Here is a 57,671-nt window from a genome sequence, read left to right on the forward strand (position 1 = left end):
AAGATAGAAAATAGCGCGAGGTAAACAAGTAAAAAAAACCGTCCCATAATTACTTATGAGACGGCCTCTTTTTGTTGATGGTTTCTTAGCGCTTGTCCAACGATTAATTGGCGGCATCGATCCTGGCTTGGATTTCGGCAGATTTCGCTTCATCCTGTTGAAAGTCGTAATAACCTTTTAAGCTCCGGAGTGCATCACTATCCGTAGGGTTTAACTCCACAACCTTCTCTAGATAAGGTAAAGCTTCCTTAATTTGTTCCTTTAATGCACTGACCCGGGTATTGTAGTCTGTATTGGACAGCGATTTGTCTTCATTCAATGCATTTAATTGATCTCTAACGCCATTGATAATTGTAGCGGCGGCATTTCTGTTCGCATCAGAATAGTTGGGGTCGATAGCGACGGCCTTCTTGTAGGCTTCGATTGCCTTATCATTGTTGTTTGCCGCCGACTGTGCGATGCCCAAATAGTAATAAAGCGATTTGTTGTTGCCATCTTTCGCTATTTGGTTTTCGATATCCGATACAACTTTTGCTTCGTTACCCACAATAAGATTCAGCTCGATATTTTGCACCGCCGCATCGTTGTCGTTTGGATAGGCCTCCGCAGCTTGCGCCGCATATTCAATAGCGCTGGCCGTATCTTTTGCGGACAAGTATAGTTTCGGCAGGTCGACCATGACCGCTTTGTGCGACGAAAATTCTTTGGCAGGTATCAAAAGCTTATATTTTTCGATCGCATTGGGATAATCCTGGTTTTGAATGGCTGCCAAACCAGCGTAATACGTCAAGGTGGTGTCACCCGGTAAAAAGGTCAACGCATCGCTAAACGAACCATAGGCCGTTTTGAAGTCTTGTTTTTCCCAAGCGGCTACACCCTGATTAAAGTTGAACTGTCCCAGTATCTGTCCAGCAACTTTGATGTTTTCGGCATGCTTACCATCCTTATCCAATGCTGTAGCTTTGGAAATGCCATCTTGGGCTGCCTTTGCCGCTTCGGGCGTGTTGTTTGTCGCCGCAAGATTGGCGTTTACCAAGGCATACACGGTCCATGTATCCGGATCTTCTTTTGTTTTGTCATGTGCAACGGCCAAATCAATTGCTTCTTTGGCAGCATCCAAATTGCTTTTTCCCAATTCTGCTGAACCTGCTGATTTGAGCTCTTCGAATTTCTGCAACGCAGTTTTCGCTTTTCTCAAATTCCCTGATTGCGCAAAAGTAGTCGTGCCAGCGGCAACCAATAAAGAAAATACTATTGCTTTTTTTACATTCATACCTAATTATTTGATAGTTGATTCAATAACAATTTAACGCGATCCAGTTGTGCTAGATCGCCAGACTTTTCATAGTACAATGACAAAGACTTTAATGCATTAACGTCATATGGACGAATTTCGTTTGCCTTCAGCAACAAATTTTGCGCATTATATTGTGCCTCTCCATTATTTTCGTCGCGCAGAAAGTCGTTCAAATAGATCAGCCCCAATGCGAGGTTGGATTCATAATTGTTCTCATTGAGCTGGAGCGTTTTTTCGTAATATTTTTTGGCTATGTCGAGGTTTCCCACTGTCTCGTTCGCGTAGCCGGCGAGGTAGTTCAGCTCAATATTTTGCGGCTCATAGCGAATAGCCTCGTCGATAATAGGCACAATGGCCTTATATTCATTGTTTTGGGCAAATTCTTGGATTAGATTCATGAGAACGGCCTTGTTTTCTGGAAACTTGGTACGTGCCGTCTGCAATGTATTCAGTACCGACTGCTTATTACCGAGGGCCTTATAGATGTTTACAAGTTCCAAATAACGTTCCGCAGTGGCATCGCCTGCTTTCAATAGCTGATCGTAGTAGCCGACTGCGGCTTCGAACTGCTTAGTCTGAACGGCCAGCAATCCCAAATTATAGGTTACATCATAGTTGGCGATATTCAGTTGCTTCACACGCATGTAGCTATTGTAGGCTGCTGTGTAATCCTGTTTACCTAATGCTTTGTTGGCGTTGTATATGTGGGCGGCCGCGAGGTTCTGTTTAACGTACTTTGTTTCCGAAGCGTAGTTTTGCAGGTCGCGCGGCTTTAACTTGGCCAACGCATCGTAGGTGATATCGATGGGATCTTTTGGGTTTTTAATCGTCCGCGTGGAATCGGCATAAGCCATGGAGCTATAGATCATTGCCCGCAAGACATTCACTCGGGTATTGCTTGAGTCCCGACGCGTTTGGTAGGCAGCGTCGATGAACTTTTTCGCGCTTTCCAAGTTTTTCAAATCGCCGGTTTGCGTAAAAAATGCGAAACTGTTGCTGCTTTCTTTGTAATTAGATTGTGCAGCGGCTGCTACCGATATACAAAGCAGCACGCCCGATGTCAGGGCGCGCAAGCAAGTAGCTCTTTTATTCTTCTGTTGTGTCATTTGCATCTGTCGATCCATTTGATTCTTCGTTATCTGTGTCGGTATCCGCATCTTCGATTTCCAACTCCTCTTCGCGAGCTACCTTCGTAATCGACGCGATGGCATCCGTGTCCTTTAAGGTAATCAATCGAACCCCCTGTGTGGCACGACCCATGACGCGGAGCGTCTCCACGCCAATCCGTATCACGATCCCCGATTTGTTGATCATCATGAGATCGTCTGCATCGGTCACGCCCTTTATCGCGACAAGTTCACCCGTTTTATCGGTTACATTGATGGTCTTCACACCTTTGCCACCTCGATTCGTCACCCGGTAGTCCTCGATATCGGTTCGTTTGCCATAACCTTTCTCGGAAACCACCAACACCGTCGTATCCGAACCATCTACAGCAATCATGCCAACTACTTCGTCTTTCTCGCTGGCCAAGCTTATTCCACGTACACCGGTTGCCGTTCTTCCCATCGGACGAACCGTGGATTCGTTGAATCGAATTGCCCTTCCTGAACGTAAAGCCATCACCACCTCACTGTTACCTGTTGTCAAACATGCCTCAAGAAGTTCATCGCCTTCATTGATATTGATAGCATTGATACCATTCGCACGCGGACGCGAATAGGCTTCCAGCGATGTTTTCTTGATTGTACCTTTTTTGGTACACATGATGATGAAGTTGTTCTCCAGATAATCTTGATCTCTTAAATTGATCACCTTGATAAACGCCTTGATCTTTTCGTCTTTCGGAACATTGATGATGTTCTGTAGCGCGCGGCCGCGCGAGGTGCGGCTTCCTTCGGGTATTTCAAAAGCACGCAGCCAGAAGCAACGCCCTTTGTCCGTAAAGAGCAGCAGGTAGTTGTGGGCCGAAGCGGTGATGATGTGCTCGGTGAAATCTTCTTCGCGCGTTGATGAGCCGATGGCTCCTTTCCCGCCACGTCCCTGACGACGGTACTCCGTTAACGGCGTGCGTTTTACGTAAGAGTTGTGGGAGATCGTGATCACGATTTCTTCATCATCGATAAAATCTTCCATCCGCATATCTTCTGCCGAGTGTACGATCAACGAACGACGCTCATCGCCATACTTCTCTTTGATCTCTGCAAGCTCCTCTTTGATGATGTTCATTCGGAGACCTTCATCGGCCAGCACTTCTTTCAAGTAGTCGATCGTTTTCATTAGCTCGGCATATTCCTCTTTGATCTTGTCACGCTCTAGTCCTGTCAACCGCCGCAAGGTCATGTCCAATATTGCCCGAGCCTGAATGTCTGTCAGGCCAAATTTCTCCATTAAGCCCAAACGTGCATCTTCCGGCGTGTCCGACGCGCGGATAAGCCTAATCACTTCGTCCAAATGATCGAGTGCGATTAGGTAACCTTCTAGGATGTGTGCTCTCTTTTCTGCTTCTGCAAGCTCAAACTTTGTCCGTCGAATAACCACCTCATGTCGATGCTCCACAAACTCATGGATCATGTCTTTTAGGTTCAGCAGCATCGGACGCCCTTTTACCAAGGCAATATTGTTGACGGAAAAAGAGGTCTGCAAAGCCGTATATTTATAAAGGTTGTTCAATACCACATTGGCGTTGGCTTCCCTTTTAATTTCATAGACAATACGAAAACCATCGCGATCGGATTCGTCGCGAATCGTTGCTATACCTTCAATCTTTTTTTCGTTGACCAACTCCGCCGTACGTTCGATCATATTGGCCTTATTGACTTGGTAGGGGATTTCGGTCACAATGATACACTCCCTACCATTTTTTAGGGTCTCGATTTCCGCTTTACCACGCATCACCACGCGTCCACGTCCAGTTTCGCAAGCATCCTTGACACCATTGTAACCATAAATAATACCGCCCGTAGGAAAGTCGGGACCTTTAATATGTTGCATCAACTCAGAAACTTCAATATCCCTGTTGTCAATGTAGGCTACCGTTCCATCGATAACTTCAGAAAGGTTGTGTGGCGCCATATTGGTGGCCATACCTACAGCAATTCCGGAAGCACCGTTCACCAATAAATTAGGGATACGGGTAGGAAGGACGGTTGGTTCTTGCAGGGAATCGTCAAAGTTGAGTTGGAAGTCTACCGTATCTTTATTGATGTCCGATAGGATTTCTTCCGCTATTTTCTTTAGCCTTGCTTCGGTATAACGCATGGCCGCAGGCGGATCGCCATCGACCGAGCCGTAGTTTCCTTGCCCGTCCACAAGGGGATAGCGCATGCTCCAATCTTGTGCTAAACGTACCATCGCATCGTAAACCGACGAATCACCATGCGGGTGATATTTACCCAAAACATCTCCAACAATACGGGCAGATTTCTTATAAGGTTTTCCACTCGTTACGCCCAAATCCAACATGCCGTAAAGTACACGTCTGTGTACAGGTTTCATACCGTCTCTAGCATCGGGCAGGGCACGGGAAACAATGACTGACATAGAATAATCTATGTAGGCAGATTTCATTTGATCCTCGATGTTAATAGGGATGATCCTGTCGTTCGCAGGGACTAAATTGTTTTCGTTTTCTGTTTCTTCAGCCATATTTATGTGGTTTCGATAAAACTTGATGTGTTAAGAATTTGGCACACATCGCATGCGAAGTTACGATTTTTTTTAATTGTTAGGCGTATTGGAGGCGGTGAAAATTTGCCCTGGACAACCTCTCAGCCACATCTCCAACCCAACGCACCCCGCGAAGCAAAAGCAGCAGCCGATCCCCTTTTTGAAAATGCGCGCGTCAATTGTTCCGTATATGTCATTTTTTTATTAAAGAAACGTAATGATTGTATTTTTTTTAACAAAAGTTTATAAAGTGTGATAAATTTTAAAAAATATGCTATTTTTGCTTTTCATTTGACGAAGGGATGTCGAATGGCTATGTTATAATTTATTTACTATTAATATATTAACGATGAAACACAATTTTGGGGCAGGACCATGCATTCTTCCAAAGGAAGTATTTCAGGAAGCTTCCGAAGCAGTTATTGATTTTGACAATACCGGGCTTTCCATTCTTGAAATATCGCACCGTTCCAAAGAGTTCGAGCAGGTTGTTTTGGAAGCCGAAGCATTGGTGAGGGAGTTGATGAACGTACCGACTGATTATTCCGTGCTTTTCTTACAGGGTGGTGCCAGTCAGCAGTTTGCCATGGTGCCTATGAATATCTTGCCAGAAGGGGGCAAAGCTGCGTACTTAGATACCGGCGTTTGGGCTACAAAAGCTGCTAAAGAAGCTTCCAAGCTGGGCAATGTCGAAATTGTGGCCTCATCCGCTGATAAAAATTATACATACATCCCAAAGAACTTCGCCGTTCCAGCGGATGCAGCCTACTTTCATTACACATCCAACAACACGATCTACGGGACGGAGATTTTTGAAAAGCCGATCGTTCCGATCCCTACGGTTGTTGATATGTCGTCCGATATCCTGAGCCGCGTGATCGACGTAGCCGATTTTGACTTGATCTATGCTGGCGCGCAAAAAAATATGGGTCCGGCCGGCGTCACACTGGTCATCGTAAAGAACGAGTTGTTAGGCAAGTCTGGACGTGTCATTCCCAGCATATTTGACTATCAGCAACACGCAAAGGCAGGTTCGATGTACAATACGCCGCCTGTTTACTCGATTTATGTTTCGATGTTAAATCTGCGATGGTTGAAAGCTAAGGGAGGGGTGGATGTGATTGAGCAAGAAAACCTGATCAAGGCACGTACGCTTTACGATGAAATCGAGCGCAATCCGTTCTTTAAAGGTACGGCCAATGAGATGGATCGTTCGCGGATGAATGTGACTTTTGTGATGGACAATGCCGAACAGGAGGCTGCTTTCTTAGCGTTAGCGAAAGAGCGTGGTCTAATTGGACTCAAGGGACATCGCTCGGTTGGCGGTTTTAGAGCGTCGATCTATAATGCGTTGAGTATTACATCGATTAATGCCTTGGTAGATGCGATGAAGGAGTTTGAAGAAAAGCAATCATCCTAGCAATCTGTCGCTGAAGTCCCTGACAAGGGCAGCATTTAACTTTTCACTTTTTTAATTTTGACTTTTTAATTTAACAATGAGAATATTAGCAAACGATGGCATCGATACGGCCGGAAAGAAACTGTTGGAGGAAGCCGGTTTTGAAGTCGATACCAACCATATACCGCAAGACGAACTGGCTGAAAAGTTGAATGCCTATGATGCCGTTACCGTTCGCAGTGCGACGAAATTGAGGCAGGAACTTATCGACCAATGTCCGAATATCAAAGCGATTGGTCGTGGTGGTGTAGGGATGGATAACATTGACGTAGCTTATGCAAGATCCAAAGGCATTGCCGTGATCAATACGCCGGCGGCTTCCTCGTTGTCTGTTGCCGAATTGGTGTTTGCACATTTATTGAATGGCGTACGTTTTCTATACGACTCCAATCGGAAGATGCCGGTAGAAGGTGATACCAACTTCGCAGGTTTGAAAAAAGCCTATGCGAAAGGGGTAGAGCTTCGCGGTAAGACCCTTGGTGTAGTTGGCTTTGGACGTATAGGTAGAGAAACTGCCAAGGTGGCTTTGGGACTTGGGATGGACGTGATTTACACCGACCTTTTTGACGGCCCTACCACATTGAGCGTTTCGTTCTCTGGTGGTATCGAGGTTACGCTTCCGGTACAACAAGTTTCCTTTCAAGAGCTATTGCAAGCAGCTGATTTTATTAGCTTGCATGTGCCATTTTTGGATAAACCGGCCATTGGAAAAGAGGAGTTTGCTTTGCTGAAAGATGGTGTCGGTTTGGTCAATGCTTCACGGGGTGGCGTAATCGATGAGCTGGCTTTGATCGAAGCGCTGGATAGCGGTAAGGTAGCATTTGCAGCACTCGATGTTTTTGATAACGAACCCACGCCACGAAAGGAACTGTTGGCTCATCCGCGTATTTCGTTGACGCCACATATTGGTGCGGCAACCAACGAAGCACAGGAACGCATCGGAATTGAACTTGCCCAGCTGCTCATAGACAGCTTGAAGAAGTAGTTTTCCGCATGATGATATAGGTATGCGGCACAAAAGCACTGTAAAGCGTTTGTGCCGCATTTTTTGTTTGGAATAACGTGGAAATAATTACTTTTACACGTTTTAAAGATTAGGTTACGTCAAATTATGAAAATTTTAAAATTCGGTGGTACTTCTGTAGGTAGTGCCCAGCGCATTAAAGGGTTGCTGGATATCGTCAATCCGAAAGAGCGTCAAATTGTTGTGTTGTCTGCTGTTGCAGGTACAACGAATGCATTGGTTGAAATAGGGCATGCTTTCCTTGCCGGAAAGCGCGAAGAAGCGATCGAGCTTGTCAAACAGCATAAAAACAAGTATGAAGGCCTAATCAAGGAATTGTTTACCACCGAGCAAGGACTTGCCAAAGGAAAGAACTTAATTGACTATCACTTTAACTATATCTCTTCTTTAGGTAATGAGATGTTTACTCCAGTGGAGGAAAAGATTACACTAGCACAGGGGGAGCTGCTGTCCACAACGCTATTCCATTTTCATTTGGAAGAAATTGGTATTGCATCGGTGCTTTTGCCAGCGTTGGATTTTATGAAGATCGATGAGGACAATGAGCCTATGGTGGAATATATCGGCGATAAATTGATGAATTTGTTGAGCATACATCCGACGAATACCTTGTTCATCACCCAAGGTTTTATCTGCCGTAACTCCTTTGGCGAGATCGACAACTTACGCCGTGGCGGATCTGATTATACAGCATCATTGATCGGTGCGGCCATTCAGGCTGATGAGGTGCAGATATGGACGGATATAGATGGTATGCACAATAATGATCCACGGGTCGTGAAAACAACATCTCCTATCGCTCATTTAAGTTTTGACGAAGCGGCAGAGCTTGCTTATTTCGGTGCTAAGATTTTACATCCCCAAAGTGTTTTTCCCGCACAGAAATACAATGTTCCCGTGCGCTTGTTAAACACCATGGATCCCCAAGCCTCCGGTACGTTGATCAGTAAGGATGGCGGAACAACGGGACAGATCCGTGCTATCGCTGCAAAAGACGATATCACAGCGATCCATATCCATTCATCCCGCATGTTGCTGGCCTATGGCTTCCTGCGTAAAATCTTTGAGATATTCGAGCGCTACAAGACGCCGATAGATATGATCACCACTTCTGAGGTTGCTGTATCCCTGACGATCGACGACACCCGAAATTTGGATGATATCATCCGCGAAGTAGAAGACTTTGGTCGTGTACGGGTAGACCACCAGCAGACGATTGTCTGTGTAGTTGGCGATTTCAGTGCCAATACCCACGGCTATGCCGCGCGCGCGCTCGATGCCGTTAAACACCTTCCGCTGCGCATGATCTCGTATGGCGGATCGGATTATAACGTCTCCATGCTGTTGGATACCGAACATAAAGTAGAGGCATTACGCTCTTTACACAATCGTTTATTTTAATTGACCGCTATACATGTTGTTTAACAAGTCTCAGGAAGAGAACATAAAGAATTTAGAAACGCCCTTTTATTATTACGATTTGACCTTGCTCAACAGCACGCTGGATCAGGCAAAGGCAGCGGCGGATAGGTATGGTTTTCATGTACATTATGCCCTGAAGGCAAATTTTAATGATCGTTTGCTGCAGGCGATACAGGCCAAAGGTTTTGGTGCGGATTGTGTAAGTGGTAACGAGGTGCAGAAAGCGATCGATAGCGGTTTCCCGGCCAGTCAGATTACCTTTGCCGGTGTCGGTAAATCGGATAAGGAAATTCGTATGGCCTTGAAGCATGGGATTTTCACCTTTAATGTGGAGTCCATCCAAGAAATGGAAGTGATCAATGAGCTGGCCGAAGAACTAGGAGTGGTGGCAAGCGTCTCCTTACGGATCAATCCAAATGTTGACGCACAAACGCACCACTATATCACGACCGGGTTGGATGAAAATAAATTTGGTGTGCCGACGTCCGAATTGGAAAAAGCCGCTACCGTTATCCGTAAATGTGCCCATGTGGAGCTGATGGGACTGCATTTTCACGTAGGTTCCCAAATCACGGATTTGAATGTGTTCAAAAGCTTGTGTGTCAAGGTGAACGAATGGAAAAACTGGTTTGAAGAGCGTGGAACTACCATCAACGTGCTCAATGTAGGGGGGGGACTTGGCGTGGATTACCAACAGCCTGATGCTCATCCTATACCTGATTTTGGGGCCTACTTCGCAATATTCGACAAGTTTTTGGAACGTTCGGCACATCAGGAGGTGCATTTTGAACTCGGACGCGCACTGATTGCGCAATGTGGGTCTCTGATCAGTAAAGTTTTGTACACGAAGAGTGGCATAAAGAAACATTTTTTGGTGCTTGATGCCGGCATGACCGAGTTGATGCGGCCCGCGCTTTATCAAGCATATCATCAGATAGAACGCGTTGCAATGGGCAATACCGGGGAAGCCACGCTGAACTACGATGTTGTAGGCCCAATATGTGAAAGCTCTGACTGTTTTGGAAAAGAAGTACCATTGCCAGTATCCAAACGCGGCGATTTGATCGCTATTCGGACCGCTGGAGCCTACGGCGAGGTCATGGCATCCCGCTATAACCTGCGCGACGAAATTCGTTATGTATACGACAGCGAACTGTAAGCGCTAGTCTCCAGCGGCACAACCATACAGATCATCGACGCTATTTAAAAGCCGATCACTTTTCGTCATTGCGAGGAGGAGGACCGAAGAGGAAGCAATCTTTGTGTGTTACATGCAGATTCATTTCCTACGCAGCCGCCTTTGGCGGCCTTCACACTTCCTCGCAATGACCTTTTGTTAGCGGTGCGGCGGATTCACACGGAAGATAAAGCCCGATCCGTAAATAGTTTCAATAGACAGCTGTTTAGAGTGTTTTAATAGCTTCCTAATCCGAGAAATGAATACATCCAAGCTGCGTCCCATAAAGTAATCGTTTTCCCCCCATATCTGCAGCAGGATATCTTCACGTCGCAACAGTTTCTCTTGGTTTTCATTTAGAAAAAGCATCACCTGCATCTCGCGCAAGGTGAGGTCGACCTGCTTACCATCGGGGCAGTTCATTTTATGGGTGTTTCGATTGATCTGCACATCGCCAATCTGCGTGAGTATGCTGTCGGGTTCGCGGGGCAAACGCTGCGGACGCTGAAAATCCAGTCGTTTCAAAATGTTTTTTATCCGCAGAACCAGTTCGTCAACATCGAAAGGTTTTGTGATGTAGTCATCGGCTCCGATGTGCAGCCCCTGAAGACGATCCTTTTTTTCACGGCGGGCAGTTAGAAAAAGAAACGGCTGTCCTGGCGATTGCTCGCTTATTTCGGATGCCAGCTGAAAGCCATTGTAATCCGGTAACTGCACATCAATAAGCACCAAGTCAAAAACAGGGGATGCCTGAAATGTTTGCAAGGCTTCCGACGCATATTTCGCCCATACGACATCGAAGCCAACCATCTCCAGGTACTGTGAGACTACGTTTCCCAAATCGGTCTCATCTTCTACATACAGCAATTTTCGTTTCTGCTCCATTGTCTGAAAAAAATTAGGTTAAAGTGACGGGTCAGCTGATCCAAATCGTAAATTGCGTCCCCTCGTTCTTTGCACTGTTAACGTCGAGATCCCAGCCGTGCGCCTCTGCTACTTTTTTTACGTAGAATAGTCCCAATCCCAATCCCGGTCGATTACTTGATTCATCTCCCCGATAAAATTTTTGGAAGATGGATTGTAGCTGTTTTTCGTCCAGGCCGATGCCATTGTCACCAATATGTATTCCAGTACGATCGCCCTTTTGGGTAAGTACCACAGCGATACGTTTCTCTATCGATTTATTATACTTAATCGCGTTGTCGAAAATATTATATATGGCTGTGGTAAACAAAAATTTATTGACATGCACCTCTAGATCCGGATTGGGATGGTCATACGTCAGTTCAAGGTCGATGTCTTGCTCCAGTGACAGCCGATAGTCGCTTACCGACTCGGCCAACAAAGGGAGCAGTGGTAGATTCTCTTTCTCCAGGTTATATTCATTCAGTTCCGTAATATTAAGTGCTTGTTTAATTAGTTTTTGCAAGCGCGATGATTGTCGGGCAATAATGGCGGTCAGCTCCGGTATTTTCTCTTCCAAAAGTGCTTTATCCAAGTTTTCGATGCTCCTGTTGGCGACGATGATCGTTGTGATAGGGGTATGGAATTCATGGGTCACGCTATTTAAAAAGTCAGATGTCATTTCGGTCATCTTTTTTTGCCGAATCCAGCTCCGGTAGGTAAGGAAGTAAATACCGATAACCATGGCAATAGCCAAGAAAGCTAACAGAAGTGTAGGTGTCATTTGCTTCAAGATTTTGTAGAATCTCGAATTTGGGTCGTCTGCGTGGAGGGCGAAAGCAATTTTATAGGAATTGCCCTGTGGACTGCTTACCGTAAGACCTGTTATTTGGTTTTGTTTATCGATAACGTCTAGTGTGCCATCAATCAGGATGTGCGGCATCTCCTTGTTCAGCATATATTTTCCTCGAAGGAACGGGATGTAGTGGCGTCCATCGAAGGTAATTTCGAGATCGGTAATGATCAAAGCAGAATTTAAGCCGGTATCCAAGCTTTTGCTTGTTGCGAGCGCACGAAACAAGCTGTCCATATTGCTTTTATCTCGCAAAGCGGTAAAGAGCGTGTCACAAAAATCCTGCGCGAGGGAATCAAATATAGACGGACCTTGCTCATAGGCCTCGCGAAATTGTGGATAGCGAGGCTTGATTAACGAGTCAATGATCTTCTGTCCGCCAGGAAAGAGCTTGTCATTGAGCAATAAATTTCGGTAAGCACTGTCTAAGCTTTTCCGTTCCTCGACCTGGTATTGGTTGTTACGCAAAACGAAGGTGTTATAAATCAAGAGATACTGCACGATAAACAGTACCGAAAAACTTACAATGGAAATAGGTATATGCTTTCTGTTCATGTAAATATAAGGGAACGGGAAGGATTGATATCAGGATCCCATTCAATATGCTATAATACGATAAAAAACGAACATTGTGACCCGCAAAGTCCATTCCTTTTGGGGCGTTAACAATTCGTTAACAATCTATTAGGAAGTCATTAACAGCTATTGGTAAGGATAACTTCTTATTTTGTTGGTCGGTATTTTTGTTTACCTTATGCGATAAACAAAAAAAGTGCTGTTAATAACTACCGATGTAATATTTTAGTACAGCGATTAATGACCTTTACCAAGAACATATGAAAGTAAGCAAAACGAAGAGATGGGCGATAGCCTTATTGGGTCTGGGCATGCTCCAGACAACGATTGGGCTATTCGCGCAGCAAAAGGAAAGTGCCAAGCGCAGCAGTCTGCCGGCGCAAGCAGTCCATCAACAAGCACTAGATCCCGTAGATTATGTAAACACGTTGATGGGAACAGATTCCAAAGTTTCCTTGTCTAACGGTAATACCTATCCGGCCGTAGGTCTTCCATGGGGAATGAACATGTGGACACCGCAGACGGGAAAGATGGGCGACGGCTGGCAGTATACTTACGGTTCGGATAAAATCCGCGGCATCAAACAGACGCATCAACCATCACCTTGGATGAACGACTACGGGCAGTTTTCGCTCATGCCGATATCAGGAAAGGCAGTCTTCGACCAAGAAAAGCGAGCGAGTTGGTTTTCCCACAAGTCGGAAGTGGCAACACCATATTACTATGGTGTGTACCTAGCCGATTACCACGTGATGGCGGAAGTCACGCCAACCGAGCGAGCGTCTTTGTTCCGTTTTACATTTGGTAGCAAAGACAGTGCATTTGTTGTTTTTGATGCGTTTGACAGGGGATCAGAGATTCAGGTTATACCCGAGAAGAATATGCTGATCGGCTATTCCAGTCGCTACAGCAGAGGTAAATTACCAAATTTTAAGAACTATTTTATCGTTGTCTTCGACCAGCCCATCGATACCTATCAAATTTTCGACGAAGGCAAACAAGTCGCTGGATCGCAGGTCACTGGTAAGCATGCCGGCGCTGTTATAGGTTTTAAGAACAAGGGCGCGAAACAGGTGGTACAAGCTAGGGTGTCGTCCTCTTTTATTAGCGCCGAACAGGCTGTACTTAATTTACAGGAACTACAGCATGATGGTTTTGAGCAGATCAAAGCTAAGGGCCGTGCAAAGTGGAACGAGGTACTCGGTAAGATCAGCATTGAAGGAGCAACCGATGAGCAATTCCGTACGTTTTATAGCACACTTTACCGAACGGTATTTTTCCCAAACAAGCTTTATGAGATAGACGCGAGCGGGAAGCCTGTGCATTACAGCCCATATACAGGCGAAGTGTTGCCCGGCTATATGTTTGCTGGAACAGGGTTTTGGGATACGTTTAGGGCGCTGTATCCGCTGTTGAACTTGCTATATCCGAGTATCAACAAGGAAATGCAGGAAGGTTTGCTAAATTGCTACAAGGAGGGTGGTTTCCTACCTGAATGGAGCAGCCCGGGATTCGCGGACATCATGGTAGGCAATAATTCTGCTTCGGTGGTGGCAGAGGCCTACCTCAAGGGGGCGCGCGGCTACGATATCGGCACGCTATATGAGGCGCTGCAGCATGGCGCGAACAACGAAGGCCCCATGACGGCAGTAGGTCGTAAAGGTGTAGCCTATTACAATACATTGGGATATGTGCCTTATGATGTAGGGATAAACGAAAATGCAGCGCGCACCTTGGAATATGCCTACGATGACTTTGCAATTTATCGCTTGGCAAAAGCCTTGGGACGGCCCAAAGATGAGGTAAAGCTCTATGCTGATCGTTCGCAGAATTATAAAAAGCTGTTTGATCCAGAAACCAAATTGATGCGAGGCAAAAATAAAGATGGCCAATTTCAGGCACCATTCAATCCTTTGAAATGGGGCGATGCATTCACGGAAGGAAATAGCTGGCACTACTCGTGGTCGGTTTTTCACGATGTGCAGGGCCTGATAGACTTAATGGGGGGAGATAAAGTTTTTGTGCATATGTTGGATTCCGTATTCAGCCAAGCGCCGACTTTCGATGACAGCTATTACGGTGGCGTGATTCATGAAATTCGGGAGATGCAGATCGCCAATATGGGACAATATGCACACGGAAACCAGCCTATACAACATATGATTTACCTGTATAATTATGCAGGTGAGCCGTGGAAGGCTCAATACTGGGCACGGGAGGTACTGAACCGTATGTACAAACCCACACCGGACGGCTATTGTGGCGATGAGGATAATGGTCAGACCTCCGCTTGGTATGTTTTTTCTGCGTTAGGTTTCTATCCGGTGTGTCCGGCGATGGATCAATACGTGATGGGCGCACCCCTTTTCAAAAAAGCGACCTTGCACCTGGAAAATGGAAAAACGTTTACGATAGAAGCTCCGAAGAACTCGGCGCAAAACCTGTATGTTCAGGATGTTAAACTAAATAATAAAAACTTTAGCAAAAACTGGATAGGACACCAAACTATTATGGATGGAGGCAAACTAACGGTCGATATGGATGCCGTGCCAAATAAAAGAAGAGGGGTAGACAAGGATGCTGCGCCATACTCGTTTACTTCTGATCAGGATAAATATTAAAAGACAACCAAGAAAATAAGAAATGAAGAAGATGTTATTTTTTGCGCTATTGGCTGGCACCATAAGTGTCGCAAAAGCGCAGGATGGATGGAGCCGCTTAGACAAGGATGTAAAAGTTGCCGTGGCCGTAGATACGGTAAAAAAGGGTAAATACAGCTTAGTGTATATTGACAAAGCCAAGGGATTTGATCCGGTTGTGAAAGAACGTTTGATCAAAACCTTCTTTACCACCTACCCAAAGTTGGCAAAGAAATATAACAAAGAGGCGATCGCAAAAGTGGTTTTCGTGATGGATCCTGACTATACAGGTATTGCCGCGGCCGGGGGAGGCGTAATTCGCTTTAATCCAGAATGGTTTAAAAAGAATCCCGGTGATATCGATATCGTGACGCACGAAGGGATGCATTTGGTGCAGGCTTACCCGGGCAACTCGGGACCGGGATGGATCACAGAAGGTATTGCGGACTATGTGCGCTTTGTGGATGGCGTGGACAATGCCGGTGCCAACTGGAAGTTACCTGATTTGAAGCCTGAGCATCACTATGAAAATGCCTATAGGATTACGGCGCGCTTCTTCTACTGGTTGGAAACCAAGGTGAAGAAAGGAACGATGGTCAAATTGGATAAGGCGATGCGTGAACGTCAGTATAAGGACTCATTTTGGGAGGAGCAGACTGGAAAATCCCTAGATGCCCTGTGGCAAAGCTATGTAGCTAACCCTGCTATTTAAGAAAAATTTAATTAAGTTCGTAAATAGGAAGACCGAATGGGAAGCTAAAACTTTCCATTTGGTCTTCTTTCGTAAAGTTACGCTATGATAAAACTGAAAAATTTAGTACTGCTCTTTTTGCCGCTTACAGCCGCGGCGCAAACACCGAAATTGGTGAAATATGTTTCGCCGATTATCGGCACGGCGAAGATGGGCCACACGTTTCCGGGGGCTACGGTTCCATTTGGTGCTGTGCAGCTTAGCCCGGATACCGACACGATTCCTTACGCTGTAAACGGCCGGTATAACGGCGAAGTATACCAATACTGCGCGGGCTACCAATATAAGGACCCGACCATTGTAGGCTTTAGCCATACACACTTTAGCGGAACGGGACACTCCGATTTGGGCGATATATCCGTTATGCCCACTGTCGGCGCTGTGCAGCTAAATCCGGGCACGGCAGATAGACCTGAAACGGGATACCGTTCGCGCTTTGATCATGCCCGCGAATCTGCCGAGGCTAATTACTACAAAGTGTTTCTCGATGATCCGAAAGTGTTGGCCGAAATGACCACCTCCAATAGGGTTGGATTTCACCGCTATACCTTTCCGAAAACTGCTGATGCGCATATTATCCTTGATCTCAAGTCGGGCATCTACAACTATGATGAGAAAAATGTATGGACGGTAGTAAGGGTGCTGAACGATACGTTGGTGACCGGCTATATGCAAAGCAACGGCTGGGCACGAACCCGGACTGTCTATTTTGCAATCAGCTTTTCTAAACCGTTTAAGAATTATGGGGCCAAGCAAGATGACAAGAAGCAAGCATACAAAGGTTTTTGGCGGAAGTTTGACCAAACAGATAATTTCCCAGACTTGGCAGGCAGACAATTGAAAATGCATTTCGACTTCGCTACCGAAGATGCCGAGCAGGTGCAGTTGAAGGTGGCTTTGAGTCCTGTAAGCATGCGCAACGCCCTGCAAAATATGGAACAGGAAATTCCTCATTGGGATTTTGAACGGGTAAAACACGAAGGACAACAACTGTGGGAAGCGGAACTGCAAAAGATCAAAGTGGATATGCTTGCCAAAGATGATTATGTGAATTTTTACACGGCAATGTACCATGCGGCCCTTATGCCAACCGTTTATATGGACATCAACGGAGAATATAAAGGTCTTGATCAAGAAGTTCATAAGGCTGATGGATTTGTGAATTATACGTCATTCTCTTTATGGGATACCTTCCGTGCTTTTCATCCGTACATGAACCTGATCAACCCTGCACGAAACGCCGATATGGTGGCCTCCATGATGGCCCACTATAACCAAAGTGCGTTGAAAATGCTTCCTATATGGTCACATTATGCCAATGATAACTGGTGCATGAGCGGCTATCATGCGGTCTCTGTTGTCGCAGATGCGATTATTAAGGGGGTGTATAAGGGAGATGCCAAAGAAGCACTTGCAGCCTGTGTCCAAACCGCTAATGCGAGACGATATGAGGGGATAGGCCCGTACATAGATTTGGGCTATGTTCCCGACGAGTTGTCTGGTACATCCGTTTCCAACACGTTAGAATATGCCTACGATGATTGGTGCATTGCGCAATTGGGAAAACATTTGGGGGAAGAGCGTATCTATCAAACATTCGCTAAGCGTGCCGACAGCTGGAAGAACCTGTTTGACGAGCGTATTGGTTTTATGCGGCCCAAAGATTCGAAAGGTAAATTTAGGACTGATTTTGACTTGCTGGAAACCCATGGACAGGGCTTTATAGAAGGTAATACATGGAATTATAGCTTGTACGTTCCCCACAATCCGGAGGGACTTATGGAGCGCATGGGTGGCAGTAAGCGTCTATCCAGCTATTTGGACTCCCTGTTTACTATGCATCTTCCGGATAAATTCTTTGCGAATACAGAAGACATCACCCGTGAGGGAATTATTGGTAACTATGTGCACGGCAACGAACCAGCCCACCATGTCGTGTACTTACACAATTTGGCAGGGATTCCTTGGAAAGGGCAGGAACGCATTCGCATGATTTTGAAGAATCAATACCACACGGGTCATGACGGCTTGGGCGGTAATGACGATTGCGGGCAGATGAGTGCTTGGTATTTGTTCAGTTCGCTAGGTTTCTATCCGGTTAGCCCCGGAAGCGACGAATACTGGGTTGGTAGCCCTTCCGTGAAGAGAGCGAGTATTACCTTGGCGGACGGAGTGGTTTTCGACATAGAAGCGGTCAATCAATCGGAAAAAAATGTGTATGTGAAAGAGGTTCGCCTAAATGGCCAGCCAATGGACGGGTATCGGATTAAGCACGCCGACATCATTCGGGGTGGGCACTTGAGATTTGTCATGAGCAACAAGCCAAACAAAGGTCATAAATAACAAAAAAACGAGCTGTGTGGCGACACGCAGCTCGTTCATCTGGCCTTTTACACTGGATAGCCCCCCTCTTTTATTTCATATTGACCACCTGGTCGACTACATAGCGGGTATTGCCACGCCAAGGTAGCACACCGTGATATTCTTTGTAGTGCAGATCGAAATATTTTCCACTATTTACTTCTAGCAGATTGAAGATAGAGTCACTTTCTATCGAAAACTCAAATTCGTTGCTCGAAATGCCTGTGCCGACTTTAGCGCTCCCAAATCCCTCCTGAATCAACTTACCTTCATAGGTCTTAAAAAGATTCCCTTTTTTAACGGCGTAATTTAGGTATCCAGACTTCACGCCTTCACCAAAGACAAAATAATACCGGTAATAAATGTATCCACCACCAAGGAGCAATAGCAGGAGCAGGGCCCAACCTAAAATTTTTCGGAATGCGCTAGATTTATTTTTTGCTGTTTTATAAGTTGTTTCCATCTTAACGATAATTTTGTGCAAATAAAGATATCATCTTTTAATGATATTCTGAAATATTTGTATTTAATCCTCCAAGGATGTTGTCTGCTGCAAGTAGGATAGCAGCCGATACGCTATCCGGGCAACTGTTGGCCCGCCCGAAAAGATTCGCATGGATGCGCTCCCTCAACTTTTATATTTAAACCATTTGACAAGCTCTTTGAAACTTGCCTTTTTGCCGTACATGAGAATGCCTGTCCGATAGATTCGTCCCGCCACCCAGGTCGTGCATAAAAATCCAGCGATGAGAATGCACAAAGAAAGAATGATTTGCCAAGTGGGTACACCAAAGGGGACACGAACGAGCATCGCGATGGGCGACGTAAAAGGAATGAAGCTTAGCCAGGTAGCGATGCTGCCATTTGGATCATTGACCAACACGCCGAAAGAAAGGATATAGGTCAATAAGAGGGGCATCGTGATAGGCATCGTAAATTGAGTAGCTTCCGTCTCGCTATCTACCGCTGATCCGACCGCTGCGAACAGTGCACTGTACAGAAAATAGCCACCTATGAAAAATGCAAAAAAGCATAGCAATAGTTCCGTGAAATTTACGGATTGCAGGGCCTGCAAAAAGTCGAGTCCGCCAGCTGCCGGCATAGCGCTTTTATTTTGTGCCATCGCTTCTGATGCTAAATCCTGCTGGTCAAAGATCAAGGTTGTGGCCGCACTGGTCAATGCAAAAGTTAAAACCAGCCAAAGCAAAAATTGGGTCAGACCAACAAGCCCGATACCAATGATCTTTCCCATCATCAGTTGAAACGGCTTGACAGAAGAAATAATCACTTCTACAATGCGGCTGGTTTTTTCTTCGATAATACCGCGCATGACCTGTGCGCCGTACAAAAACAAGGATAGATACACCAGTACAGAGAGGGCCATGGCGATCCCCATTGCTACCTCGGTATGGCTTTCTTTCGCATCGCCATCTTCCGACAGCTCTTTGGCAGCGATACTAACGTTGTCGTTGATCTTTTTTATATTTTCACCATCCAAACCTAGTCTCAGGTATTCCGCGCTACGAACAATCTCTTTTAAATGGTCTTTCACTTCATTTTGCGTCGTGATGTTAGGTTTGCCGGCAGAAAGCAATTCTACCTGTCGCGTCGTGTAGAAATCCTCGGGGATTATCAACAGGTTGGTATTATCCTTTTGCTCTTTAAGCTCTGCGATCTGTTGCTGTAACTCCACATTAGAATTGGTGTAGGTGAGGTTTTTGTTGCTCTTGAGCAAAGGGGCAACGCTACCCTCTTGATCGATGATATGAACAACGGCGTGCGAATCTTCAAAGCTCTTTTTAGTGAGGTAGAACACCCCCACATACATGCCAATGAAAAATAATGGAACGAGAAAAGTGGTCAGTAGAAATGATTTTTTCTTTACGCGGCTGAAATACTCGCGTTGTATTATTAAGGGAATCTTATTCATGGTTTTTTAGGATAAAGTTTGGTTGGCATTTTGCGTGACCTTGTCTATAAATATCTCGTGCATGGAAGGCACGATTTCTCTGACCTGTAGGATGTCTATTTGCGGGATCAGGAACAGCAATAACTCATTCAGCGAAGTACGGTTGTCCGTCCGGATTGTCATTTCCTGCGCATCATGTACGGTAGTCTGTTCGACGACATGGAATAGATCTTCATTATATTGTAGCGCTACCTCTGCTTTGGGCTTATAAGAGATGATGTACGTTTGGTTCTTATAGGAGTGCTTGATATCGTTTACAGATCCGTCGAGAATCTTGTGGGATTTATTGATGAGGGCAATGTAATCACAAAGTTCCTCTACGGATTCCATCCGGTGGGTAGAGTAGATGATGGTTGCGCCTTTTTGGTTGAGTTCTAGGATTTCCCGTTGGATGATCTGCGCATTTACGGGATCGAATCCGGAGAAGGGCTCGTCGAGAATGATGAGATCCGGCTCATGCAATACCGTAGCGACAAATTGTACCTTTTGCTGCATACCTTTACTAAGATCTTCCACCTTTTTATCCCACCACGATTGCATTTCAAGCTTCTCAAACCAAAAGGTGATCTTTCGCATAGCATCACTTTTTCGGAGACCTTTAAGTTGGGCCAGATATAGCATCTGTTCACCGATTTTCATTTTTTTATAGAGTCCACGTTCTTCTGGCAGGTAGCCGATACGCTCGATGTGTTTCGGTTTCAGCGGCTCGCCGTCGAAGAGGATTTCGCCACTGTCGGGGGCTGTAATCTGATTGATAATTCGGATGAGGGAGGTTTTGCCTGCACCATTAGGTCCCAGCAGGCCGAATATGCTTCCTTTTGGAACATGTATCGATACATCGTTTAGGGCGCGGTGATTGCTATATTGTTTGACAATATTCTTAATTTCCAGCATTGGTTGACTAATTTTTTTCTAAAATAAGGCAAAAAAAAACTAAAATAATAGTGCCTTGAAAAAAATCAGTTGTTTTTAGCTTTTGGAATTCTTTACCTTTGCGTATGGTAATAAAATCTGCAGAGTTCGTTTGTAGCAATACAGATGTAAGACAGCTGCCCGCGCCACAGCTACCGGAATATGCTTTTATAGGACGATCGAATGTGGGTAAATCATCGCTAATCAACGCAATGACCCGGAGGAAAGGCTTAGCAAAAACATCGCAAAAGCCGGGGAAGACCCAATTGATCAATCATTTTATCATTAATGAAGAATGGTATCTCGTGGATCTTCCGGGCTATGGCTTTGCGCAGACGTCAAAAAAAAATAGGTCCGAATGGGAGAAGTTTATTCGCGCATACCTAACCAAACGGCTCAATCTGCAGTGTATCTTCGTATTGATCGATAGCCGGCATGAGCCGCAAAAGATCGATGTAGATTTCTGCTGCTGGCTGGGCCAACAGGGTTTACCTTTTCTTTTGGTATTTACGAAAGCAGATAAGCAATCGGCTGTCAAAACTGATCAGAATGTAGCGAAGTTTAGAAAAGTGCTATTGAAATGGTTTGAGGTAGTGCCGCAGCATTTTATCACATCTTCCGAACAAAAGTTAGGCACTGACGAGATTCTAACCACTATTGACGAGGTGAACGCAAATTTTGAAGCGCCAGAAACAACCGATAAATAATGAAGAAGTATATGTCGCTCGTGCTTTTCGCACACAGTATCTTTGCCCTTCCTTTCGCGATTATTGGATTTTTCTTGGCGTTGCAGACAACAGCAAATACCTTTGATTGGCGAAAGCTTGGTTTGATGTTGCTGTGCATGGTGACAGCGAGAAACGCAGCGATGGCGTTTAATCGTTTTTTAGATCGCGATATCGACGCGAAAAACCCGCGCACCGCTGGTCGTGATATTCCGGCAGGAAAGATAAGTGCCGGTCAGGCGTTGACGTTCACGATAGTCAATTGCGTATTGTTTATGGCTGCCACTTACTTTATCAATAGTCTGTGCTTCTATTTATCTCCTGTCGCACTGTTTGTGGTTTTATTTTACAGCTATACCAAACGCATCACGCCACTTTGCCATGTAGTGCTGGGAGTAGGGCTTGGATTGGCACCGGTGGGCGCGTATTTAGTCGTCACCAACGCGTTTCACATTATACCGATATTTTTTGGTTTGGCCGTGATGTGTTGGTCCAGTGGCTTTGACATTATTTATGCATTGCAAGATGAAGAATTTGATAGGCAGCAGGGCCTAAATTCTATCCCCGCTTTTTTTGGCGGTGCCAAGGCACTACGGATTTCAGAATGTTTACACGTTTTGTCTTTTATTTTCGTATTCTTGCCGGTATTATATATGGAGGTAAGTTGGTTTTATTATGTCGGCTTGCTATTTTATGGCCTGCTGCTTATTTATCAACATTATATAGTAAGCCCATCGGACCTTCGGCGCGTAAACCGCGCGTTTATGACAACGAATGGCATAGCCTCGGTTATTTTTGCAGGATTTTATCTGTTAGATATTCTGTTCTTGTTATAACTGAAGGGGCACATTGATGGAGTAAATGACAAATTTTATTGTCATTCCATTTGAATTACCTTTATTTGCAAAAATCAATCATTTATAGATGGCAAAAAATTTATTGATAGTAGAGTCGCCAGCGAAGGCCAAAACGATAGAAGGATATTTAGGGAAGGATTTTTTAGTAAAGTCTAGTTACGGGCATATCCGGGATTTGGTAAAGACGGATGACGCTATTGATACCGATGATAATTTTAAACAAAAATATGAGGTTCCATCGGATAAGAAGTCGGTAGTCAGTGAGTTAAAGAAGTTAGCTAAAGAAGCAGAAATGGTATGGCTTGCGTCCGATGAGGACCGCGAGGGGGAAGCTATTTCTTGGCATCTATACGAAACCTTGGCGTTAAAAGACGATAAAACCAAGCGTATCGTGTTTCATGAAATTACCAAGCCAGCCATATTAAGTGCGATCGAGAAACCGAGGAAAATAGATTTCAACCTGGTAAACGCGCAGCAAGCCCGGCGGGTTTTGGACCGTTTAGTGGGATTTGAACTGTCACCAGTTCTATGGAAAAAAGTAAAACCCTCGTTATCTGCAGGGCGTGTACAATCAGTGGCTGTGCGATTGATTGTGGAGCGCGAGCGCGAAATCAATAGGTTTGAAGCAGATGCGTCTTATAAAATAGTCGCCCAATTTACGACAGGAATAGGTCGTGAACAATTTAAAGCAGAACTTCCGCAGCGATTTGAGGATAAAGCGGATGCCGCGCAGTTTTTGAACGACTGTATAAGAGCTTCTTTTAAGGTTTCTTCCCTAGAGAAGAAGCCCGCGAAGCGATCTCCATCGGCGCCTTTTACAACGTCGACACTACAGCAGGAGGCCAGCAGAAAGCTTGGCTTTTCGGTGGCGCGCACGATGCAGGTTGCGCAACGGCTATACGAGGCGGGACGAATCACCTATATGCGTACGGATTCGGTGAACTTGAGTGATACGGCTATCCAAGCAGCCGAGCAGGAAATTGTGCATGCCTACGGTGAAAAATACCATAAACTTCGTCGATATAAAACGAAAGCAGCCGGTGCGCAAGAGGCCCACGAAGCCATTCGGCCAACCTATTTTTCCGAACATAGTATCGAGGGGGATAATGCCGAACGCCGGCTATACGAGCTTATTTGGAAACGTGCTATTGCTTCCCAGATGAGCGAAGCAGAATTCGAGAAAACGACTGCAAAGATCGATGTATCTACCCGAACCGAGGACTTGGTAGCCACTGGTGAGGTGATGAAATTCGATGGATTTCTAAAGGTATACATGGAATCGAACGATGATGATGCTGAAAATTCCACGGATGAGCGGGAGGGAGACAATGCGCTGTTGCCGCCATTAGACGGTGGACAAATGCTCACGCTGAAAACAATGAGTGCTACCGAGCGATTCTCTCGTCCACCGGCGAGATATACGGAAGCTTCCCTTGTTAAAAAGTTGGAAGAATTGGGAATAGGACGTCCATCCACCTATGCACCCACAATCTCGACCATACAAAACCGCGGCTACGTGCTGAAGGAGGATCGGGATGGGAGGGAGCGCCACTATACCGTCTTGACAATCAGTGAGGAACAGGTGCTGGAACAGATCAAGACAGAAACCACCGGTGCTGAGCGTTCCAAGATGTTTCCTACAGATATCGGTGTATTGGTCAACGACTTTTTGGTGGAACATTTCAACGATATCATCGATTATCATTTTACCGCTAAAGTAGAGAAAGAGTTTGATGAAATCGCACAAGGCGATAAGGATTGGACGGCGATGCTGAAGGATTTTTATGGCCCCTTTCATGACGGTATCCAAGACACCTTGGAAAATGCAGATCGTGCGAGCCATGAGCGCGAGCTTGGCGTAGATCCATCCACTGGAAAGCCTGTTACGGTGCGCGTAGGCCGTTTTGGCCCCTTGGTGCAGATCGGCTCGGCCGATGATGACGAAAAACCTCGGTTTGCTTCCTTGAGAAAGGGACAGATGATCGAGACCATCACTTTTGAGGACGCGATGGATCTTTTTAAATTACCAAAAAAAGTAGGGGAGTTTGAAGAGAAGGAAATGACTGTTGCTATTGGTCGTTTTGGTCCTTATATCCGCCATGCTAGTGCTTTTTATTCGCTTCCAAAAGGTATGGACCCGATGGAAGTGTCGCAAGATGAAGCCATACAGATTATCAAGGACAAGCGTCAGAAGGATATTGAGAAGGTAATCCGCGTGTTTGAAGAAAATCCAGAGGCACAGATCGAGAATGGCCGTTGGGGGCCGTTTATTCGCTTGGGCAAGCAGAATGTGAAAATTCCGAAGGGAACGGATGTAGATAAGATCAGCTACGAGGATGTACTGAAATGGGCCGATGCGGATCCGAAAGGAAAGGCAGCGGCTGCTAAGAAAGCTGGAACGAAGACAGCAACCAAAAAAACGACTGCAAAAAAGGGGGGCGCGAAGAAAGCAACTACGACGTCTAAAACAAAGAAGTAAGCTATGAAGAAGGATTTACCTGAAAACATCGTTGAGGATATATCTATTGCCGTGGTTTTGGAACGGGAGTCTCCCTCCGAGAAGGTCTGGAACGTGTACTTGGTGAATGAAAAGCAAGATCCACTGGCGAACGTCCTCATATCTTCCAAAGGTTACGGCCAAAAAGACGGGCGGGATGTAAAGACCACAGTGCTAAGGCATTTTATTGGCGATGTTGCGGCGATGTCTACGGTGAAGGTGGAGGCAATAGATACCCAGGTTTTCGGCCTCACCAACGAGTATTGGTTAAGCTATTACATCGACAATACCATTTACGATAAGAAGTATATCTTTTTGCCTGAAAGTATCGTCGACGAACATTTAATGAAGATACCCTTGGTCAATAAACCTGGTATTTTGATAGGAGGCACGCGCTGATGTCCAGGAAAAATTTCATCATTGCTATAGATGGTTTTTCTTCTTGTGGAAAGAGCACCGTCGCGAAAGCTTTAGCGAAACATTTAAATTTTGTATTTATCGATAGCGGGGCAATGTACCGCGCGGTGACGTTATACTTTATCCGGAATCAGGTTGATTGCGAGAATGCAGAAGCCGTATCCAAGGCTTTAGAAAACATCCATATTGATTTTGTTCCCAATGCCGAGAAAACACAGATTTTACTCAACGACGAAGATGTCTCGGAAGAGATTCGAATGATGCACGTGTCAGATTTGGTGAGTGAGGTCAGTGCGATCAAAGCTGTTCGGCATGCGATGGTAACCCAACAGCAGAAACTAGGTCAACGGCGTAATATCGTAATGGATGGTCGTGATATAGGAACAACGGTTTTCCCCGATGCAGACCTTAAGATTTTTATGACAGCAAACCCAAGCGTGCGTGCGGAACGTAGATTTGCAGAGCTGACGGCCAAAGGGGAGCAGGTAAGCATGGAAGATGTTGTGGAAAATCTCTCGCACCGTGACCATATTGACAGCACGCGCGAGGAAAGCCCCTTACGGCAAGCTAAAGATGCATTTGTGCTCGACAACTCGGACTTAGACCAACATGAACAGCTACGTATTGTGTTGGAGCAATATGCGGACAAAAAAAAGATCGATAATTAATCGATCTTTTTTTGTCCGCATCAGAACGTTTTGTAAGATAGGCTATCGAGCTTGCTGCTCATCGAAATACTTTCTGATATTCATTTCGTCCGCTGTTATCTGTTCCCGCATGGCTTCCAACGATTCGAACCATTGATCGTGACGGATAAACTGCAAAAATTTGACCCTTAATGTCTTTGTGTAAATATCATCCTTAAAATCCAACAGATTGATTTCAATTTTCCGATTCATGCCATCAACGGTAGGCCGTGTGCCAATGTAGGCCATCCCTTTGACTATCCGCTCTGGCGCCGGATCGATGTATTCGCCGGTTTGTATGAAAGGAACATTTGGATATATTTCAGCCTCCACGGCGTAGATTCCGTAAGCTGGTATCAGTTTATGCGATTCGTGCACATTCAGGTTGGCGGTTGGGAAGCCTATTTCGCGGCCGATCTGATCACCGCGTACCACGGTGCCTGTCAACTCAAAAGGATAGCCGAGGTATTTGTTGGCCGTTTCAATATCCCCTTTAATCAATGATTCGCGAACTCTGGTCGATGATACCGCTACATCTTCAATATCCTGTTCGGGAATCTGCTCTACAGCATAGTCGTAGATTTCGGCAAAATACTTCAAATCTTTGATGGATCCAGCGCGATCTTTGCCAAAATGATGGTCATAGCCGATCACTATTTGTTTGGTTCCCAACTTCCCAACGAGTACATTGCTGATATATTCTTCTGGAGACTGGTTGGAGAAATCTCGTGTGAATGGCGTAATGATCAGATGATCGATACCCGATAGCGCCAATCGATGAGATTTCTCTTCGATATCATTAATCAATCGTAAATTGTCATCATTCGGATTGATTATCAATCGGGGATGTGGAAAAAAGGTCAATAGAACGGTCTCGCCACCCATTTCACTTGCACACTCCTTGAGTTTCGATAGGATCTTCTGATGACCTATATGTACGCCATCAAATGTGCCGATTGTCACGACAGCATTGGATAAGGTTTCGAACTCATCTAGGCTTCTATATATCTTCATTCCTTCTTGATGATTGTTTATTCTTGATTAGTGGGTTTTTGTAATTTAATCTTTTCGACCAAATCTTGCAAATTCCAAGCGTCTTTTACATCAAAATTACCGCTTTTGGTTCTTCGTAATTGGCTGAGGTGAGCACCGATGCCTAATGCTTTTCCAAAATCGTGGGCAATGGACCGGATGTAGGTACCCTTGGAGCACACAATCCGGAAGTGGACTTCCGGAAGCTCAATTTTCTTAATGATGAATTCTGTGATATAGACCTGTCTTTCTTTCAGGGCTACCTCTTCTCCACGCCGCGCTTTTTCATACAGGCGTTCGCCATTGACTTTGATGGCCGAGTGTGCAGGGGGCAATTGCGTAATATTGCCGATGAACTGTTTGGTGGCATCCAAGATGGTTTGATCATTCAATTGGCTGTAGTCCGATGCTTTATCGATCGGCGTTTCTAGATCATAGGAAGGTGTAGAACCTGCGAGATTGATGATCCCGGTATATTCTTTATCCTCCGCTTGAAATGAATCAATCCGCTTGGTAAATTTTCCTGTGCAAATAATGAGTAAACCAGTTGCTAAGGGATCTAAGGTACCGGCATGTCCGACCTTTATCTTCAGCGGCTTCATGCTGTTCCGTAGTTTTCCGACAACATCAAAGCTCGTCCACGTCAGCGGCTTATCGATCAACAAAACTTCACCTTCTGCAAATCGGAAGGCAGAAAGTTTTGATTCTTCACTATTCGTCATTTATATAATTTGCAGGCTATGCCCGCTCCATATTAACACTATAATCACTACTCCTACAACGATCCTATACCAGCCAAAAGCTTTGAACCCATATTTTGTCAGTATATTGATGAAGGTTTTTATGGCAATGATAGCCACGACAAAACCTACCACATTCCCGATAATAAGGAGGTTGACTTCATCACTGGAGAATGTATGTCCTTCTTTCAAAAATTTGTACAACTTCACGATCGATGCGCCTAACATCATGGGAATGGCCAAAAAGAATGAGAATTCCGCTGCGGCTTTCCTAGTCAGATTTTGCGTCATCGCCCCGACGATGGTACTGGCTGAACGTGATGTGCCTGGGATAAGGGCCAAACATTGGTACAAACCGATAATGAACGACTGCTTGTATGTGATATTATCCGAATTATCCACCGTTGGCTTGTTGAACCATTTATCCACAAATAGTAAGACTAGCCCACCAAGCACCAGCATAATCGCGACCATCAGCGGACTTTCCAGCAGCGAATCGATAAAGTCGCTCAACAATAGGCCCAAAACCGATGCAGGAATACCTGCAACGACAAGTTTGTAGTAAAAGTCAAGCGACTTGAAAAAGCGCTTAAAATAGAGCACCAAGACAGATAGGATCGTACCTAACTGTATAACAATGGTAAAAAGCTTGACAAAAGCGGAAGGCTCCATGCCCATCAGCGCCGTTCCAATAATCATGTGGCCGGTCGATGATACCGGCAGAAACTCCGTTAACCCTTCGATAATGGCTAAAATAATAGCTTGGAAATAAGTCATTAGTCTCGGGCGTTTCTGCTTTTCGGTTTATACAATATGGAAACAAAGCCCAATGCAAAGCCTAAAACAACAACAAGAGGAGCCAACGTGATCTTCGTGAAACTATAGATATCCTCTGTGCCCATCATTAATATAAAACCGATAAAAACGACGATAATGCTTGCTATCAGCAATTGATAGTTTACCTTTTGAAATGCAAAGCCAGCTTTGGCATCGTTGTTAGGAAAGGTACGCTGAGATTTTTTTTCAGACATGTGGTGCTATGATTTAACGGTATAAACTATGTGATTTTGCTTTGAGGTATTTGGTGACGGCAAAATACGTGCTAAAGCCCGATATCAAAATGCCAAGCGCCACTACAATAAGAAATATCGCGCCGAATTCATACCAATTGCGCAGGAAGATGAGATCAGGAATCTGTTTTTGTGCAAATTGCAAGTTAAAAATAAGTAATAAAATCGCAATTAATGCGCCCAACAAACCATGGAAGATACCATAAAATAGGTAAGGCTTGCGAATGAAATTTTTAGTGGCACCGATAAGCTGCATACTTTTGATCAAGAAACGTTGCGAGTAGATCGCCAATCGGATCGTGTTGTTAATCAGTGCCACGGCAATGATAAGCAGTACGACCGTGAAGGCAAGAACGACCATGCCGATTATACGGATATTTTTGTTGACCATATCGATCAAGGACTCTTGAAACACGACTTCTTTCACCCGACTGTTTTTCGATGCCTTTTGGATAAACGTTTGTATGCTATCGGTATTGGCGTATTGCTCTTTTAGGTAAACATCAATAGATGGCAACAATGGGTTATGTCCCAAATATTCCACAAAATCTTCCCCCAGATCTTCCTTCAGATTTTTAGCTGCAAGCTCTTTACTGATATATTCGGTGCGTAACACATATGGATCTTTTTCAATGTCTTTTTGCATCGCCAGGACATCGCCTTCATTCACATTGTCGTTGACAATAATGTTCAACACAATATTTTCCTTTACATATTTGGAAAGGTTTTTAGCATGTACCAGTATCAAACCCAGTAATCCAGTCATTAGCAGTACCAATGCAATGCTAATAACCGTAGAGACGTAAACTGACTTCGTTTTCTTTCTTGATGAACCTTCTTCGTGAGTCGACATATACTGTTTTTAATGTATTTTGATGCGAAAGTAACTAATTATGCGCATTTAAGGAATATTTTCATGTAATATCTTGCACACGCAGGGGGCTAACTCCGCTACTAATTTAACCGACAATATCCGAAATTTATTGTTTAATATGAAACTTTTAGGTCTATTCTGCGGTAAAATAGCTATTTTCGCATCTATTTGAGAAAAAGTATACGAGGTCAAAATGGAATATAATCATCAATCTTTAGAGAAGAAATGGCAGCAGTTTTGGGCGAAGCATGGCACGTTTAAACCAGTGCCATCTACCGAAAAACCCAAGTATTATGTATTGGATATGTTTCCTTATCCTTCGGGAGCTGGGTTGCATGTAGGGCATCCGCTCGGTTATATTGCTTCTGACATTTTTTCTAGGTTTAAGCGATTGAAGGGATTCAATGTCTTGCACCCGATGGGCTATGATTCCTTTGGATTACCGGCAGAGCAGTATGCCATCCAGACAGGGCAGCATCCTGCCGTGACGACGGAAGTAAACATTAATCGCTATCGGGAGCAGCTGGATAATATTGGGTTCTCCTACGACTGGTCACGTGAAGTTCGTACCTCAGACGCAAGCTATTATAAGTGGACACAGTGGATTTTCATGCGGCTTTTTGATGCTTGGTATAACAAGGAGTCCGACAGGGCGGAGCCTTTGGCGTCCTTGGTGCAGCATTTTGAAACACATGGATCAAAGGGGATACAAGCTGCGTCTGATGACGATACGTCGACTTTCACCGCTTCGGAATGGAGTCGCTTCAGCGAAGAAGAGCAGCAAAAAGAATTGTTAAAATACAGACTGGCTTATCTTCGGGAAAGTACGGTAAATTGGTGTGCTGCGCTAGGTACAGTACTGGCCAATGACGAAGTGATCAATGGCGTATCCGAGCGTGGAGGATATCCAGTTGAGCAAAAGAAAATGATGCAATGGTCTATGCGCATTACGGCCTATGCAGACCGTCTGCTCCGTGGGTTGGAGACTATAGACTGGCCGGAACCGTTAGTAGAAATGCAGCGCAATTGGATCGGTAAATCGGTTGGTGCATCCGTTAAATTTCCTGTGCCGCAGATTGACAACGAAATAGAAGTTTTCACGACTCGGGTAGATACGATCTTTGGGGTGTCATTCATTGTGTTAGCACCAGAACATGAGTTGGTCGATGCTTTAACTACGGATGGCCAACGGTCTGCTATTGAATCCTATAAGGATAGGACTTCGAAAAAATCGGAATTGGATCGTATGGCAGATACCAAAACTGTTTCCGGTGCGTTTACGGGAGCTTTCGCGAAGCATCCGTTGACTGGAGAAGATGTACAGATTTGGATTGCCGATTATGTGCTTGCGGGTTACGGTACCGGCGCAGTGATGGCAGTTCCTTCGGGCGATCAACGTGATTATCTTTTTGCTAAACATTTCGAGTTGCCGATCATTCCGATTTCGGATTCCCAAAATATTGAAGAAGCTGCCGATCCCAATAAGGATGGGCGCTACATCAATTCAGATATTGTTAATGGTATGACATATCAAGAAGCGGTGCCAGTCTTGATCAATCGCTTGGTAGAATTAAAGTTGGGTAAGGCAAAGGTGAATTTCCGTATGCGCGATGCTATCTTTGGACGGCAGCGTTATTGGGGCGAACCCGTTCCGGTTTATTTTAAAAATGGATTGCCTTATTTATTAAAAGAAGAGGAATTGCCACTATTGCTGCCTGAGGTTGACAAATACTTACCTACGGAAACGGGCGAACCTCCGTTAGGAAGGGCAGAAAATTGGAAGTATCAAGATCAGTATGAATACGAACTAAGCACGATGCCCGGATGGGCAGGTTCGTCGTGGTATTGGTTCCGGTATATGGATCCGCATAACGAGCGTTCATTCGTGTCCAAAGAAGCGGTAGACTACTGGAAAGCTGTGGATCTATATATTGGTGGTTCTGAGCACGCAACAGGTCATTTGTTGTACGCCCGTTTTTGGAACAAGGTGCTGAAAGATCTGGGCTTTCATAACGAGGAGGAGCCGTTCAAAAAGTTGATCAATCAAGGGATGGTCCAAGGTCGTTCTAACTTTGTATACCGGGTATTGGATGAGGAAGGAAAAGGAACCAATTCCTTTGTGTCTTATGGGTTAAAAGATCAGTATAGGACAGTCCCGCTCCATGTAGACGTCAATATCGTGCATAACGATGTGTTGGATACAGAGAGATTCAAAGCCTTCCGTCCGGATTTTGCAAACGCTGTTTTTATTTTGGAGAACGGTAAGTATGTGTGTGGAACAGAAGTGGAGAAGATGTCGAAGTCTAAATTTAATGTGGTCAATCCAGATGATATCATTTCGACATACGGGGCGGATACCTTGCGTCTTTACGAGATGTTTTTGGGACCATTGGAGCAGTCTAAGCCTTGGAATACCAATGGTATAGAAGGTGTATATAAATTCTTGCGTAAAGTATGGCGTTTATTCCATGACACGGAAGGAACCTTTGCCGTGTCGGACGAAGAACCTACCAAAGCGGAATACAAGGCTTTGCACAAGATTATTAAGAAAGTGGAAGAAGACATCGAGCGCTTTTCATTCAACACTTCAGTATCTGCCTTTATGATCTGTGTCAATGAATTGACCGATCTGAAATGCAATAAGCGCGCTATTTTGCAAGATCTCATCATTGTGCTCCAGCCTTATGCGCCGCATATTACAGAAGAGCTGTGGTGTTTGTTGGGTAATGAGGCTGGCACACTTTCCTATGCGGCCTATCCACGATTTGAAGCAGCCTATTTGGTTGAGTCGGAATTTGCCTATCCGGTTTCTATTAACGGTAAGATGAAGTTTAATCTGCCGCTTGCACTAGACCTCGATGCAAAGGCCGTGGAAGAAATTGTCCTTGCACATGCAGATGTGCAGCGGTTTTTAGAGGGTAAAGCGGTCAAGAAGATTATTTTTGTAAAAGGGAAGATCATCAACGTTGTAGTGTAGATCCGCGGTACATGCTGCGATACAGGATAGAGAAATAAGGTGAGCTACAGAGATGTCGCTCACCTTTTATTTGCTGAATATTTTTCAGAACAGTAAGGATTTGTGTATCTTCCGTTTCGACAATATTTTAATTTATCATTGAAATCGAAGATATTTTTGTTTATTATCGAAATCGAAGATATTTTTATTTATCATTGAATATGATGATATTTACCGAATCACATCCGTTAAGGATAAACAGAAATAACTATGATTGCTGTAATAACAGGTGATATTGTGAAATCCCGGAGCCGCGAACCGGAGGTGTGGCTTCCGATTTTGGAGAAAGCCATAGCCATATATGCGAAAGACTATGATGTTTTTCGGGGCGACAGCTTTCAATTGGAGGTGTCTTTAGCGCAAGCACTGACAGCTGCCTTCTATATCAAAGCAGCGATGATTGAAGTAGGCTTGGATGTGCGCTTAGGCATCGGCATTGGCAATAAGGACGACAACTCCCCCCATATCAAAACAACCTTTGGCTCGGCATTGGTCTATTCTGGTGAAGCTTTTGATGAGCTGAAGAAGGATACGCTGTACCTAAAGTCTTCCAGCGAAGCATTCAATGAGCTGTGCAATACCATTTTACCGCTGCTAACTGAACTATGTGTTCGCTGGACACCAAATATTGCGGAAACAGTGAAAGTAGCCCTTCAACACGAAGGCGTAAATCAGGTAGAGCTGGCAAAGATACTCAACAAGAAATACCAAAGCCAGGTGAGCACTGCGCTGCAAAAAGCGGGGTTTTCAAAAATGCAGCACGCATTGGCGTATTGTACACAACAATTGCTAACACTATGAGTCTATTTTTTCTCAAGCTTTTGCTTGCACACTTTATTGGCGACTTCGTGCTACAGCCGAGCAGTTGGGTGGACAAACGCAAGCAACAAGTACGGTACCTTTTCTTTCATATTGCCGTACACGCCGCCTTACTATGCTTGTTATTCCTTCCCGAGCTGGCACAACAGTGGCCGGTTGTTTTATTAGTGTCTGCCGCCCATCTGCTGATTGATAGCCTGAAAATTTATATGGAGCGCAAGTGGCCCTTGAAGCCTTTTCAGGTATTCGTCGCTGATCAGCTCTTGCATATATGGAGCTTGTTGTTTGCCGTCGTGTTTTCATATGGTCTTCCGCCAGGCTGGTTCGAACAGCTATATACCCCAAAAACAATTTGTTATGTCCTTGCCATACTACTGGTTTGTTTTGTGAGTCCCATCGGGCTGCGCGTGTTTTTTAGTCGATGGGACGCCGAAACTGATTTTAAAACCAAACCACAGGGATCATTGGCCGATGCAGGCTTATTAATCGGCATTATGGAACGGCTGCTGATCGTTCTTTTTATCCAAATCGGATTTTTATCCGGTATAGGCTTTCTATTAGGAGCGAAGTCCATCTTTCGATTTGGCGATCTTACCAACGCCAAAGATACCAAGTTTACAGAATACATCCTCGTGGGTACGTTCGCAAGTTTTGTAGTGGGCATTATTATCGGCTATGGACTAAAACTAGGGTTAACGTATTTGGCATAGACTACCCGTTGCCGTATGCTGTTACACTGTCGAATTGCGCAGGATCAAATATCTACGCTGCGCAACGTGCTAGGTATTATCCGCAATTTATACCGTAGTTAAATTCTTGAAGTTGGCTTGTTTTTTGTATTTTCAATCGTAAATAACCAAAGCGCAAGCTTATGATAAAAAGATGTTTATATATCACGGCACTACAAATCATCCTGTTGATGGGGCTGTCCAGCGGGCAAAACCTTAGCATTTCTGACATCCGGAAGGATTTCAAGATAGGACATAAGGACGAGGACAAATGTAAAGCGCATCTGGAGGCGCTGGCAAAACATGCTGATTCTCCTGTAGAGCGTGGATACGAAGCGGCTTACCATATGTTTATGGCCAAGCATAGTGGAAATCCATTAAAGAAAATGAGTTATTTTAAAGATGGAAAGAAGATGCTTGACAAAGAAATTTCCGCAAATCCAAATAATGTAGAGCTACGCTATATCCGTTTATTGATTCAGTTTTATACACCTTCGTATTTGGGTTATCGCGGTAATATTGAAGAGGATAAAGATTTTTTAATGAACAATCTCTATAAGATCAAAGATCGGGAAGCGAAACAGATTATTTTCAATTACCTGAAAGGTGCCAAAATGTATTCGGAACAGGAATTGGCCTTGTTAGGTAGATAACAGTTGTTAGAGGGATTTGTACGTTAATAATACCATATGCATAAATTGTGTCTTTTCTTATTGGCTTTCCTTGGGAATCTCCCATTTGTCCACAGCCAAATAAAGGTAGATATCGGCGAGCTGCCTGAGCTGCACGCTACCGATAAATTAAATGTTGTCCTGATCCCGAGTGATGAGAATTATGCTTCCATAGAAGGTGAATTTGCGGATAAAGTGGAGGTTTCCCAACAAGGACGTGTGTTGCGGATCAAAATGGGTCCGGGTTATCCATTAAAGGGAGGGCATACATTTGTTCATGTATACACGAATGCGGTATATAGTTTGACCGTACAAAAGGGAGCGATTGTCCAAACAGAGGAAGGGGCTATTGCAGCGGATTCCATCCTTATTTGGGCGAATGAAGGAGGAAAAGTGGATCTGGCCGTGAAAGCAAAACGCGTTGAGGTAAGCAGCACGACTGGCTCTGCTGTAACACTTCGCGGAGAAGCTGATACGCAAGCGATCATTTTGACATTTGGAGGTAGTTACTATGGCGAGAAACTGCTTACTAACAAGGCCTACGCCCGTACTAATGGCGGAGGGGTCTGCGAGGTCCGAGCCAGCATGTCTGCCGATGTGCAAACACGTGCTGGAGGCGTAATAAACGTATACGGCTCCCCAGCCGAAAAGAAACAAAAACGTTTGGCCGGCGGCAAAATCAATTTTTTGGACGAGAAATAACCACCGGATAAAACGCAAGAAAGTCTACCGTACATACACCAAATCGCTTTTTTATGTCAAATAACAATCGCCGATATGGAAGATCGTGCAGAAAATTACCTAGTCAAGAAATTCAATATTTTAATTCCGATGATGAAGCCTTCTGCCTGTTGTTTGCCTTCCAGTGACCGCACATAATCCAATCGGAAAAGACGATATTTGCCCCACCCAATGTTATCTATGCCCAATGTGAATTCGTGGTAGGGTTTGCGGGCCGAAGTGGCCAGCTGATGGTAGCCGGCAATCAGGCCCCACTGCAATTCCTGTAACAAAGGCACCTTGTTGAAGATATATCCTTTGAAGTCATGCTCGGCATGCAGCTGCAGGTACTTATTATTGCTACTATGGCTGTAGTAGGGAAGCAGTAGGAAGTTATTGTCATATATCGCGGCTGTGCCGATATGCGTTTGGTTGCCTGCAAAATGCTTGTAGTCCGTGAGCGGAATGTTTTCGGCACTGAAAAATTTCCCTACGTTAATTTTTCCTGATAATGTCCCCAATACACCCAGTGTTGTTGTCTGGCTTATTGTCCCGTAAAGATGTTGGTAGCTAAGGTCGTCATCAGTGAGGTTCAATCCATTCTTAAAGCCCAAAGTCAATACCGGATAGCGGTTGTCGCTTAACAGTAACAATGCATCAGGTCTATCAATTGCTTTTTGTCCAACCGCCCAACGCAAAACCGCATCAATTTCGAAGACGCTATTTGTGCTAAAAGCCGCCGTTTCGTAATCTTCGGCAGCAAGCGGATTATTGGACACATAATGCTGATCTTTTCTGAAAAGTGAAAAATTGCTATTGTTGTATAGTGGACTTCGTTTTGCCCAAGCTGCTGAGATAGCGAGACGCCATGGTACCCCAATGTTTCGGGTAAAGTGGAGTTTTAACTGTTCGCGTTGATATAGCTGTATATAACTGTCTTTAAAGAAAAGCGTGGAAATGTTGTTGACTAAGGGAAGCACGCCTTCTCCCTCATTAAACGGTATGACCCGGTTGCCAAATTCTACCCCCAAGGTGGCGTAGTGCTTTGTATTAAAGCGATGTCGATAATCTGCATAAAAGCGTAATTTCTTTTCCGAAAACGCATATTGAAAATCGTGGTTGAATTGTGTTTCCGGGCCAGCTTCGTTTTTTCCGAGCGTGGCGTTCAATGCTGCGGTTATGGTGAATCCTTGGACCGGATTGAAACTTGACCTCGACAGATTCTTTAGCCCCAGGTATTCAATGCGGTAATGACGAAGCGAGTTGCGATAGGTGTAACCCGTAATGGGAGAAAGTGGACTAAAGTAGTTTGCGGCCCGATCTACAGAGTCTAGGTATGCCATACTGTTGCGCACCGTCTGTATGCTGTCTTTGAATGCATAGTCAGTGCGCTCTTCATGGGTTAGTTCAATAGGCCTAGCGTTTCTCCAATAGGTCGAATCTTTTAAGTTAGCTCCTTTACCTATCTTGGCGAGGGTGTTGCCAAATGTACCTTTAGGAAATTCATCTACGAACCTGTAATTGGAAAAATTCTGGAGGTAACTTCCGTTTGCTTTGATACCAAAAAAGCCCAATTTAAAGCGCAGTTGTTGTAATGATTTCGTCCAATTGCTATCTGGCGCATGCCAGGTGTAGTGTTGCAATATTGCCATACTGTCTAAAATCGGCTGCTGAGTGCGGTATCCGGGGATGGAAAAATCAACAGCATAAATTGCCCAGCTATCGTCCACAATATAGATCATGCCGTTTACGACCGGTTCTTTATCTCGTTTCGGTTCAACCGCTATTTGGTAGACCTGCTGCCCATCTTCTTCACGGATATCAATTAGCTTATACGTGTAATAGCTTAGCGCGTTATCTGCTATGGGCGAAATGATATCCGTGCCGAGATTTACCGTGTTGCTGTAAAAGTCAAAATTTGCTCCAATCGCGGTGTTGAAGCTAAACCCTTGATCGTTGCCGCTCAACTTGGACGCCACGATCTCTTCGTAAAGCTTGTCGGGTTTTTGAAAGCTGATTTTCGATACGGTTTCCGAAAGATAGATGATGCCAGACCCCGTTGAGTCTAATCCGGGAAACGTCGTCGCGGCGGATTTGGCCATTTTTTTCGGCAACTTTTCCATGCGCATGATGCCTTTTGAGTAGAAATCTGCTTGATACTTATCTATTTTGTTGGCATTTATTTCACGGTGGCGAATAGCTTGTTTGATAATACGTAATGCCGGATTCTCACGATTGGTGACGACCACTTCCTCTATCATGCGCTCATCACGCTCCAGTACGATATGTAGGGGCATAGCAGATTTTCCCGCATCAATCGTGTATGCGAAGGTTTTATAACCGAGACTTTTAAAGATCAATGTTTGGTTTTCGTTTGGTAATTTTGAAAATGAAAACTCACCATTTGTATTAGTCGCCGTACCCAAATAACTATTTTTTACCAGCACGCTCACGGCGGCAAGGGGTTTATTGGTAGAGTCGACAACGGTGCCGGTAACTTGAGCGTATGTCGGCGTGCACAAAAAAAAGGCAAACAGAATAAGAACGTATTTCATCAGGTGTTAAAATAATGGAATGTGGTGGCAAGATACTTTTTTTTGCGAAAAAATTGCGATTAAAGAGGGTGAAAATATTTGTATAGGGAGATGCCTGACTGGCGGTTGAATACCCATGGAAAAATTACTTAAAAATTCGTGGCGAATATGTAACTTTGCGGCATGTCCGAAAAAATTATCATTCTTGATTTTGGCTCGCAATACACACAGTTAATAGCACGCCGTGTAAGGGAGCTAAATGTTTATTGTGAAATTCATCCATTCAATAACCTTCCCGAATTTGATGACAATGTAAAAGGCGTTATTTTCTCAGGAAGTCCGCATTCTGTGCGCCAAGAGGAGGCTCCGCAAATCGACTATACAGCTATACAAGATCGTTTTCCTTTATTGGGCGTTTGCTATGGTGCGCAGTATTTGGCACAGAAATCAGGCGGCGAAGTGTTGCCCTCTGAGATTAGGGAGTATGGACGTGCAAACCTCCAGTTTGTGGATGGCGAAAATGATTTGTTGTCTGGAGTACCCGTTCAATCCCAAGTTTGGATGTCGCATGGCGATACAATAAAGCAGGTGCCAGCTAACTTTAAGATCATCGCAAGTACGGATAAGGTCCGTGTGGCAGCCTACCATATTGAGGGTACCCGTACTTATGGTATCCAATTCCACCCGGAGGTTACGCATAGCACCGATGGACAAGTGTTGTTGAAAAATTTCGTGGTTAATATATGTGGATGTGCACAGGATTGGACGTCGACAGCCTTTGCGGAAACGACAATTGCTGAGTTGAAAGAGCAACTGGGTGATGACCATGTTATTATGGCACTCTCGGGCGGTGTAGATTCGACCGTAGCGGCCGTCTTATTGCATCAAGCGATTGGAAAGCACCTGCACTGTATTTTCGTGGATCACGGACTATTACGTAAGAATGAATATGAGCAGGTATTGGACTCCTATAAAAACATGGGACTCAATATTAAAGGGATCAATGCGAAAGAGCTTTTTTTCGGACGTCTGGCAGGTGTTTCGGAGCCTGAGCAGAAACGCAAAATTATCGGCGCTTCCTTTATCGATGTATTTGACCAAGCTGCCAAAGACATACAGAATGAACTGCCCGACGGATTGGAAGCAAAATGGTTGGGACAAGGAACGATCTACCCCGATATTATCGAGTCTATATCTGTTAAAGGGCCATCTGCGACCATTAAGTCGCACCACAATGTGGGCGGTTTGCCCGATTTCATGAAGCTGAAAGTGGTAGAGCCATTGAAAACATTATTTAAGGATGAGGTAAGGCGAGTTGGAAGAACCTTGGATGTTGATCCAGCTATTCTTGGCCGCCATCCTTTTCCCGGTCCGGGGTTGGCGATTCGTGTGTTGGGGGATATTACGGAAGAAAAGGTACGGATTTTGCAGGAAGCAGATGACATATATATTCGGAATTTGAAAGAAACAGGTTGGTATGACAAGGTATGGCAAGCCGGTACCATATTTCTACCTGTTCAATCAGTTGGGGTGATGGGTGATGAGCGCACCTATGAACATGTGGTCGCCTTGCGTGCTGTAGGTTCGCTCGATGGAATGACCGCTGACTGGATACATCTCCCTTACGATTTGCTTGCAAAAATTTCGAATGAAATTATCAATCATGTTAAAGGAATCAACCGCGTAGTCTATGATATCAGTTCAAAACCACCTGCAACCATTGAGTGGGAATAAACTTATACTAGCTTTGGGAATAGCGCTTACTATGAGCGCTTGTTCCCCTAAAGTTGGCGTATTGAAGTCGCCCGATCATCGGGGTGGAAATGTCGGTAGCACAACAACCGACACAGATAAACCAGGCAGCACCAAAGGGGAAGAATCTGCCGAGGAATCAGGCGCAAAAGGGAAACGTGTTCTGGAAAACAGTATTGCACTCGTACTACCCTTTCAGCTTGATCGATTAAACCCGAATGCCGTATCTAAAGAAGATATCAAAAGATCTGCAATTGCCCTAGATTTTTACCAAGGTTTTCAATTAGGATTGGATGAATTGGCGAACAACGGAAAATCTTTTGCTTTGCATGTTTTGGATTCACGGGATAACGAAGGGCAAAATATTGCGATAGCTAAGTCTGAAGATGTGGACGATGCCGCACTTATTGTTGGGCCTGTTTATCCAAAAGAGATCCACGCATTTGGAAAGAATTTGGTTAACAAAGATATTTTGCAGATAAATCCTTTGGCGGCATCCCGCCCCAGTGAATTTAATCTTCCTAATCTTGTTTCTTTGACGCCCGCCATAGACGTCCATACTAAAGCTGCGGCTATCCGCGTAGCGCGAGATTATGACGCGGGGGATGTGGTGGTTATCTATAACACTACTGATAATGATGGTAGGCAATTTTTGAGCGGCTTCCTTTCTGAGCTACGTCGTCTAAAACCTTCCGTACAAGTGCGGTCGGTATCATCGATTGCACAGCTGAACGAATCTTTGCTTACCGCTGGGACGAATCGCATTGTAACGGGTACGACGGATAAATTTCAACTGCGCACCTTATTGAATAATCTAGACGCCAAGTCTACAGAAGCTTTTTATACCTTCAACATATATGGTCATCCATTGTGGGATCGTATTGATTTTAGCATGTACGAAAATTTCTCCAACTACAATCCTATTATTTCTGCTGAAAGTCATCTGAAAGCGTGGGCTGCTGGTGCTAAACAATTCAAGGATACCTATTACAGCCTCTATGGCGTTAATCCTTCGGATTATTCGTACAAGGGATATGATGCTGCGAAATTTTTCGGTGGATTGTTGGCAAAATATGGACGCGATTACCGTTCGCATGTTACGAAAGAGCCCTTCGATGGAATATTTAGTTCTTACCAATTTGAGCAGCATGACCATGCGGGCTACGTCAATCATGCTGTGACCTACAAATCGTATAAGGGTTCTTCATTTCAGCTAAACTAATGAGTGAAATCAACCAGCGGAGGGTTGAACAGCACCTGCGTAATTTTGAGCGTGCGTTACAGGCCTATAGCTTAGACGAACCGTTGAGCCGTTTTTTGACGCGGTTTTTCAAAGAAAACAGACAAATGGGCTCTTCCGATAGGCGGATGACCACACGCTATTGTTACAATTATTTTCGTTTGGGTGCTGCGCTGCCTAATGTGCCATCCCCACAGCGACTGGTCGTTGCGGAGTTTCTATGTGAATCATCCAGTGACTTGATCGCGGTGTCAAAGCCCGATTGGAACGCGGTCATCGGCACATCACTGCCGGATAAAATAGCGCTACTAAAACGCGAAGGTTTGTTTATTATGGAGGATATTTTCCCTTTTAAGCCCTACCTGTCGGCGGATATTGTAGCGGATGAGTTTTCATTGAGCCATTTGCTGCAGCCGGACTTATTTATTCGGGTACAACGAAAAGCCATGGAAATGGTGGTTGGGGCGCTGACACGACACAGTATTCCTTTCGAACAAGTGGGGCCATATAGCTTGCGTTTGCCCAATGGAACTAGACTGCAAGAAGTTAAAAGCTTAGCAGGATTGTATGAGGTACAAGATCAATCATCGCAGCAAAGTTTGGATCTGGCACAATTGCAGCCTAAACAATCATGGTGGGATGTCTGTGCTGCTTCGGGAGGTAAATCGCTGTTGCTGTTGGATAGGGAGCCAACCGTTGAACTATTGGTTTCAGATATCCGACTTAGTATATTAAGGAATTTGGATGAGCGCTTTGACCATGCAAACATAAGAACGCCATATCGAAAGAAGATATTAGACTTAACAGAAGACGTATCACACCTGATGAACGGCGAACTTTTTGATGGAATTATCCTTGATGCTCCGTGTTCAGGCTCCGGTACATGGGGTCGTACACCTGAAATGATCAGTCAGTTTTTTTCGGATAAAATCGCTCAATACGCCAAATTACAGATGCAAATAGCAAGGCAGGTGTTGCCTTATTTAAAAGTAGGGGGGCAATTGATATACGTAACCTGTTCGGTTTTCGCAGACGAAAATGAACGAATCACCAAATTTTTATCTGATTCTTGCGGGATGAGGGTGGAGGAGCAGCAGCTCATTGAAGGGTACAATCGAAAGTCGGACAGTATGTTTGCCGCCCGACTTCGTAAAATGTAAGTGTTCGAGGGCGAGCATTTATCTAGTCACATTTTCCGGGAATAACAAGTACCGGACAACTAGCTTTGCGTATGACGGATTCGGACACGCTACCAGATATGAAGTGCTCAAATCCGGTTTTTCCATTTGATCCCATAATGATAAGATCAGCAGTCCACTCACTAGCGGTTGTCAAAATCTCATCGCGAACATTCCCAATTTTATTAAACAGAAAAACCTCTTGTGCCCCTTCAAAATTGCCACCTAGGCTTTCCAAAAAGCGCTGTGCAGATTCTTGTTGTATTTGGGAAACCTCTGGCACGATAATCGGCTGTTGCCCGAGCAAAGGGTCGGCGCCATAGGCTGCAGGCGACGTGGGGGGAACCACAGTAACCAAAGCGATGGACGACTGAAACTCGCGAACCAAATCTTGAGCGTATTCTATTGCTTTCAACGTGCATTCTGTGTCGTCTACAGCAAGAAGGATGCGATTAAATTTATGATTACTCATGTGCTTGCGTATAAAAAAGTTATATTCGTATAAGTAGAGAACATCAGCTCGATATGAATTGTTTTATTAAAAATAAGTGAAATATGATTCTAGGCATCTGCAATCTTTCTATCGTACCGCTGCGACTTGAACCCTCGCATCGGAGCGAAATGGTGAATCAGCTTCTATTTGCCGAGTATTTTGAAATCTTGGAAGAACTTTCTGACTGGGTGTACATTCGTATGTTAGCAAGTGGCTATGAAGGTTGGTTGCAAGTTGGGCAATTTAACTTATGCACAGATACATTTCATCCACAGGAATGCGGTGGATATCAGGTTGTGGGGCGCGCGGGCGCTCAGGCTGTCAGCGGGGAGAAGATCGTTAAACTCGTTCCGGGAACGACGTTTAGTTCAAGTTTTTTTTCGAAAGACCAGCCTGCTGATGCTTGGGACTATCAGATTTCTGGTGCATTAAGGTCTGCAAGCCTTTCTGATTTTCAATCGGAATTTCCGGAATTGGTGAGGTTTTACAACTTCAGCCCTTATTTATGGGGCGGGCGCTCTCCGTATGGCATTGATTGTTCAGGTCTCACACAGGCGCTATTCGTGCAGTTTGGCATTCGATTGCCGCGTGATGCATATCAACAGGCCGAGAAAGGCACTACGGTAGATTTCGCGACAGAAATAAGGACTGGGGACTTAGCATTTTTCGATGATGAAGAAGGTAGGATTACACATGTGGGGGTGATGTTGGATGTCGATCGTATTTTTCATGCATCGGCTTCCGTTCGTATCGATCAGATGGATGCACAGGGAATCTTTCGTCGCGACTGGAATCGCTATACACATAAACTAAGGATCATCAAGCGACTTTTTTAGTATTGAACGATATGAATCTCAGCGGGCGAATGCATGGAAACCTATCATAAGGATTTTGACTAATCATGTTAGTGATAATAACTTTTTATTTTTAAATATGCAACTTAATAACAATCGATATTTCGCACTGGCAAGCGCACAGTTGTTGCCATTTTCCTCATTCCTATCGCCGGTACATCATATAGCTGATGAAGCCGTGCTATTTGCTAAACAAGCTCTCGAAAAAGTAGAAAGCAAAGCATGGAAAGACGCCTTGTCCATGTATACCCAGGGTATTGAAACTTATCCTGAGCAAGCTTTCTTCCATGCCTGTCGGTCCTTATTGAACGCGCATCTGGGCGATCAGGAAGGAGCTTTCTATGATTATCAGGTAGCAAAATCCATTGATTTCAATTACCACATTTATTTGGAGTGGTTCGAAAACAAACCGGATACCGCTACAATCGATCCTGCGGTAGGTTATAGTGACTTGCAGGCGCTCTTGGAAGCAGCCTTGGATGCGACGCAAGGTTTTGATTACGAGCATGCGGTAGTACTGTACTCGAAGGCATTGGTTACCTTCGAAAACTCAGCGGAGATATTGGTATATCGAGGCGCATTGTATATGCGTTTGCTACGTTACGATTTGGCTATTGCGGATTTTGAGTCCGCTTTGACATTGGATCCCACACATTTCCCAGCGAAGTTGGCAATAGCAAAATTCTACGAGGCCGTTCATGAGGAGAAAGCCGCTCGGGATACCTTTGATGAAGCGGCATTATTGTCGCCAGAGAGTAGCCTCGTGTATGAGGAGCGAGGCAACTTCTTTGTGGAGCAGCATGCTTATCCGGAAGCTTTAGCAGATTATAATATGCTGGTATCTTTGCTGCCAGACGATTTCTACGTGTATGCCATACGGGCAGATCTGCTGGGGAAGATGGAAAAGTGGGACGAGGCGTTGCAGGACTACAGCAGGGCTATACAGTTAAATCCCTACTATTCCGATTTATACAGCTACCGTGCGGAAGCAAAGGAAAAGTTGGGTGATGCAGAAGGCGCTGCTGCAGACCGCCGCCTGTACGAGCAGATCGAGGCAGAAGATTGATCGCAATCGTGCTTCTGCGTCGCCTTGCGCATCTTAAAATAAAGTGGATTGTCCGCTTCCGTTGCCCTTGTTGGGGATGTTTAGCTCGGTACCTACTGCTTTATTAAGCTCGGCAATAAAATGTGCAGCAAGCAGGGGCGATTCCACTTCGACATTTTGGTGGATGAAGAAATACAGCTTTTGCAGGCCAGCCACTTTCCACTCTTTGATGCGGACTACCCAGCTGGAAAGACGATCGTAATCGCTGGGGTGGTTTGCACCGACAAACCGAACAAAAGCAAAAGGGGTGGTCAACCGCATGTGCAGTAATTCCCGTCTTCCTGCCGTGTCTACAATAACGTTGGTCTTATCTGTTTTCTCCAAAAGTGCAACCAGCTTCTGCTGTATGGCGTCGTCGGTAAACCATTCGCCATTTCTTACTTCCACGGCCAAGGGGTATCCCTTTGGAAATCCCTCCAAGAATGCTTGAAGCCTATCGAAATCTTTTGGTTTATAGTTGTCGTGCATCTGTAGGAAAGCCATGCCCAGTCGGTCTTCAAAATTTACGGTGGCATCCACAAAGGCGGCGACCTTCTCATCCGTGTTCAGTAGACGGCCAAAGTGGCTTACGGATTGTGGGATCTTGGGGAAGAACTTAAACCCCTCATCGGTTTTTTCGCGCCAGGTGATCACCTGCTCCTTGGATGGTGAATTATAGAATGTAGCGTTAAGCTCTATGCTGTTAAACTGTTGAGCATAGTATACCAACTCGTCTTTAGTTCCGCGCGGATAAAAACCTTTCAGATCTGCTTTGTTCCACTTTGCACAACCTACATATGCTTCGAAGGGTTCTTGTTTTCGATTTTTATTTAAGAGGCTAATGGTTTCTGTCGCCGTCGCCGGGAGCGTAAAATCGATCTCTTCAGGATTTTCTACTTGTCCAAATTTCATAATCGAAGATAAACATTACGTTACCAAAAACAAAAGCGAGGTAATGGGATACCTCGCTTTCATTTTTTATAGCTAACCTACACGTTAAAGCGGAAGTGCATAATATCTCCGTCCTCGACGATGTATGTTTTTCCTTCCACAGCAAGTTTTCCAGCTTCTTTCACCGCCGCTTCCGAGCCATATTGCACATAGTCAGCATATTTAATAACTTCTGCGCGGATAAAGCCCTTCTCAAAATCCGTATGGATTACGCCGGCCGCTTGTGGAGCTGTAAATCCCTTTTCGATCGTCCAAGCGCGTACCTCTTGTACACCTGCGGTGAAGTAAGTAGAAAGCGCAAGTAAGGAGTAAGCTGCGCGAATCAACTTGTGTACACCAGACTCCTCTAATCCTAAGTCTTCCAAAAACATTTTTCGCTCTTCGTATGACTCCAGTTGAGCGATCTCAGACTCTATTTGTGCCGAGATGACGAGTACCTGTGCATTTTCATTTTTGACGGCTTCTATCACCCGCTCGACATAAGCATTACCCGTATTGACAGATGCTTCGTCTACATTACAGACGTATAATACCGGTTTGACAGTCAGCAGTGCTAGATCGGAAATGAACTCAAAATCTTCCTCCGCAATGGGAGCTGTCCGCGCCGAGCGCCCAGACTCCAAGTGATCCTTGACAACAGATAAAATTTCAAAGGTTTTCTTCGCATCCTTGTCGCCTCCTGTCTTGGCCATTTTCTCTACCTTTTGGATGCGTTTAATGACGGTGTCCAAATCCTTCAACTGTAGTTCGGTATCAATGATTTCTTTATCCCGGATAGGATCTACTGACCCATCGACATGGATGACATTGCCGTCGTCAAAGCAGCGCAGCACATGAATAATGGCATTGGTCGTACGGATGTTACCTAAAAACTGGTTTCCTAGACCTTCTCCTTTAGATGCTCCTTTCACCAAGCCAGCGATATCGACGATCTCGATGGTATTGGGAACAATGCGTTGCGGATTGACAAGCTCTGCCAATTTATTGATCCGTTCGTCGGGAACAGTAATCACCCCAACATTCGGTTCTATCGTACAAAAAGGAAAGTTAGCTGCCTGTGCTTTTGCGTTAGACAAGCAATTGAATAATGTTGATTTACCAACGTTCGGTAAACCAACTATACCACATTGTAAGGCCATGTAAGTTGCATTTTTTTAAACGCACAAAGATAGGTAAAATACTCTAATATTGGCAGGGATAAATCCCTAGGATCATTTATGGATTATTTCTAAATTGCCTTCCATTGTGATTGAATTATTTGTATTTTTATGCCGACAAACTATTATTATGAAATCAATACTATCTGCATTTATTTTATGTCTTGTTATTACGTTGGCGAACGCCCAAGATTTCAGGCCATACTATTCCAATAATATTAATTTTGGTGTGTCTTACACACACGGGCAGACCGGACAGACAACTATGCGCACGAGCGACGATGGTATGGATTTCCTCGGACTGCAATTCAATTACATTGGTTTGGTACATTTAACACCAAAAGTAGCTATTGGTGCTGGAACCGGCATTCGCCATATGATAACAATTGATGATTGGGACGATTGGTACGGATATGATGATTTGGATTTTATCCGTAGCTACTTTTCCGTTCCTCTTTACGCACACGCACAATTTCGATTTTTAGATCGTAAGGTAAGTCCATTCCTACAGACCTCATTGGGTTATCATATTCGGGTAGGAGAAAGCGATATCAACCGTGGCCATGGGGGAGAAAACACGGTGCGGGAAGTGTCTTCGATATCTTCTGGACTTTTGGCCGGTCTTCAGGCAGGCGTAAGTATTCATGTCGGCTCCCGTTTCAATATTATGGCAGGCCCGTATTTCGAATATCGGAAAGCGACTTTCGACCGTGCAGTAATGGAGACAAGCTCCTGGTCGACGTCAGCAAGTGGATTCACCACGGACTTAAATCTTTTCGAAGCTGGCGTTAAAGTTGGCTTTACGTTCTAATCTAGTCTGTCAGAGACGCTTTACATTTTTTAACATCTGTTGCATTAATCCTTTCTGTTTACCGGCTTGTCTTACTGTTATATGACATTCAACCGAATTATTTAAACGAAAGGAGCCCTATGAGAAAGTTTGTGTACACCGTTTTTGCACTCGGCATTATTGCTGTTGCGCAACCAGCGTCCGCTCAGGTAAATGTTCAGATCAACATTGGTTCGCAGCCTGCATGGGGACCAGTTGGATATGACTATGTCCGCTATTATTACCTGCCCGAAATGGACATCTACTATGACGTGGTAGGAAGACGTTATACGTACCCGCACGGTAGAAGGTGGGTTACCACGAGAACCCTGCCGAGGAGATATCGGCATGTGGACATGCATCGTACCTATAAGGTGGTATTGAACAACAGCCAGCCTTGGCGAAACCATCATAACATCAGGAAGCAATATGGCCACTATGCGCATAACCACTCGCAACGCGTTCTGCGCGATCATCGTGGACACGAGAAACACCTTCGCAAAAAACCGGCAAAACACCGTGCCCATCCGCATAAACGGCATCGTCATTAAGACGAGATTCCATGTCCGTATACCAAAGGGCAGTCCTGTAAGGTTGCCTCTTTTTTTATGCGCTACAGACTTCCCCATTTTGAGGCGTGTAAACGTCCAGCAATCGTCGGTAAATTATTGCAGGCATTTTATGCATTAATATTTTTGTTGTTGAGGGGGCAATAAATTAACTTTGCAAAAAAAAGGGAATAAGTTATAGGCATGTTTAAAGGGAAGAAGGATCTCATCGGTATAGGGGCAGTATTGTATGTATCAATTTCATTGATTTCTTGCGGAGGGGGGATGAATACGCAGGCGGCAAGTTCTCCTCAAGATTCAATTTCTTTGATCGATTCGCCTGAAAAAGTATTGGACACGGTACGGCGGACGGATGGTTTGCTCACAAAAAGGTGGAAGGAGCCGGTAAAGATTGTGCAGGACACGTTGCACCCGATTAGTCAGGATTCTGTCGCTAAGCTTGTGCGTTTTGAAAGGCGCCGTATAAAAGACTCGGTGCGCCGAGCTTTGGACAGCAAGCCTAAGCATATATATTTCACGTTCGATGACGGCCCCTTATTAGGAAGCAAGGCCATAGACTCCATCGTCAAATCGCGAAATATTCGAATCAATGTGTTTTTAGTCGGCAAGCACGCCTTCATGTCCAAGGGTTTAAAGCGTGACTATCAAAGGTATTACGATAATCCGCTGGTGGAATGCTACAACCATAGCTATACCCACGCCAACAACAAGTTTACGACTTTTTACAGCAACCCAGTAGGCGCATTCAATGATTTTGAGAAAAACGAAGTTGATTTAAAGCTCGAACATAAAATTGTGCGATTGCCGGGACGTAATATCTGGATTTATGATGATGTGCGACGCATAGATTTACAGAGCGGTGCTGGCACGGCGGATCTACTTTATACAAACGGCTACAAGATTTTTGGCTGGGACGTAGAGTGGAAAATCCATGGGCTTACCGGCAAGCCTATACAGTCGGTGCACGAAATCTATACCCGTATTCGTAACTATATGAACAATAAATCGTCCATGGAACCTAATAATGTAGTGCTATTGATGCATGATGATATGTTTCAGAATAAGAAAGGACAGCAATTGCTCACTTCGCTGATCGACACCATTCAGATGAATACCGATTACAAGTTTGAATTTATGCGCGCGTATCCTTTTCGCTATTAGACCACGGGACGTAAGACGTGAAAGGCCCAGTACATTTTTATCAATGGTACTGGGCCTTATATTTTACACTTAAATATCAAACGAAAAGGTTACTCGACTACTACGCCCATTTTACTGAATTTTTCAATACGTTCGTTAACCAACGTATCCGCATCCTTGAGCTTTAGTTCCGTTAGATCAGCAAGTATTTTTGTTTTTAAGTTTTCTGCCGTTGTAGCTGCGTCTTGGTGGGCACCGCCGATTGGTTCCTGGATGATACCGTCAATAAGTCCGTTTTTCAACATGTCCTCCGCTGTAAGCTTGAGCGATTCGGCAGCCTTTTCCTTCTGATCCCAGCTCCGGTACAAAATAGATGAACAGGATTCTGGAGAAATGACAGAATACCAAGTGTTTTGCAGCATGTATACCCGATCGCCCACGCCTATTCCTAACGCCCCTCCGGAAGCGCCTTCTCCGATTACAATGCAAATGACAGGTACCTTCAATACCGACATTTCCAAAAGATTGCGCGCGATAGCTTCGCCTTGTCCACGTTCTTCCGCTTCCAATCCAGGATACGCGCCCATGGTGTCGATGAAGGTGACAATTGGTCTGTTAAACTTTTCCGCCATCTTCATTAGACGAAGTGCTTTGCGGTAGCCTTCTGGATTCGCCATTCCAAAGTTACGATATTGCCTCTCTTTGGTGTTTTTTCCTTTTTGATGTCCAATAACCATAACCGACTGGCCACTGATGGATGCAATTCCACCAATAATTGCTTTGTCGTCTTTAACAGTTCTGTCACCATGCAACTCAATAAATTCTTCGCATAGCATTTCAATATAGTCGAAGGTCTGTGGCCGATCTGGATGTCTAGACATCTGCACTTTCTGCCATCCGGTCATATGGGTATAGATATCTTGTTTGGTTTGTTCCAGTTTGGTTTCGAGCTCGTTGATGGTCGCACTCATATCTACCTTTGTCTTCTCTTGGACTTGTAAAACCTTCTCAATCTGCGTCTGCAGGTCTGCGATAGGCTTTTCAAAATCAAATGTTGTTTGCATAATTGTATGTATCTAGCACATTTCAGCTTGCTAAGTTAATTTATTTTTACCTATTTTAAAACCAACTCGACGGATTTGTTTCCTATTGTTTTAGTAACCAAACGTTTGGACACACTATTTAGTTTTTGATAGGGGAAACTCAAGCATTGCAGGTGCATTCTCCGAATGCACGAACTTATCCCGCACTTGACGGATACATTATTTATTAAAGGCATTGCTTTCACGCGGTAAAAATGATAATTTAGAGGGTTAAACATCTATGACAGCAGAAAAAAAATATCCGCACACCTTGCAGTTCCTAGCTAAGTTGGTTCTTTGGATCTTGCTATATGTTTCTTTTTGGTATTTTCAGGATTTTTACAAAGAACATCGGTTTCTCGATAACGCATCCAATGCGCTCAACCTGTTTCTTACTGCGAGCATCATTTACTCTATTGGCCGCTATGTGATGATCACATTGTATAATAAACGGCACGAAAACAGGGCGGTGCGCGGTAATTTCGTTTTGGGTATTAACCGGTTGACGGCCGTCATGAATACCAGTACGGCGGTCATATCCGTCATGTTGGCATTCGGAATTGACCCGCGCGAATTTGTGACGAGTTTAACAATTGTCGCTATGGCGATAGCAGTTACGTTCCGCGAATACATCACCAATATGCTTTCCGGCCTTTTTATCATGTTCAACGATCAGTTATCTGTAGGTGATCGTGTTAAGATTGGAGACTACAAAGGTCGGATTGTGGATATCACCTTCTCGAGTTTGCTTATTCAAGACGAAGAGGATGATATCGTTTTGGTGCCGAATAACTTAGTTTTCACATCACCGATGGTGAATTTCTCCGCCCATCGCTCTAGCCTTTTTTCTGTTCGGTTCGAACTTCCATTGCAAACTGCTGTTGAGGTGGATAAGTTGGAAGGACGTATTCAAAAGACTTTACTAAACCATCCCTATCTTACCGGAGACGATGACCTAGCGCTCAAGGTGGTAGAAATAGGAAAGGATTATGTGAAGTATAAGATGGAAATGCACGCAACAAGCAGCAGCAGTAAATTGCACCGGCAGTTGGAGAACGAGATCTTACGAGAGGTTTTGCTGTTTAAGCGGGAGTACGATTCGGAGCGATAAGCTATATTTTTCGAACTTTTATGTTTTTGACAAAGTGGTGGGATCCTTTTTCCAAGATTAAATCGGCCCGATAACGCGTCGGGAGTATGTTTTCGTGCAGGTTTGGACGATTGATCTCGTTCCAAATCTTGGTGGCCATCGCGGAGCTTTCTTGGGGATCCATATCGGCATAACGGTGAAAGTAACTGTCCGGGTTTTGAAAGGACGTGGCTCTTAACGATTCAAATCGGTTGACATACCAGTCCATAATATCTTTCTCATCTGCATCAACATAAATGGAATAGTCAAAGTAGTCCGAAACAAATACGTTATTTCCCTTGGAAGAATTCACTTGCAAAACATTAATACCTTCGACGATCAGGATATCCGGTCGCACAACATCCTGTAAAATATTATCGAGAATATCATATTCCAAATGGGAATAAACGGGTACCTGAATCTCTTCGACACCGGACTTCATAGCTGATAGGAAGTTCAGCAGAAGTTTCGTGTCGTAACTTTCAGGAAATCCTTTTCTGTTGAGGATGTTTCTGGAATTCAGCACTTTATTGGGGTATAAGAACCCGTCTGTTGTCACCAAATCTACACGTGGCTTGCCAGGAAGCATCGAAAGTACCTTTTGCAATACCCTTGCTGTGGTGCTTTTTCCGACGGCGACTGATCCGGCAATACCGATGATAAAAGGAAGACGTTGTGTATTTTTGTTCAGAAAACCGTTTACGACGGCGTGTGCATCCTTGGTGCGTTCAACAAAAATATTAATCAGATGTGCCAGCGGGAAGTATATCTCTTCAATTTCTTTGATGTTCAGTGGCTCATTGAGCGCATGCAAATTATCGACCTCATCTTGCGAGAGGTGATAAGAAAAATGGCCGTTGAGACGTTTCCATTCTGCTCTGTCAAATAGTTGAAACGGGTTGCTCACCGCGTTAATAGTACTTGAAGACATACGTTTATAGTTAGAATGACGGCAAATATACTACCTAATCCCATATACTCAGCATCTTTTTACACTAAATTACTTTCTATGATGATGGGGCTAGTTAGGATTTTATGCACAGGGCATCGGTCGGCAATGAGCAGCAGACGCCCTTTTTGGGTTTCATCCAGATCACCGTGCAGCCGTATGTGACAATGTATAAAAGTTGTTTTTTGTAGTTCCGTACGCTGCTCACTCATGGACATCTTAATTTCTACCGAGGCTAAATCCCATTCTTTTCTGTCTGCGTACATGCGTAGGGTCATCGCCTTGCAGGTACCTAAAGACGACAACAGTAGCTCAGCTGGGGAGGGCCCCAAGTCGGTGCCGCCCAAATTCTTTGGTTCGTCTGCGTAGACTTTGTGCTGCGCGACTTCTATCTCGGTTTTGTAACGCTCACGCCCAATTTTGACAATGATATCTCTCTCCATATTGCTTCGCTAAAATAATCCCTGTATAATGAGAGTTCCCGTTGCCGGGTTCGTTGCTAGTGGCACATTGTATAAATCAGATATGCGCATCAGCATTTGAATATCCGGTTCGTGTGCGTGTTTCCCCAAGGGATCGCGAAAGAAGATTATGCCGTCGACTTTTCCTTCTGCAGCCAATGCAGCTATTTGCGCATCGCCCCCCATGGGGCCGCTCAACTTCAGCTCTACTGATAAGCCGGTCTGCCGAACATACGATCCTGTTGTCCCCGTGGCAATGATATTGGCTTTGCGTAAATCGTCGATGTGGTCTTTGACGAAGGCCACCATATCGGCTTTTTTACCATCGTGCGCCACCAGGGCAATGGTTTTTTTCGTTAGGTCCATTTGCTATTTGTCTAATTAATTTTATCCAAAAAATACATAGGTCAATAGGATGGCTGCAATTAAGCCTACGACATCCGCAATGAGTCCACATGTCAACGCGTAACGGGTATTTTTGATACCCACTGAACCGAAGTAAACGGCCAATACATAAAATGTCGTTTCTGAAGACCCTTGAATAATGCTTGCCAATCTACCTTGGAAAGAATCTACACCGTAAGTCTGCATCACATCGACCATCAAGCCGCGGGCGCCGCCACCACTCAATGTCTTCATAAGACCTACAGGCAGCGCGGGCACGAAACGTGTATCCATCCCCATTGCGGAGAAACCATAACCTATGGCATCGACGATATAATCCATACATCCAGTCGTTCGAAAAGCCGATATCGCCACCAATATGGCAATTAAAAAAGGAATAATCATAACAGCGGTGCTAAATCCTTCTTTCGCCCCATCGATAAAGGCGTCGTACACATTTATCTTTTTTATTGCACCAAACACGATGAATAAGATAATGATCGAAAATATCAACAAACCACCTATCAGGCCGGTTATTTTCTCCATTTGCTCAGGAGGGAGGCCATTTAATCCGAAATAGAGTAAACCCATGAGCGCCAAAAAGAATCCAAGAAACAATAGGACGGGTAGCTTTAACAGATTAATACGTTGGTAAATCGCTACGGCAATCATTCCTGACAGAAAAGATATGAATGTTCCTATAAGAGCCGGGATAAAAATATCGGCTGGATTGGCTGCGCCGCTGGCCAATCTTAACGCGATTACAGAAGTGGGAATCAGGGTAATACCGGCTGTGTTCAATACCAAAAACATGATCTGTGCATTGCTGGCTGTATCCTTCTTTGGATTAATTTCTTGAAGCTCTTTCATGGCCTTCAATCCAACGGGTGTTGCCGCATTATCGAGACCAAGCATATTAGCCGAAAAGTTCATGATAATGGATCCGTTTGCGGGGTGATTTTTGGGAATGCCGGGAAAAAGCTTGCTAAAGAATGGATTCACACCTTTGGCAAACAGGCTAATCATACCCGCTTGCTCGCCCACCTTCATGATTCCGAGCCAAAAGGTCATGATACCAACTAAACCCAGAGAAAGCTCTGCGCCAGTTTTTGCGCTATCAAAAAGACCATTGATTAAGGTCGCGAAGATTTCCGTATCACCTAAAAAAATCAACTTTGCTAACGCGACGATAAAAGCGATGACGAAAAATGCAATCCAAACGTAATTTAATGCCATAAATGTTTATTACATCGTAAAAGTAAAAGTTTATGCGGCAAAAGCCACGCTCTAGCTTAATTTTTTAAGAAATTCCAGACGGATCTGTCTTTCTTTCCCGGCTTATCGTCAATGATTTCCGCCACGATCCGTTCGATGAGTGACTCGTGCTCACTTACCACACGATCGCCCAGTGAAATTATCTTTTGGATATTACTGGGAGATGCCGCATCCATGGACGGGTCAATGGAAGACAGGTTTGTGGGTTCAATACGGATATAGTTTTCGCTTTTGCCAACTGATCGAAAGAGTTGTTTAAGGTAGTAATTGGTGCTTTCGGCGGAGCTGCTACTCATAATATCTACCAATGCTGGGCCGATAGAGATCGCGCGCTTTTTCTTGAAATCCTCGTAGTTATAGGATATTTTTGAGAGACCTGTTCCCAGGGAAAGGATCCATATATCGTCGATTTTGTAGCTGTTATAGCTCTTGATTACCTCTAACAATGCGGAAAGGGATGGGTTGTGTGCGAATACACCACCATCCACTAAAGGGTATCGGGTCTTCGCCAGCGAAAAGATCTCCGCCACGGCAAAGTAGGTAGGGGCTGCGGATGTAGCACGACAGACATCACGCACGTGAAAGTCGCGCGAGTCGCCATGCGATATCGCTTTTTGCTGTCTAAACAAATGGTTTTTGCGCAATTCAATGTTATATGCGGTGATGATACATGGTTTGAGCAGTTCGCTTAATTTAAGATCCCCGAAATAGTCCAAGAGGATTTTTTCAAGTACGGTGTTGTCATACAGTTCGCTTAGCAAGCCAAATCGGCTCAGGAATCGCCTCCAAGGTTTTGCGGCGAAGATTTCCGTACCATGGTTTAAGTAGATGTCCAATGCATCTTTAGCGCTATAGCGAGGTTTACCTTGCTTTTCCGGATCAGGACATAAGAGGATGGACAGCAATATGCCGCCGGTACTGGTACCCGAAAAGAAATCGAAATAGTCGGATAAATGTGCATTTGTGTCCGCCGTAACTTGTCTTAGCTTTTCTTCCAATGCTACCAAGAACATGCCCGGAATAATGCCCCGGATGCCCCCGCCATCTATAGAAAGTATTCTTTTCATGCCGTTATCGTTGGTTTTTCAGAAACCCGAAAATAGCAAAAAAGAGTGGCATGTCGTCATGCTCCAGTTAAATAAGTTTATGGAAACCACTTGATGTGATGGCCGTTGCAATTGGGAAGCATTGGTGCAGCTATGCTCCGGTTAAGCAACACGCAAAAAAAGATTTAAAATAACAGCTGATATCACAATAAACTTTTATATTTGCACACCGAAAGGAGAGATGTCAGAGTGGTCGAATGAGCAGACCTGGAAAGTCTGTATACGGGATGACTGTATCGAGGGTTCGAATCCCTCTCTCTCCGCATCAAAAAAAGGCCTCTATTTACCCAAATAGGGGCTTTTTTACGTTCTAAGGCCGATTTTATAAAACATTATTCAACTAATATTTTTAGTATTTGACTAATATTCGTAGTTTTATGGTAGACTAACGCATATATGTTTTATAAATGTTTTATAAAAAATGGCAACAATAACACCTAAGATTCTAAAGAAAAACAAAAAAAAGGATGGCACCTGGAACGTTCTCTATCGGCTTTCTCATAGCCGGCAGACCAGATACATTAAAACACGGCACTACATAACCGAAGATATGATCATAAACGACGACGACATAGCAACGGATTTCGTAATAGATTACTGTGCCTCGGACATCAAGAAATACCGCAAGAGGATAAGTGATATAGAGGGTGTGGAGTCACTGTCCGTAGATGAGATCTTGAACATGATAACCAACGATAGCAAAGATGTAGAACTGCTGTCGTTCTTCAGGGAACATATCCGGCAGCTCAACGACGATGGCCGGCATAAAACGGCCAAGCCATTCAATACTGTAGTCAACTCTTTGACCGATTTCTGCGGGGATCAGCTGATGGCCTCGCGGTTAACATCAAAGTTTCTTCAGAGCTATGAGGTCTACCTACGGCGTCCAAAAACAATCCAGCGCATGCAGGGCCAAAATATGGTGACCAAAGTCTCCCAGTTAACAGACAAAGGCCTGCATAACCACATGGCCTCCCTGCGCACCCTGTTTAATCAAGCGAAGAAGCACTACAACGACGAGGATACCGGGCATATCATCATAAAAAATGCCCCCTTTTCCCGATACACAATATTGCCAAAGAAAAACAAGAAGCACAAGAACCTAGATGTAAATGCTCTCCGGGATCTGCGCGACTACGAGCCGGCAACCGGCAGGGAGCTATATGCCAAACAAATGTTTATGCTTTCGTTCTATATGTGTGGCATGAACGCAGTTGACATATTCAACAACTGGGCAATACTTAAAAGAGCCCCCAAAAGGATATCCTACAACAGGAGCAAAACAGAGGGCAAGAGGGAAGATGGCGCGTTTATCAGCGTTGCCATACCGGACGAAGCCAAAGAGATACTGAAGGATCTAGAGATAAAATATAAATCGATCGATGTGGTAAATGGGACATTATCGATTGGTTTGCGGTCCATAGCTAAAAATTTGGGGATGCAGGAGTTGACGATGCTATTCGCTAGGCATTCATTTGCGACAATCGCCAGGAACGACCTTAATATATCGAAAGAAGACGTCGCCATTGCATTGAACCACGTAAACGAAAGCAACCGGATCACCGACACCTACATAGCTCCGGACTGGTCGAAGATAGACCGCGTGCAGCAAGCAGTTATAAATAAGGTAAACGAAGATT

General features: G+C 44.6%; 50 protein-coding genes and 1 tRNA gene (1 of these 51 running past the window's edge). 28 read left to right on the top strand and 23 right to left on the bottom strand.

What is annotated here, in order from left to right; translation table 11 throughout:
- Nucleotides 1-103 precede the first annotated feature (103 nt).
- Genes IE165_RS08735 through gyrA form a run of 3 tightly spaced genes read right to left on the bottom strand, consistent with a single transcriptional unit; the run spans nt 104 to nt 4,945 of the window.
- Nucleotides 104-1,273, bottom strand: coding sequence for a tetratricopeptide repeat protein (locus tag IE165_RS08735; RefSeq protein WP_189626237.1), 1,170 nt, complete (start codon nt 1,271-1,273; stop codon nt 104-106).
- Between the two features lie 2 nt (nt 1,274-1,275).
- Nucleotides 1,276-2,403, bottom strand: coding sequence for a tetratricopeptide repeat protein (locus tag IE165_RS08740; RefSeq protein ID WP_229826476.1), 1,128 nt, complete (start codon nt 2,401-2,403; stop codon nt 1,276-1,278).
- The gene (gene gyrA / locus IE165_RS08745) at nt 2,384-4,945 is read right to left on the bottom strand and encodes a DNA gyrase subunit A (protein ID WP_189626238.1); all 2,562 of its coding nucleotides are present in this window, start codon (nt 4,943-4,945) and stop codon (nt 2,384-2,386) included. Before gyrA ends, IE165_RS08740 begins: the two co-directional genes overlap by 20 nt.
- Before the next feature lie 370 nt (nt 4,946-5,315).
- On the opposite strand from gyrA, the gene serC reads away from it, so the two are divergent.
- The 4 genes from serC to lysA all read left to right on the top strand — a co-directional run bounded on the left by serC (nt 5,316) and on the right by lysA (nt 10,030).
- Nucleotides 5,316-6,386, top strand: coding sequence for a 3-phosphoserine/phosphohydroxythreonine transaminase (gene serC / locus IE165_RS08750; protein ID WP_189626239.1), 1,071 nt, complete (start codon nt 5,316-5,318; stop codon nt 6,384-6,386).
- 76 nt (nt 6,387-6,462) lie between these two features.
- A complete protein-coding gene (locus IE165_RS08755) occupies nt 6,463-7,410 on the top strand; it encodes a D-2-hydroxyacid dehydrogenase (RefSeq protein ID WP_189626240.1) in 948 nt (315 codons plus the stop codon).
- 126 nt (nt 7,411-7,536) lie between these two features.
- Nucleotides 7,537-8,850, top strand: a complete 1,314-nt coding sequence (locus IE165_RS08760; RefSeq protein WP_189626241.1) for an aspartate kinase — start codon at nt 7,537-7,539, stop codon at nt 8,848-8,850.
- A 16-nt stretch (nt 8,851-8,866) separates the two neighbouring features.
- On the top strand, nt 8,867-10,030 hold the full coding sequence (gene lysA / locus IE165_RS08765) for a diaminopimelate decarboxylase (protein ID WP_373297919.1): 1,164 nt from the start codon (nt 8,867-8,869) through the stop codon (nt 10,028-10,030).
- A 177-nt stretch (nt 10,031-10,207) separates the two neighbouring features.
- Here lysA and IE165_RS08770 read toward each other — a convergent pair whose 3' ends face one another.
- The gene (locus tag IE165_RS08770; RefSeq protein WP_189626243.1) at nt 10,208-10,933 is read right to left on the bottom strand and encodes a response regulator transcription factor; all 726 of its coding nucleotides are present in this window, start codon (nt 10,931-10,933) and stop codon (nt 10,208-10,210) included.
- A gap of 31 nt (nt 10,934-10,964) precedes the next feature.
- Nucleotides 10,965-12,359, bottom strand: a complete 1,395-nt coding sequence (locus tag IE165_RS08775; protein WP_189626244.1) for a sensor histidine kinase — start codon at nt 12,357-12,359, stop codon at nt 10,965-10,967.
- Between the two features lie 281 nt (nt 12,360-12,640).
- On the opposite strand from IE165_RS08775, the gene IE165_RS08780 reads away from it, so the two are divergent.
- The 3 genes from IE165_RS08780 (at nt 12,641) to IE165_RS08790 (ending at nt 18,113) form a co-directional block, all read left to right on the top strand.
- Complete coding sequence (locus IE165_RS08780) at nt 12,641-15,001, top strand: GH92 family glycosyl hydrolase (RefSeq protein ID WP_229826477.1); 2,361 nt, start codon at nt 12,641-12,643, stop codon at nt 14,999-15,001.
- A gap of 22 nt (nt 15,002-15,023) precedes the next feature.
- Entirely contained in the window at nt 15,024-15,731 is a 708-nt protein-coding gene (locus IE165_RS08785) for a basic secretory protein-like protein (protein ID WP_189626245.1), read from the top strand.
- Nucleotides 15,732-15,815: 84 nt separating this feature from the next.
- Nucleotides 15,816-18,113: a GH92 family glycosyl hydrolase gene (locus IE165_RS08790; protein ID WP_189626246.1), complete on the top strand. Its 2,298-nt coding sequence runs from the start codon at nt 15,816-15,818 to the stop codon at nt 18,111-18,113.
- Between the two features lie 70 nt (nt 18,114-18,183).
- On the opposite strand, the gene IE165_RS08795 is transcribed toward IE165_RS08790, so the two are convergent.
- The 3 genes from IE165_RS08795 to IE165_RS08805 form a co-directional block, all read right to left on the bottom strand.
- Nucleotides 18,184-18,594 (bottom strand): hypothetical protein, encoded by a 411-nt coding sequence (locus tag IE165_RS08795; RefSeq protein ID WP_189626247.1) that lies wholly within the window; start codon nt 18,592-18,594, stop codon nt 18,184-18,186.
- A 165-nt stretch (nt 18,595-18,759) separates the two neighbouring features.
- Nucleotides 18,760-20,061 carry an ABC transporter permease gene (locus tag IE165_RS08800; protein WP_189626248.1) on the bottom strand — a complete coding sequence of 434 codons (1,302 nt, stop codon included), beginning with the start codon at nt 20,059-20,061 and terminating at the stop codon, nt 18,760-18,762.
- 6 nt (nt 20,062-20,067) lie between these two features.
- Nucleotides 20,068-20,994: an ABC transporter ATP-binding protein gene (locus tag IE165_RS08805; RefSeq protein ID WP_189626249.1), complete on the bottom strand. Its 927-nt coding sequence runs from the start codon at nt 20,992-20,994 to the stop codon at nt 20,068-20,070.
- A 104-nt stretch (nt 20,995-21,098) separates the two neighbouring features.
- Here IE165_RS08805 and yihA point away from each other — a divergent pair, with 104 nt between their 5' ends.
- From yihA to cmk, 5 genes are all read left to right on the top strand, one after another.
- Nucleotides 21,099-21,719, top strand: coding sequence for a ribosome biogenesis GTP-binding protein YihA/YsxC (yihA, locus tag IE165_RS08810; RefSeq protein WP_189626250.1), 621 nt, complete (start codon nt 21,099-21,101; stop codon nt 21,717-21,719).
- Entirely contained in the window at nt 21,719-22,573 is an 855-nt protein-coding gene (locus tag IE165_RS08815) for a 4-hydroxybenzoate octaprenyltransferase (protein WP_189626251.1), read from the top strand. The genes yihA and IE165_RS08815 overlap by 1 nt, the downstream gene beginning before the upstream one ends.
- Nucleotides 22,574-22,661: 88 nt before the next feature.
- Nucleotides 22,662-25,073, top strand: coding sequence for a type I DNA topoisomerase (gene topA, locus IE165_RS08820; protein ID WP_189626252.1), 2,412 nt, complete (start codon nt 22,662-22,664; stop codon nt 25,071-25,073).
- 3 nt (nt 25,074-25,076) lie between these two features.
- Nucleotides 25,077-25,490 (top strand): hypothetical protein, encoded by a 414-nt coding sequence (locus IE165_RS08825; RefSeq protein WP_189626253.1) that lies wholly within the window; start codon nt 25,077-25,079, stop codon nt 25,488-25,490.
- Nucleotides 25,490-26,176, top strand: coding sequence for a (d)CMP kinase (gene cmk, locus IE165_RS08830; protein ID WP_189626254.1), 687 nt, complete (start codon nt 25,490-25,492; stop codon nt 26,174-26,176). Before IE165_RS08825 ends, cmk begins: the two co-directional genes overlap by 1 nt.
- Before the next feature lie 42 nt (nt 26,177-26,218).
- Here cmk and IE165_RS08835 read toward each other — a convergent pair whose 3' ends face one another.
- The 5 genes from IE165_RS08835 to IE165_RS08855 are packed head-to-tail and all read right to left on the bottom strand — an operon-like array spanning nt 26,219 to nt 29,889.
- The gene (locus IE165_RS08835; RefSeq protein ID WP_189626255.1) at nt 26,219-27,208 is read right to left on the bottom strand and encodes a bifunctional riboflavin kinase/FAD synthetase; all 990 of its coding nucleotides are present in this window, start codon (nt 27,206-27,208) and stop codon (nt 26,219-26,221) included.
- A gap of 17 nt (nt 27,209-27,225) precedes the next feature.
- Complete coding sequence (gene truB / locus IE165_RS08840; RefSeq protein ID WP_189626256.1) at nt 27,226-27,948, bottom strand: tRNA pseudouridine(55) synthase TruB; 723 nt, start codon at nt 27,946-27,948, stop codon at nt 27,226-27,228.
- Complete coding sequence (locus IE165_RS08845) at nt 27,949-28,743, bottom strand: undecaprenyl-diphosphate phosphatase (protein ID WP_189626257.1); 795 nt, start codon at nt 28,741-28,743, stop codon at nt 27,949-27,951.
- On the bottom strand, nt 28,743-28,997 hold the full coding sequence (locus IE165_RS08850) for a DUF3098 domain-containing protein (protein ID WP_189626258.1): 255 nt from the start codon (nt 28,995-28,997) through the stop codon (nt 28,743-28,745). Before IE165_RS08850 ends, IE165_RS08845 begins: the two co-directional genes overlap by 1 nt.
- A gap of 13 nt (nt 28,998-29,010) precedes the next feature.
- The gene (locus IE165_RS08855; RefSeq protein WP_189626259.1) at nt 29,011-29,889 is read right to left on the bottom strand and encodes a cell division protein FtsX; all 879 of its coding nucleotides are present in this window, start codon (nt 29,887-29,889) and stop codon (nt 29,011-29,013) included.
- 214 nt (nt 29,890-30,103) lie between these two features.
- Here IE165_RS08855 and leuS point away from each other — a divergent pair, with 214 nt between their 5' ends.
- The 5 genes from leuS to IE165_RS08880 all read left to right on the top strand — a co-directional run bounded on the left by leuS (nt 30,104) and on the right by IE165_RS08880 (nt 35,846).
- Nucleotides 30,104-32,887 (top strand): leucine--tRNA ligase, encoded by a 2,784-nt coding sequence (gene leuS, locus IE165_RS08860; RefSeq protein WP_189626260.1) that lies wholly within the window; start codon nt 30,104-30,106, stop codon nt 32,885-32,887.
- A 249-nt stretch (nt 32,888-33,136) separates the two neighbouring features.
- Nucleotides 33,137-33,727, top strand: coding sequence for a hypothetical protein (locus tag IE165_RS08865; protein ID WP_189626261.1), 591 nt, complete (start codon nt 33,137-33,139; stop codon nt 33,725-33,727).
- Nucleotides 33,724-34,455 carry a DUF3307 domain-containing protein gene (locus IE165_RS08870; RefSeq protein WP_189626262.1) on the top strand — a complete coding sequence of 244 codons (732 nt, stop codon included), beginning with the start codon at nt 33,724-33,726 and terminating at the stop codon, nt 34,453-34,455. Before IE165_RS08865 ends, IE165_RS08870 begins: the two co-directional genes overlap by 4 nt.
- 161 nt (nt 34,456-34,616) lie before the next feature.
- Nucleotides 34,617-35,126 (top strand): hypothetical protein, encoded by a 510-nt coding sequence (locus IE165_RS08875; protein WP_189626263.1) that lies wholly within the window; start codon nt 34,617-34,619, stop codon nt 35,124-35,126.
- 36 nt (nt 35,127-35,162) lie between these two features.
- On the top strand, nt 35,163-35,846 hold the full coding sequence (locus tag IE165_RS08880) for a GIN domain-containing protein (RefSeq protein ID WP_189626264.1): 684 nt from the start codon (nt 35,163-35,165) through the stop codon (nt 35,844-35,846).
- A 95-nt stretch (nt 35,847-35,941) separates the two neighbouring features.
- Here IE165_RS08880 and IE165_RS08885 read toward each other — a convergent pair whose 3' ends face one another.
- Nucleotides 35,942-38,419 (bottom strand): DUF5686 and carboxypeptidase regulatory-like domain-containing protein, encoded by a 2,478-nt coding sequence (locus IE165_RS08885; protein WP_189626265.1) that lies wholly within the window; start codon nt 38,417-38,419, stop codon nt 35,942-35,944.
- 162 nt (nt 38,420-38,581) lie between these two features.
- Between IE165_RS08885 and guaA the strand changes: the two genes are divergently transcribed.
- From guaA to IE165_RS08900, 3 genes are read left to right on the top strand one after another with little or no spacing between them, the layout of a single operon-like run.
- Nucleotides 38,582-40,132 carry a glutamine-hydrolyzing GMP synthase gene (gene guaA / locus IE165_RS08890; protein ID WP_189626266.1) on the top strand — a complete coding sequence of 517 codons (1,551 nt, stop codon included), beginning with the start codon at nt 38,582-38,584 and terminating at the stop codon, nt 40,130-40,132.
- The gene (locus IE165_RS08895; RefSeq protein WP_229826478.1) at nt 40,089-41,372 is read left to right on the top strand and encodes an ABC transporter substrate-binding protein; all 1,284 of its coding nucleotides are present in this window, start codon (nt 40,089-40,091) and stop codon (nt 41,370-41,372) included. Before guaA ends, IE165_RS08895 begins: the two co-directional genes overlap by 44 nt.
- On the top strand, nt 41,372-42,550 hold the full coding sequence (locus IE165_RS08900) for an RsmB/NOP family class I SAM-dependent RNA methyltransferase (protein ID WP_189626267.1): 1,179 nt from the start codon (nt 41,372-41,374) through the stop codon (nt 42,548-42,550). The genes IE165_RS08895 and IE165_RS08900 overlap by 1 nt, the downstream gene beginning before the upstream one ends.
- Nucleotides 42,551-42,572: 22 nt before the next feature.
- Here the strand turns inward: IE165_RS08900 and IE165_RS08905 are convergent, their stop codons facing one another.
- Nucleotides 42,573-43,040 (bottom strand): universal stress protein, encoded by a 468-nt coding sequence (locus tag IE165_RS08905; RefSeq protein WP_189626268.1) that lies wholly within the window; start codon nt 43,038-43,040, stop codon nt 42,573-42,575.
- Nucleotides 43,041-43,123: 83 nt separating this feature from the next.
- Here IE165_RS08905 and IE165_RS08910 point away from each other — a divergent pair, with 83 nt between their 5' ends.
- Both IE165_RS08910 and IE165_RS08915 read left to right on the top strand, forming a co-directional pair.
- The gene (locus IE165_RS08910; protein WP_189626269.1) at nt 43,124-43,897 is read left to right on the top strand and encodes a C40 family peptidase; all 774 of its coding nucleotides are present in this window, start codon (nt 43,124-43,126) and stop codon (nt 43,895-43,897) included.
- Nucleotides 43,898-43,994: 97 nt separating this feature from the next.
- Entirely contained in the window at nt 43,995-44,981 is a 987-nt protein-coding gene (locus tag IE165_RS08915; RefSeq protein ID WP_189626270.1) for a tetratricopeptide repeat protein, read from the top strand.
- Between the two features lie 33 nt (nt 44,982-45,014).
- Here IE165_RS08915 and IE165_RS08920 read toward each other — a convergent pair whose 3' ends face one another.
- The gene (locus IE165_RS08920) at nt 45,015-45,911 is read right to left on the bottom strand and encodes a DUF72 domain-containing protein (protein WP_189626271.1); all 897 of its coding nucleotides are present in this window, start codon (nt 45,909-45,911) and stop codon (nt 45,015-45,017) included.
- 77 nt (nt 45,912-45,988) lie between these two features.
- A complete protein-coding gene (gene ychF, locus IE165_RS08925; RefSeq protein ID WP_189626272.1) occupies nt 45,989-47,089 on the bottom strand; it encodes a redox-regulated ATPase YchF in 1,101 nt (366 codons plus the stop codon).
- Between the two features lie 148 nt (nt 47,090-47,237).
- On the opposite strand from ychF, the gene IE165_RS08930 reads away from it, so the two are divergent.
- The 3 genes from IE165_RS08930 (at nt 47,238) to IE165_RS08940 (ending at nt 49,666) form a co-directional block, all read left to right on the top strand.
- The gene (locus IE165_RS08930; RefSeq protein ID WP_189626273.1) at nt 47,238-47,918 is read left to right on the top strand and encodes a hypothetical protein; all 681 of its coding nucleotides are present in this window, start codon (nt 47,238-47,240) and stop codon (nt 47,916-47,918) included.
- A gap of 119 nt (nt 47,919-48,037) precedes the next feature.
- Nucleotides 48,038-48,487: a hypothetical protein gene (locus IE165_RS08935; RefSeq protein WP_189626274.1), complete on the top strand. Its 450-nt coding sequence runs from the start codon at nt 48,038-48,040 to the stop codon at nt 48,485-48,487.
- A 201-nt stretch (nt 48,488-48,688) separates the two neighbouring features.
- Nucleotides 48,689-49,666 (top strand): polysaccharide deacetylase family protein, encoded by a 978-nt coding sequence (locus tag IE165_RS08940; protein ID WP_189626275.1) that lies wholly within the window; start codon nt 48,689-48,691, stop codon nt 49,664-49,666.
- A gap of 89 nt (nt 49,667-49,755) precedes the next feature.
- Here the strand turns inward: IE165_RS08940 and IE165_RS08945 are convergent, their stop codons facing one another.
- A complete protein-coding gene (locus IE165_RS08945; protein WP_189626276.1) occupies nt 49,756-50,709 on the bottom strand; it encodes an acetyl-CoA carboxylase carboxyltransferase subunit alpha in 954 nt (317 codons plus the stop codon).
- 259 nt (nt 50,710-50,968) lie between these two features.
- On the opposite strand from IE165_RS08945, the gene IE165_RS08950 reads away from it, so the two are divergent.
- On the top strand, nt 50,969-51,838 hold the full coding sequence (locus IE165_RS08950) for a mechanosensitive ion channel family protein (RefSeq protein WP_189626277.1): 870 nt from the start codon (nt 50,969-50,971) through the stop codon (nt 51,836-51,838).
- Nucleotide 51,839: 1 nt separating this feature from the next.
- Here the strand turns inward: IE165_RS08950 and coaA are convergent, their stop codons facing one another.
- Genes coaA through IE165_RS08975 form a run of 5 tightly spaced genes read right to left on the bottom strand, consistent with a single transcriptional unit; the run spans nt 51,840 to nt 55,992 of the window.
- Nucleotides 51,840-52,787: a type I pantothenate kinase gene (gene coaA, locus IE165_RS08955; protein WP_189626278.1), complete on the bottom strand. Its 948-nt coding sequence runs from the start codon at nt 52,785-52,787 to the stop codon at nt 51,840-51,842.
- A 59-nt stretch (nt 52,788-52,846) separates the two neighbouring features.
- On the bottom strand, nt 52,847-53,248 hold the full coding sequence (locus tag IE165_RS08960) for an OsmC family protein (RefSeq protein WP_189626279.1): 402 nt from the start codon (nt 53,246-53,248) through the stop codon (nt 52,847-52,849).
- A gap of 9 nt (nt 53,249-53,257) precedes the next feature.
- Entirely contained in the window at nt 53,258-53,632 is a 375-nt protein-coding gene (locus tag IE165_RS08965) for a methylglyoxal synthase (RefSeq protein ID WP_189626280.1), read from the bottom strand.
- Nucleotides 53,633-53,653: 21 nt separating this feature from the next.
- On the bottom strand, nt 53,654-54,886 hold the full coding sequence (locus IE165_RS08970) for a spore maturation protein (protein WP_189626281.1): 1,233 nt from the start codon (nt 54,884-54,886) through the stop codon (nt 53,654-53,656).
- Nucleotides 54,887-54,942: 56 nt separating this feature from the next.
- The gene (locus IE165_RS08975; protein WP_189626282.1) at nt 54,943-55,992 is read right to left on the bottom strand and encodes a patatin-like phospholipase family protein; all 1,050 of its coding nucleotides are present in this window, start codon (nt 55,990-55,992) and stop codon (nt 54,943-54,945) included.
- A 214-nt stretch (nt 55,993-56,206) separates the two neighbouring features.
- Here IE165_RS08975 and IE165_RS08980 point away from each other — a divergent pair.
- Together IE165_RS08980 and IE165_RS08985 are read left to right on the top strand one after the other, a co-directional pair.
- Nucleotides 56,207-56,294, top strand: a tRNA-Ser gene (locus tag IE165_RS08980).
- 158 nt (nt 56,295-56,452) lie between these two features.
- A protein-coding gene (locus IE165_RS08985) for a phage integrase SAM-like domain-containing protein (protein ID WP_189626283.1) crosses the window boundary here: on the top strand, nt 56,453-57,671 show its 5' portion. It continues 20 nt past the right edge of the window; only the first 1,219 of its 1,239 coding nucleotides appear in the window; its start codon is at nt 56,453-56,455; its stop codon lies off the right edge, out of view.

The sequence above is a fragment of the Sphingobacterium griseoflavum genome (assembly GCF_014653155.1).
GTDB classification, from domain to species: Bacteria; Bacteroidota; Bacteroidia; order Sphingobacteriales; family Sphingobacteriaceae; genus Sphingobacterium; species Sphingobacterium griseoflavum.

Bases quoted from the DNA above. Each gene is read 5' to 3' on its own strand.
- IE165_RS08930 (WP_189626273.1), top strand. From the start codon at position 47,238: ATGAAATCAATACTATCTGCATTTATTTTATGTCTTGTTATTACGTTG.
- IE165_RS08795 (WP_189626247.1), bottom strand. From the start codon at position 18,594: ATGGAAACAACTTATAAAACAGCAAAAAATAAATCTAGCGCATTCCGA.
- guaA (WP_189626266.1), top strand. From the start codon at position 38,582: ATGTCCGAAAAAATTATCATTCTTGATTTTGGCTCGCAATACACACAG.
- yihA (WP_189626250.1), top strand. From the start codon at position 21,099: ATGGTAATAAAATCTGCAGAGTTCGTTTGTAGCAATACAGATGTAAGA.
- IE165_RS08915 (WP_189626270.1), top strand. From the start codon at position 43,995: ATGCAACTTAATAACAATCGATATTTCGCACTGGCAAGCGCACAGTTG.
- IE165_RS08905 (WP_189626268.1), bottom strand. From the start codon at position 43,040: ATGAGTAATCATAAATTTAATCGCATCCTTCTTGCTGTAGACGACACA.
- IE165_RS08940 (WP_189626275.1), top strand. From the start codon at position 48,689: ATGTTTAAAGGGAAGAAGGATCTCATCGGTATAGGGGCAGTATTGTAT.
- cmk (WP_189626254.1), top strand. From the start codon at position 25,490: ATGTCCAGGAAAAATTTCATCATTGCTATAGATGGTTTTTCTTCTTGT.
- IE165_RS08920 (WP_189626271.1), bottom strand. From the start codon at position 45,911: ATGAAATTTGGACAAGTAGAAAATCCTGAAGAGATCGATTTTACGCTC.
- IE165_RS08790 (WP_189626246.1), top strand. From the start codon at position 15,816: ATGATAAAACTGAAAAATTTAGTACTGCTCTTTTTGCCGCTTACAGCC.
- IE165_RS08825 (WP_189626253.1), top strand. From the start codon at position 25,077: ATGAAGAAGGATTTACCTGAAAACATCGTTGAGGATATATCTATTGCC.
- IE165_RS08970 (WP_189626281.1), bottom strand. From the start codon at position 54,886: ATGGCATTAAATTACGTTTGGATTGCATTTTTCGTCATCGCTTTTATC.
- gyrA (WP_189626238.1), bottom strand. From the start codon at position 4,945: ATGGCTGAAGAAACAGAAAACGAAAACAATTTAGTCCCTGCGAACGAC.
- IE165_RS08755 (WP_189626240.1), top strand. From the start codon at position 6,463: ATGAGAATATTAGCAAACGATGGCATCGATACGGCCGGAAAGAAACTG.
- IE165_RS08965 (WP_189626280.1), bottom strand. From the start codon at position 53,632: ATGGACCTAACGAAAAAAACCATTGCCCTGGTGGCGCACGATGGTAAA.
- IE165_RS08885 (WP_189626265.1), bottom strand. From the start codon at position 38,419: ATGAAATACGTTCTTATTCTGTTTGCCTTTTTTTTGTGCACGCCGACA.
- IE165_RS08865 (WP_189626261.1), top strand. From the start codon at position 33,137: ATGATTGCTGTAATAACAGGTGATATTGTGAAATCCCGGAGCCGCGAA.
- truB (WP_189626256.1), bottom strand. From the start codon at position 27,948: ATGACGAATAGTGAAGAATCAAAACTTTCTGCCTTCCGATTTGCAGAA.
- IE165_RS08870 (WP_189626262.1), top strand. From the start codon at position 33,724: ATGAGTCTATTTTTTCTCAAGCTTTTGCTTGCACACTTTATTGGCGAC.
- IE165_RS08780 (WP_229826477.1), top strand. From the start codon at position 12,641: ATGAAAGTAAGCAAAACGAAGAGATGGGCGATAGCCTTATTGGGTCTG.
- IE165_RS08960 (WP_189626279.1), bottom strand. From the start codon at position 53,248: ATGGAGAGAGATATCATTGTCAAAATTGGGCGTGAGCGTTACAAAACC.
- IE165_RS08855 (WP_189626259.1), bottom strand. From the start codon at position 29,889: ATGTCGACTCACGAAGAAGGTTCATCAAGAAAGAAAACGAAGTCAGTT.
- IE165_RS08735 (WP_189626237.1), bottom strand. From the start codon at position 1,273: ATGAATGTAAAAAAAGCAATAGTATTTTCTTTATTGGTTGCCGCTGGC.
- topA (WP_189626252.1), top strand. From the start codon at position 22,662: ATGGCAAAAAATTTATTGATAGTAGAGTCGCCAGCGAAGGCCAAAACG.
- IE165_RS08880 (WP_189626264.1), top strand. From the start codon at position 35,163: ATGCATAAATTGTGTCTTTTCTTATTGGCTTTCCTTGGGAATCTCCCA.
- IE165_RS08805 (WP_189626249.1), bottom strand. From the start codon at position 20,994: ATGCTGGAAATTAAGAATATTGTCAAACAATATAGCAATCACCGCGCC.
- IE165_RS08895 (WP_229826478.1), top strand. From the start codon at position 40,089: ATGATATCAGTTCAAAACCACCTGCAACCATTGAGTGGGAATAAACTT.
- IE165_RS08800 (WP_189626248.1), bottom strand. From the start codon at position 20,061: ATGAATAAGATTCCCTTAATAATACAACGCGAGTATTTCAGCCGCGTA.
- IE165_RS08935 (WP_189626274.1), top strand. From the start codon at position 48,038: ATGAGAAAGTTTGTGTACACCGTTTTTGCACTCGGCATTATTGCTGTT.
- ychF (WP_189626272.1), bottom strand. From the start codon at position 47,089: ATGGCCTTACAATGTGGTATAGTTGGTTTACCGAACGTTGGTAAATCA.
- IE165_RS08950 (WP_189626277.1), top strand. From the start codon at position 50,969: ATGACAGCAGAAAAAAAATATCCGCACACCTTGCAGTTCCTAGCTAAG.
- IE165_RS08815 (WP_189626251.1), top strand. From the start codon at position 21,719: ATGAAGAAGTATATGTCGCTCGTGCTTTTCGCACACAGTATCTTTGCC.
- IE165_RS08785 (WP_189626245.1), top strand. From the start codon at position 15,024: ATGAAGAAGATGTTATTTTTTGCGCTATTGGCTGGCACCATAAGTGTC.
- IE165_RS08945 (WP_189626276.1), bottom strand. From the start codon at position 50,709: ATGCAAACAACATTTGATTTTGAAAAGCCTATCGCAGACCTGCAGACG.
- IE165_RS08875 (WP_189626263.1), top strand. From the start codon at position 34,617: ATGATAAAAAGATGTTTATATATCACGGCACTACAAATCATCCTGTTG.
- IE165_RS08900 (WP_189626267.1), top strand. From the start codon at position 41,372: ATGAGTGAAATCAACCAGCGGAGGGTTGAACAGCACCTGCGTAATTTT.
- IE165_RS08845 (WP_189626257.1), bottom strand. From the start codon at position 28,743: ATGACTTATTTCCAAGCTATTATTTTAGCCATTATCGAAGGGTTAACG.
- leuS (WP_189626260.1), top strand. From the start codon at position 30,104: ATGGAATATAATCATCAATCTTTAGAGAAGAAATGGCAGCAGTTTTGG.
- IE165_RS08740 (WP_229826476.1), bottom strand. From the start codon at position 2,403: ATGACACAACAGAAGAATAAAAGAGCTACTTGCTTGCGCGCCCTGACA.
- IE165_RS08775 (WP_189626244.1), bottom strand. From the start codon at position 12,359: ATGAACAGAAAGCATATACCTATTTCCATTGTAAGTTTTTCGGTACTG.
- IE165_RS08910 (WP_189626269.1), top strand. From the start codon at position 43,124: ATGATTCTAGGCATCTGCAATCTTTCTATCGTACCGCTGCGACTTGAA.
- coaA (WP_189626278.1), bottom strand. From the start codon at position 52,787: ATGTCTTCAAGTACTATTAACGCGGTGAGCAACCCGTTTCAACTATTT.
- IE165_RS08760 (WP_189626241.1), top strand. From the start codon at position 7,537: ATGAAAATTTTAAAATTCGGTGGTACTTCTGTAGGTAGTGCCCAGCGC.
- IE165_RS08850 (WP_189626258.1), bottom strand. From the start codon at position 28,997: ATGTCTGAAAAAAAATCTCAGCGTACCTTTCCTAACAACGATGCCAAA.
- serC (WP_189626239.1), top strand. From the start codon at position 5,316: ATGAAACACAATTTTGGGGCAGGACCATGCATTCTTCCAAAGGAAGTA.
- IE165_RS08975 (WP_189626282.1), bottom strand. From the start codon at position 55,992: ATGAAAAGAATACTTTCTATAGATGGCGGGGGCATCCGGGGCATTATT.
- IE165_RS08770 (WP_189626243.1), bottom strand. From the start codon at position 10,933: ATGGAGCAGAAACGAAAATTGCTGTATGTAGAAGATGAGACCGATTTG.
- IE165_RS08835 (WP_189626255.1), bottom strand. From the start codon at position 27,208: ATGAAGATATATAGAAGCCTAGATGAGTTCGAAACCTTATCCAATGCT.